Annotated in this window: 57 protein-coding genes (1 of these 57 only partly in view); all 57 read left to right on the top strand. The window is 64.2% G+C overall.

Going from position 1 to position 56,265, the window contains the following annotated elements; all coding sequences use genetic code 11:
- Positions 1-237, top strand: partial view of a glycosyltransferase gene (locus ACODSK_RS12665; RefSeq protein ID WP_489016426.1) — the end only. 3,348 nt of this gene lie to the left of the window's left edge; the window shows 237 of its 3,585 coding nt (coding positions 3,349-3,585); its start codon lies beyond the left edge, outside the window; it ends in the stop codon at positions 235-237.
- Positions 238-476: 239 nt separating this feature from the next.
- Complete coding sequence (gene rfbF, locus ACODSK_RS12660) at positions 477-1,250, top strand: glucose-1-phosphate cytidylyltransferase (RefSeq protein ID WP_489016425.1); 774 nt, start codon at positions 477-479, stop codon at positions 1,248-1,250.
- Complete coding sequence (gene rfbG, locus ACODSK_RS12655; RefSeq protein WP_489016423.1) at positions 1,232-2,314, top strand: CDP-glucose 4,6-dehydratase; 1,083 nt, start codon at positions 1,232-1,234, stop codon at positions 2,312-2,314. Before rfbF ends, rfbG begins: the two co-directional genes overlap by 19 nt.
- A complete protein-coding gene (locus ACODSK_RS12650; RefSeq protein ID WP_489016421.1) occupies positions 2,311-2,871 on the top strand; it encodes a dTDP-4-dehydrorhamnose 3,5-epimerase family protein in 561 nt (186 codons plus the stop codon). Before rfbG ends, ACODSK_RS12650 begins: the two co-directional genes overlap by 4 nt.
- Entirely contained in the window at positions 2,868-4,091 is a 1,224-nt protein-coding gene (locus tag ACODSK_RS12645) for a methyltransferase domain-containing protein (RefSeq protein ID WP_489016420.1), read from the top strand. Before ACODSK_RS12650 ends, ACODSK_RS12645 begins: the two co-directional genes overlap by 4 nt.
- 5 nt (positions 4,092-4,096) lie before the next feature.
- On the top strand, positions 4,097-4,954 hold the full coding sequence (locus ACODSK_RS12640) for an NAD-dependent epimerase/dehydratase family protein (RefSeq protein ID WP_489016492.1): 858 nt from the start codon (positions 4,097-4,099) through the stop codon (positions 4,952-4,954).
- Positions 4,944-6,017: a class I SAM-dependent methyltransferase gene (locus tag ACODSK_RS12635; RefSeq protein ID WP_489016418.1), complete on the top strand. Its 1,074-nt coding sequence runs from the start codon at positions 4,944-4,946 to the stop codon at positions 6,015-6,017. Before ACODSK_RS12640 ends, ACODSK_RS12635 begins: the two co-directional genes overlap by 11 nt.
- A gap of 20 nt (positions 6,018-6,037) precedes the next feature.
- The gene (locus tag ACODSK_RS12630) at positions 6,038-6,769 is read left to right on the top strand and encodes a cephalosporin hydroxylase family protein (protein WP_489016417.1); all 732 of its coding nucleotides are present in this window, start codon (positions 6,038-6,040) and stop codon (positions 6,767-6,769) included.
- An 88-nt stretch (positions 6,770-6,857) separates the two neighbouring features.
- The gene (locus ACODSK_RS12625) at positions 6,858-9,740 is read left to right on the top strand and encodes a TIGR00180 family glycosyltransferase (RefSeq protein ID WP_489016415.1); all 2,883 of its coding nucleotides are present in this window, start codon (positions 6,858-6,860) and stop codon (positions 9,738-9,740) included.
- Between the two features lie 154 nt (positions 9,741-9,894).
- Positions 9,895-10,896 carry a UDP-N-acetylglucosamine 4,6-dehydratase (inverting) gene (gene pseB, locus ACODSK_RS12620; protein WP_489016414.1) on the top strand — a complete coding sequence of 334 codons (1,002 nt, stop codon included), beginning with the start codon at positions 9,895-9,897 and terminating at the stop codon, positions 10,894-10,896.
- Positions 10,893-12,047 (top strand): UDP-4-amino-4,6-dideoxy-N-acetyl-beta-L-altrosamine transaminase, encoded by a 1,155-nt coding sequence (pseC, locus tag ACODSK_RS12615; RefSeq protein WP_489016412.1) that lies wholly within the window; start codon positions 10,893-10,895, stop codon positions 12,045-12,047. Before pseB ends, pseC begins: the two co-directional genes overlap by 4 nt.
- Positions 12,044-12,760 (top strand): pseudaminic acid cytidylyltransferase, encoded by a 717-nt coding sequence (gene pseF, locus ACODSK_RS12610; protein ID WP_489016410.1) that lies wholly within the window; start codon positions 12,044-12,046, stop codon positions 12,758-12,760. Before pseC ends, pseF begins: the two co-directional genes overlap by 4 nt.
- Entirely contained in the window at positions 12,757-14,226 is a 1,470-nt protein-coding gene (gene pseG, locus ACODSK_RS12605; RefSeq protein WP_489016408.1) for a UDP-2,4-diacetamido-2,4,6-trideoxy-beta-L-altropyranose hydrolase, read from the top strand. Before pseF ends, pseG begins: the two co-directional genes overlap by 4 nt.
- On the top strand, positions 14,213-15,265 hold the full coding sequence (pseI, locus tag ACODSK_RS12600; protein WP_489016406.1) for a pseudaminic acid synthase: 1,053 nt from the start codon (positions 14,213-14,215) through the stop codon (positions 15,263-15,265). Before pseG ends, pseI begins: the two co-directional genes overlap by 14 nt.
- Before the next feature lie 236 nt (positions 15,266-15,501).
- Positions 15,502-16,428 (top strand): ketoacyl-ACP synthase III, encoded by a 927-nt coding sequence (locus tag ACODSK_RS12595; RefSeq protein ID WP_489016404.1) that lies wholly within the window; start codon positions 15,502-15,504, stop codon positions 16,426-16,428.
- Between the two features lie 56 nt (positions 16,429-16,484).
- Positions 16,485-17,771 carry a motility associated factor glycosyltransferase family protein gene (locus ACODSK_RS12590; protein WP_489016402.1) on the top strand — a complete coding sequence of 429 codons (1,287 nt, stop codon included), beginning with the start codon at positions 16,485-16,487 and terminating at the stop codon, positions 17,769-17,771.
- Positions 17,771-18,031 carry a hypothetical protein gene (locus tag ACODSK_RS12585; protein WP_489016400.1) on the top strand — a complete coding sequence of 87 codons (261 nt, stop codon included), beginning with the start codon at positions 17,771-17,773 and terminating at the stop codon, positions 18,029-18,031. The genes ACODSK_RS12590 and ACODSK_RS12585 overlap by 1 nt, the downstream gene beginning before the upstream one ends.
- A gap of 218 nt (positions 18,032-18,249) precedes the next feature.
- Positions 18,250-19,104, top strand: a complete 855-nt coding sequence (locus ACODSK_RS12580; RefSeq protein ID WP_042124605.1) for a flagellin domain-containing protein — start codon at positions 18,250-18,252, stop codon at positions 19,102-19,104.
- Between the two features lie 67 nt (positions 19,105-19,171).
- Complete coding sequence (locus ACODSK_RS12575) at positions 19,172-19,543, top strand: flagellar protein FlaG (protein ID WP_489016398.1); 372 nt, start codon at positions 19,172-19,174, stop codon at positions 19,541-19,543.
- A gap of 79 nt (positions 19,544-19,622) precedes the next feature.
- The gene (fliD, locus tag ACODSK_RS12570; RefSeq protein ID WP_489016396.1) at positions 19,623-21,023 is read left to right on the top strand and encodes a flagellar filament capping protein FliD; all 1,401 of its coding nucleotides are present in this window, start codon (positions 19,623-19,625) and stop codon (positions 21,021-21,023) included.
- Between the two features lie 126 nt (positions 21,024-21,149).
- Complete coding sequence (fliS, locus tag ACODSK_RS12565; RefSeq protein ID WP_489016394.1) at positions 21,150-21,533, top strand: flagellar export chaperone FliS; 384 nt, start codon at positions 21,150-21,152, stop codon at positions 21,531-21,533.
- Positions 21,534-21,556: 23 nt separating this feature from the next.
- Positions 21,557-21,853 carry a flagellar protein FliT gene (gene fliT, locus ACODSK_RS12560; protein ID WP_064302521.1) on the top strand — a complete coding sequence of 99 codons (297 nt, stop codon included), beginning with the start codon at positions 21,557-21,559 and terminating at the stop codon, positions 21,851-21,853.
- Positions 21,854-22,022: 169 nt separating this feature from the next.
- Entirely contained in the window at positions 22,023-23,498 is a 1,476-nt protein-coding gene (locus ACODSK_RS12555) for a sigma-54 dependent transcriptional regulator (RefSeq protein WP_489016392.1), read from the top strand.
- A 192-nt stretch (positions 23,499-23,690) separates the two neighbouring features.
- Positions 23,691-24,896 carry a sensor histidine kinase gene (locus ACODSK_RS12550; RefSeq protein ID WP_489016390.1) on the top strand — a complete coding sequence of 402 codons (1,206 nt, stop codon included), beginning with the start codon at positions 23,691-23,693 and terminating at the stop codon, positions 24,894-24,896.
- A complete protein-coding gene (locus ACODSK_RS12545; protein WP_489016388.1) occupies positions 24,893-26,290 on the top strand; it encodes a sigma-54-dependent transcriptional regulator in 1,398 nt (465 codons plus the stop codon). The genes ACODSK_RS12550 and ACODSK_RS12545 overlap by 4 nt, the downstream gene beginning before the upstream one ends.
- A 118-nt stretch (positions 26,291-26,408) precedes the next feature.
- On the top strand, positions 26,409-26,738 hold the full coding sequence (gene fliE / locus ACODSK_RS12540; RefSeq protein ID WP_489016387.1) for a flagellar hook-basal body complex protein FliE: 330 nt from the start codon (positions 26,409-26,411) through the stop codon (positions 26,736-26,738).
- A gap of 15 nt (positions 26,739-26,753) precedes the next feature.
- Complete coding sequence (fliF, locus tag ACODSK_RS12535; RefSeq protein WP_489016386.1) at positions 26,754-28,538, top strand: flagellar basal-body MS-ring/collar protein FliF; 1,785 nt, start codon at positions 26,754-26,756, stop codon at positions 28,536-28,538.
- Positions 28,531-29,550: a flagellar motor switch protein FliG gene (gene fliG / locus ACODSK_RS12530; RefSeq protein WP_009400046.1), complete on the top strand. Its 1,020-nt coding sequence runs from the start codon at positions 28,531-28,533 to the stop codon at positions 29,548-29,550. Before fliF ends, fliG begins: the two co-directional genes overlap by 8 nt.
- Before the next feature lie 104 nt (positions 29,551-29,654).
- On the top strand, positions 29,655-30,449 hold the full coding sequence (gene fliH, locus ACODSK_RS12525; protein WP_489016385.1) for a flagellar assembly protein FliH: 795 nt from the start codon (positions 29,655-29,657) through the stop codon (positions 30,447-30,449).
- Entirely contained in the window at positions 30,439-31,797 is a 1,359-nt protein-coding gene (gene fliI, locus ACODSK_RS12520; RefSeq protein ID WP_489016383.1) for a flagellar protein export ATPase FliI, read from the top strand. Before fliH ends, fliI begins: the two co-directional genes overlap by 11 nt.
- Before the next feature lie 6 nt (positions 31,798-31,803).
- On the top strand, positions 31,804-32,256 hold the full coding sequence (gene fliJ, locus ACODSK_RS12515; RefSeq protein ID WP_489016382.1) for a flagellar export protein FliJ: 453 nt from the start codon (positions 31,804-31,806) through the stop codon (positions 32,254-32,256).
- A gap of 95 nt (positions 32,257-32,351) precedes the next feature.
- The gene (locus ACODSK_RS12510; protein WP_489016381.1) at positions 32,352-32,657 is read left to right on the top strand and encodes an STAS domain-containing protein; all 306 of its coding nucleotides are present in this window, start codon (positions 32,352-32,354) and stop codon (positions 32,655-32,657) included.
- Between the two features lie 8 nt (positions 32,658-32,665).
- Positions 32,666-34,369, top strand: a complete 1,704-nt coding sequence (locus ACODSK_RS12505) for an ATP-binding SpoIIE family protein phosphatase (RefSeq protein ID WP_489016379.1) — start codon at positions 32,666-32,668, stop codon at positions 34,367-34,369.
- Positions 34,370-34,396: 27 nt separating this feature from the next.
- Complete coding sequence (locus ACODSK_RS12500; protein ID WP_489016378.1) at positions 34,397-34,744, top strand: Hpt domain-containing protein; 348 nt, start codon at positions 34,397-34,399, stop codon at positions 34,742-34,744.
- A gap of 96 nt (positions 34,745-34,840) precedes the next feature.
- A complete protein-coding gene (locus tag ACODSK_RS12495; RefSeq protein WP_489016377.1) occupies positions 34,841-36,148 on the top strand; it encodes a flagellar hook-length control protein FliK in 1,308 nt (435 codons plus the stop codon).
- 186 nt (positions 36,149-36,334) lie between these two features.
- Positions 36,335-36,835, top strand: a complete 501-nt coding sequence (gene fliL / locus ACODSK_RS12490; protein WP_489016375.1) for a flagellar basal body-associated protein FliL — start codon at positions 36,335-36,337, stop codon at positions 36,833-36,835.
- Between the two features lie 9 nt (positions 36,836-36,844).
- A complete protein-coding gene (gene fliM, locus ACODSK_RS12485) occupies positions 36,845-37,813 on the top strand; it encodes a flagellar motor switch protein FliM (protein ID WP_489016373.1) in 969 nt (322 codons plus the stop codon).
- A 46-nt stretch (positions 37,814-37,859) separates the two neighbouring features.
- A complete protein-coding gene (gene fliN / locus ACODSK_RS12480) occupies positions 37,860-38,330 on the top strand; it encodes a flagellar motor switch protein FliN (protein ID WP_489016371.1) in 471 nt (156 codons plus the stop codon).
- A complete protein-coding gene (gene fliO, locus ACODSK_RS12475) occupies positions 38,331-38,792 on the top strand; it encodes a flagellar biosynthetic protein FliO (RefSeq protein ID WP_489016370.1) in 462 nt (153 codons plus the stop codon). It abuts the gene before it with no gap.
- Entirely contained in the window at positions 38,792-39,544 is a 753-nt protein-coding gene (fliP, locus tag ACODSK_RS12470; RefSeq protein WP_489016368.1) for a flagellar type III secretion system pore protein FliP, read from the top strand. The genes fliO and fliP overlap by 1 nt, the downstream gene beginning before the upstream one ends.
- A gap of 21 nt (positions 39,545-39,565) precedes the next feature.
- A complete protein-coding gene (fliQ, locus tag ACODSK_RS12465) occupies positions 39,566-39,835 on the top strand; it encodes a flagellar biosynthesis protein FliQ (RefSeq protein WP_400172261.1) in 270 nt (89 codons plus the stop codon).
- Between the two features lie 7 nt (positions 39,836-39,842).
- Positions 39,843-40,619, top strand: coding sequence for a flagellar biosynthetic protein FliR (gene fliR, locus ACODSK_RS12460; protein ID WP_489016367.1), 777 nt, complete (start codon positions 39,843-39,845; stop codon positions 40,617-40,619).
- A gap of 2 nt (positions 40,620-40,621) precedes the next feature.
- A complete protein-coding gene (flhB, locus tag ACODSK_RS12455; RefSeq protein WP_489016365.1) occupies positions 40,622-41,758 on the top strand; it encodes a flagellar biosynthesis protein FlhB in 1,137 nt (378 codons plus the stop codon).
- 217 nt (positions 41,759-41,975) lie between these two features.
- Positions 41,976-44,105 carry a flagellar biosynthesis protein FlhA gene (gene flhA / locus ACODSK_RS12450; RefSeq protein WP_489016363.1) on the top strand — a complete coding sequence of 710 codons (2,130 nt, stop codon included), beginning with the start codon at positions 41,976-41,978 and terminating at the stop codon, positions 44,103-44,105.
- Between the two features lie 11 nt (positions 44,106-44,116).
- On the top strand, positions 44,117-45,430 hold the full coding sequence (flhF, locus tag ACODSK_RS12445; RefSeq protein ID WP_489016362.1) for a flagellar biosynthesis GTPase FlhF: 1,314 nt from the start codon (positions 44,117-44,119) through the stop codon (positions 45,428-45,430).
- A 120-nt stretch (positions 45,431-45,550) separates the two neighbouring features.
- Entirely contained in the window at positions 45,551-46,384 is an 834-nt protein-coding gene (gene fleN, locus ACODSK_RS12440) for a flagellar synthesis regulator FleN (protein WP_009399964.1), read from the top strand.
- Positions 46,381-47,121, top strand: coding sequence for an RNA polymerase sigma factor FliA (fliA, locus tag ACODSK_RS12435; RefSeq protein WP_489016361.1), 741 nt, complete (start codon positions 46,381-46,383; stop codon positions 47,119-47,121). Before fleN ends, fliA begins: the two co-directional genes overlap by 4 nt.
- A gap of 106 nt (positions 47,122-47,227) precedes the next feature.
- Positions 47,228-47,602 (top strand): chemotaxis response regulator CheY, encoded by a 375-nt coding sequence (locus ACODSK_RS12430; protein ID WP_489016359.1) that lies wholly within the window; start codon positions 47,228-47,230, stop codon positions 47,600-47,602.
- Between the two features lie 18 nt (positions 47,603-47,620).
- On the top strand, positions 47,621-48,409 hold the full coding sequence (locus ACODSK_RS12425) for a protein phosphatase CheZ (protein WP_489016358.1): 789 nt from the start codon (positions 47,621-47,623) through the stop codon (positions 48,407-48,409).
- 12 nt (positions 48,410-48,421) lie between these two features.
- A complete protein-coding gene (locus ACODSK_RS12420) occupies positions 48,422-50,668 on the top strand; it encodes a chemotaxis protein CheA (RefSeq protein ID WP_489016356.1) in 2,247 nt (748 codons plus the stop codon).
- Between the two features lie 45 nt (positions 50,669-50,713).
- Positions 50,714-51,844: a protein-glutamate methylesterase/protein-glutamine glutaminase gene (locus ACODSK_RS12415; protein ID WP_489016355.1), complete on the top strand. Its 1,131-nt coding sequence runs from the start codon at positions 50,714-50,716 to the stop codon at positions 51,842-51,844.
- Entirely contained in the window at positions 51,844-52,584 is a 741-nt protein-coding gene (locus tag ACODSK_RS12410; protein WP_489016354.1) for a flagellar motor protein, read from the top strand. Before ACODSK_RS12415 ends, ACODSK_RS12410 begins: the two co-directional genes overlap by 1 nt.
- A 2-nt stretch (positions 52,585-52,586) precedes the next feature.
- Positions 52,587-53,477: a flagellar motor protein MotD gene (gene motD, locus ACODSK_RS12405; protein WP_489016352.1), complete on the top strand. Its 891-nt coding sequence runs from the start codon at positions 52,587-52,589 to the stop codon at positions 53,475-53,477.
- A gap of 42 nt (positions 53,478-53,519) precedes the next feature.
- On the top strand, positions 53,520-54,311 hold the full coding sequence (locus ACODSK_RS12400; protein ID WP_489016351.1) for a ParA family protein: 792 nt from the start codon (positions 53,520-53,522) through the stop codon (positions 54,309-54,311).
- Positions 54,311-55,234 (top strand): CheW domain-containing protein, encoded by a 924-nt coding sequence (locus ACODSK_RS12395; RefSeq protein ID WP_489016349.1) that lies wholly within the window; start codon positions 54,311-54,313, stop codon positions 55,232-55,234. The genes ACODSK_RS12400 and ACODSK_RS12395 overlap by 1 nt, the downstream gene beginning before the upstream one ends.
- A gap of 67 nt (positions 55,235-55,301) precedes the next feature.
- A complete protein-coding gene (locus tag ACODSK_RS12390) occupies positions 55,302-55,781 on the top strand; it encodes a chemotaxis protein CheW (RefSeq protein ID WP_042123150.1) in 480 nt (159 codons plus the stop codon).
- A 1-nt stretch (position 55,782) separates the two neighbouring features.
- Entirely contained in the window at positions 55,783-56,175 is a 393-nt protein-coding gene (locus tag ACODSK_RS12385; RefSeq protein WP_489016348.1) for a DUF2802 domain-containing protein, read from the top strand.
- Positions 56,176-56,265: the final 90 nt, after the last annotated feature.

Below are 56,265 nucleotides of genomic sequence, written 5' to 3'. Positions count from 1 at the left end.
GGCGCCTGTGGTTACCCGGTGATCGTCACGGACACCCTTGCCTACCGTGGCTACCTGCCGTGCACGCGGGTCAAGACCAACTCCACCGAGGAGTGGCTGGAGGCCATCCGCATGCACCTGGCCGATCCCGAGGCCAGCTACCGCATGGGCGACCAGTTGCATGACGAAGTGATGCGCAACTTCGTCCTGCGGCCGGAGCATGTGCAGGTCTGGTACGACGGCTGGATGCCGGGGTAGGGCGGTAGGAGGCATGATTTGGCCCCTGTGGGAGCGTGTTTACCCGCGATTGCGTCTGCGAATCTACTACTGTAATCGCGGGTAAACCCGCTCCCACAAGGTCTCTGCTGCTCCAGCAAGTCGTTCAATCTGGCGCGTTTCCTGCAAGTCCCCCTCCCATCGCCATAAATCCCGCGCCTGCGCGATTTATCAGGACGGTCCGCCCTGCGCGGGCCCTGTGACGTACGAGAGGGAAGGACATGAAGGCAGTAATTCTGGCCGGAGGGCTGGGCACTCGCATCAGCGAGGAGTCGCACCTCAAGCCGAAGCCGATGATCGAGATCGGCGGCAAGCCAATTCTCTGGCACATCATGAAGCAGTACTCGGCCCACGGGATCCACGACTTCGTGATCTGCCTCGGCTACAAGGGCTACGCGATCAAGGATTTCTTCGCCAACTACTTCCTGCATACCTCCGACGTCACCTTCGACATGCGCGCCAACCGCATGGACGTCCACCAGAACTACAGCGAGCCGTGGCGGGTGACCCTGGTCGACACCGGCGAGGAAACCATGACCGGCGGCCGCCTGCGCCGTGCCGCGCGCTACCTGGAAGACGAACAGGCCTTCTGCTTCACCTACGGTGACGGTGTGTCCGACCTGAATATCGGCGCGCTGGTGGATTTCCACCTGAACCACGGCAAGCTCGCCACCGTTACCGCCGTACAGCCGCCGGGACGCTACGGCGCCCTCGAGCGCGACGGTGACAAGGTCAGCGGCTTCATCGAGAAACCCCGCGGTGATGGCGGCTGGATCAACGGTGGCTTCTTCGTCCTGTCGCCGAAGGTGCTGCCCTACATCGCCGACGACCAGACTTCCTGGGAATCCGAACCCCTCGCGCAACTGGCCGATGAAGACCAGTTGCGTGCCTTCCAGCACGACGGCTTCTGGCATCCGATGGACACCCTGCGCGACAAGAATCACCTGGAACAACTCTGGCAGAGCGGGGAGGCCCCATGGAAACAGTGGGCCTGAGCGCTGATTTCTGGACCGGCAAGCGCGTCCTGCTGACCGGCCACACCGGTTTCAAGGGCAGTTGGCTGGCCCTGTGGCTGCGGGAAATGGGCGCCGAAGTCACCGGCTTTGCCCTCGATCCGCAACCCGGTCCGAACCTGTACGAGCTGGCCAAGGTCGGTCGCGATATCAAGGACGCCCGTGGCGACCTGCGCGACCTCGGCGCGCTGCTCGAAGTGGTGGCCGAGGCGCGTCCGGAGATCGTCCTGCACCTGGCTGCCCAGCCACTGGTGCGCGAGGCCTACCGCGATCCGCTGGGCACCTATTCCAGCAACGTGATGGGCACCCTCAACCTGCTCGAAGCGATCCGCCAGGTCGGCGGCGTACGCGCGGTGGTGCTGGTGACCACCGACAAGGTCTACGCCAACCAGGAATGGCCATGGCCGTACCGCGAGAACGAAGCCCTGGGCGGGCATGATCCGTACAGCAGCAGCAAGGCCTGCTGCGAGTTGCTGGCACAGTCCTACACGGCGTCGTTCTTCCCGCCGGCCAGCCATGCCGAACACGGCCTGGCCCTGGCTACCGCCCGCGCCGGCAACGTGCTGGGCGGTGGCGACTTTGCCGCCGAGCGCCTGATTCCCGACGTGCTCAAGGCCTGGGATGCCGGCCATCCGGTGACCCTGCGTTATCCACAGGCGGTCCGCCCGTGGCAACACGCCCTGGAGCCGCTGGCCGGCTACCTGCTGCTGGCCCATCGGCTGTACACCGAAGGCCCGCAATTCTCCGGCGCATGGAACTTCGGCCCCAACGAAGGTGATATGTGCAGCGTCGGCGACGTGGTCGCGCACCTGTCGCGGCAATGGCCGGACTCGCCGGGCATGCGCGTCGAACCGAGCGATCTGCATGAGGCCGGTGTGCTGCGCCTGGACAGCGGCCGTGCGCGGCAACTGCTCGGCTGGCGCACCCGCTGGTCGCTGCGCGAGTGCCTGGAGCACACCCTGCAATGGCACCTGGCATGGAAGCGTGGCGACGACCTGCGCGCCGTCACCCTCGACCAGTTGAACCTGTACGCGGAGTTGTCGTGAGCGACCTGCAACTGCACCCGCTGCCACTGGCCGGCCTGTACAGCGTGCAACACAAGCGCCATGGCGATGCCCGTGGGCAGTTCGCCCGGCTGTTCTGCGAGGGCAGCCTGGACGGGCTCGACGTGCCGTTCCATATCCGCCAGATCAACCATTCGCGCACCCTCGGCCTCGGCTCGGTGCGCGGCCTGCACTATCAGCAGGGCGACCAGCCGGAAGCCAAGCTGATCACCTGCCTGCGCGGCGAGGTCTGGGATGTGGCAGTGGATCTGCGCGCGGGTTCGCCAACCTTCCTGCGCTGGCATGCCGAGCACCTCAAGGAAGGTGACGGTCGCAGCCTGCTGATCCCCGCCGGCTTCGCCCATGGTTTCCAGGTCCTCGGTGAAGAGGCCGAGCTGCTTTATCTGCACAGCGCCGACTACGCACCAGGTCGCGAAGGTGGCCTGTCGGTGCACGACCCGCGCCTGGCGATCGCCTGGCCGTTGCCTGTCAAGAATCTGTCGGCCCGGGATGAAGCCCATCCCTGGCTGGATCATCATTTCACCGGAGTGCCTGCATGAATTGCCGTGGCTGTGGCGCAGCACTGAACCTGCCGCTGATTGACCTGGGTACCGCGCCGCCTTCCAATGCCTACCTGCGCGCCGAGCAACTGGCCCAGGCCGAGGCCTGGCTGCCGCTGAAGGTCGGGGTGTGCCAGCAATGCTGGCTGGTGCAGACCGAGGACTACACCCGCGCCGATGCCTTGTTCGATGCGGATTACGCCTACTTCAGTTCCTACTCCAGTTCCTGGCTGGCCCATGCCCGGCAGTACGTCGAGGACATGAGCGCGCGCTTTACCCTGGGCTCGGACAGCCGCGTGGTGGAAATCGCCGCCAACGACGGCTACCTGTTGCAGTACGTCGCCGCGCGCGGCATCCCTTGCCTGGGCGTCGAGCCGACCCGCAGCACTGCCCAGGCCGCGCGGGGCAAGGGCCTGGAGATCCGCGAGGTGTTCTTCGGCGAGCAGAGCGCCCGGCAACTGGTGCAGGAGGGCTGGGGCGCCGACCTGATGGCGGCCAACAACGTGCTGGCCCATGTCCCGGACATCAATGATTTTCTCCGTGGTTTCGCCACGCTGCTCAAGCCGTCCGGCGTCGCCACCTTCGAATTCCCGCACCTGCTCAGCCTGATGGCCGAGCACCAGTTCGACACCCTGTACCACGAGCACTACTCCTATCTGTCGCTGACTGCCGTGGACATCCTTTGCCGGCGTAACGGCCTGGAGATCTTCGACGTCCAGGAGTTGCCAACCCATGGCGGATCGCTGCGGGTCTTCGTCCAGCGTGCGGGCGGGCCGCAGGCGCTGTTGCCGGCGGTGGGGCAGTTGCTGGAGGTGGAAAGCAAGGTGGGCGTGACCAGCGCCGATTTCTATTCGACCCTGGCCCCGGCCGCCGAACGCATCAAGCACCAGTTGTTGCGTTTCCTGCTCCAGGCCCGCGCCGAAGGCAAGCGCGTGGTGGGCTATGGCGCCGCCGCCAAGGGCAATACGTTGCTCAACTACGCCGGGGTGCGCGCCGATCTGCTGGCCTGGGTCGCCGATGCCAATCCGCACAAGCAGGGCAAGTTCCTGCCGGGCAGCCGCATTCCGGTGGTCGCGCCGGAGCGCCTGGCCATCGAGCAGCCGGACTATGTGCTGGTGCTGCCGTGGAACCTGCTCAAGGAAGTCAGCGAGCAGCAGGCGCTGGTGCGTGAGTGGGGCGGACGCTTCGTGATTGCCGTGCCGGAGCTGACTGTCCTGTGAGCGGCCTGAAGGTGGTGGTCAGCGGTGCCAGCGGCTTCGTCGGTCGGCATCTGGTCGCCGCGCTGCTGGCGCGGGGTTGCCAGGTCCGCGCCGTAGCCCGGCACGAGGCACCGGCGCGGGCCCTGGCCTGGTTCGAACGGGTCGAATTCGTCGCCGCCGATATCCACGATCCGCGCACCGATGTCGAGGGCCTGTGCGAAGGTGCCGATGCCCTGGTGCACCTGGCCTGGCCGGGCTTGCCCAATTATCAGGGCCTGTTCCACCTCGAACACAACCTGATGGCCGACTACGCCTTTATCAAGCGCGCAGTGGAAGCCGGGGTAGGGCAGGTGCAGGTCACCGGTACCTGCTTCGAATACGGCATGCAGAGTGGTCCGCTGAGCGAAGCGCTGGAGTGCCGTCCGGCCAATGCCTACGGCCTGGCCAAGCACAGCCTGCGCCTGTTCCTCGAAACCCTGCGCCAGCAACAGCCGTTCAACCTGCAATGGGCACGGTTGTTCTACCTGCATGGCGATGGGCAGAACCCCAACAGCCTGCTGGCCGCGCTGGATCGTGCGATCGATTCCGGGCAGGCGAGTTTCGACATGTCTGCCGGCGAGCAACTGCGCGATTTCCTGCCCATCGAGACGGTCACCGAGCATCTGGCGGCGCTGCTGCTGCGTCGCGATTTCAACGGCCTGGTCAATGTGTGCAGCGGCCAGCCGGTGTCGGTGCGCAGCCTGGTGGAACGACACTGCGCCGCCCGCGAATCGACCATTGCCCTGAATCTCGGTCACTACCCTTATCCGGCGCACGAGCCCATGGCGTTCTGGGGTGATGCCCGACGCCTGCACGCCTTGCTGGGAGCCCACCATGAAGCATGAGTTGTACCGCGCCGACGCCTTGCCGGTGCTGCAGAACCGCACCTTCGCCGATGCCGCCAGTGCCCGCGCCAGTGCCAGCGCCGATATGCGTCTGGTGCAGGACAGCCGCACCGGCCTGGTATTCAACGACGCCTTCGATGCCGACAAGCTCAGCTACGACAGCGACTACCAGAACGAGCAGGCCCATTCCGGGCAGTTCCAGCGTCACCTGAACGATGTCGAGGCCATCGTCGCCCGCCACTTCAAGGGCAGCAGCCTGATCGAAGTGGGTTGCGGCAAGGGGTATTTCCTCGAACTGTTGCGCGAGCGCGGCTATGCCGTGACCGGTATCGACCCGGCCTACGAGGGCGACAACGCCGATGTGATCAAGGCGCCGTTCACCCCCGAGCTGGACCTGCGCGCCGAGGCCATCGTCCTCCGTCATGTGCTGGAGCATATCGCCGACCCGGTGAGCTTCCTCCACGAGATCGCCCGGGCCAATGGCGGCAGCGGGCTGATCTACATAGAGGTGCCGTGCCTGGACTGGATCATCGAGCACAAGGCCTGGTTCGACCTGTTCTACGAGCACGTCAATTACTTCCGCCTGGCCGATCTCGAACGCCTCTTCGGCCGCGTGCTGGAGGCCGGTCGGTTGTTCGGCGAGCAGTACCTGTACGTGGTGGCCGATCTTGCCAGCCTGCGACGCCTCGATGACGGCAGCGCCGAGCCGCTGCAACTGCCGGCCGACTTCAGTGCCAGCCTGGCGCGTGCGGTGCAGATTGTCCGCGGCGATGCCGGCAAGGGCTCGGCGATCTGGGGTGCCTCGTCCAAGGGCGTGATCTATTCGCTGTTCCTGCAGCGCGCCGGGGTGGCCGTCGATCAGGTGGTCGACATCAACCCGGCCAAGCAGGGCCGCTACCTGCCGCTCAGCGGCGCGCGCGTCTCGTCGCCGCAGGAGGCCATGGCCGCCTTGCCCGATGGCGCCAACCTGTTCGTGATGAATTCCAACTACCTCGAAGAAATCCGCCGCATGACCGCCGACCGGTTCGTCTACCACGCCGTCGACAGCGCCGCATTTCAATGACTTCCCAGAGAGACAGCACCATGACCGACGTTATCAAGGCCTTCGAAGCCGAATGCGAGGCCGGGATCAAAGCCCAGGGCCAGGACGAGCAGCTCAAGGGCCTGGCCCGGGACTTCTTCAACGAATCGGCCAAGCACAAGTACAGCTACCACTTCTCGTGGATGGGCCGGCCGATCATCCAGCTGCCCCAGGACATGCTGGCGATGCAGGAGATCATCTGGCGGGTCAAGCCTGACCTGATCATCGAGTGCGGCATCGCCCACGGCGGCTCGATCATCTACTACGCCTCGCTGCTGGAACTGCAGGGCCACGGCGAGGTGCTGGGCATCGACCTGGACATCCGCCCGCACAACCGCGAGGCCATCGAAAGCCATCAGATGGCCAAGCGCATCAGCATGATCGAGGGTTCGAGCATCGACCCGGCGATCGTCGCGCAGGTCAAGGCCATTGCCGAGGGCAAGAAGGTCATCCTCGTGCTGGACTCCAACCACACCCACGAGCACGTGCTCGAAGAACTGCGCGCCTATGCGCCGCTGGTGGCGGTGGGCAGCTACTGCGTGGTGATGGACACCGTGGTCGAGGACATGCCGCCGGAGTTCTTCCCTGATCGCCCGTGGGGCCCGGGCGACAACCCGAAGACGGCGGTGTGGGAATACCTCAAGGAAAACGCCGATTTCCAGATCGACCAGCAGATGCAGGACAAGCTGCTGATCAGCGTGGCGCCGGACGGCTACCTGCGCCGGGTGCGCTGACCTTCACCGACGACAACGGCCCTGTGGGAGCTGGCTTGCCAGCGATAGGGCCCTCAAGAGCACAGTAGATTTCCTGTCAGGTACCGAAATGCCAAGCACCGCCCTGAACACCCAGTTCACCCTCGTCATGCTGACCCACAAGCGCCCCGGCTTCCTCCGTCGCGCCCTGCAGTACTACAAGGACTTCCCGGGCACCCTGCTGGTGCTGGACTCCTCGCCGGCGCCTGCCACGGAGATCGTCGAGCGTTTCCCGCAGGTCGACTACCAGCACCTGCCGCAGTACGACTACATGGGCTTCCAGGCCAAGATCAAGCACGGCCTGAGCCTGGTGAAAACCCCGTACATGGCCCTGGTGGCCGATGACGACTTCATCCTGCCCGGTGCCATCGCCGAGTCCCTGGACTTCCTCGAAGCCCACCCGGACTACGGCATGTGCCAGGGCTACAGCATGATGTACCTGGCCGAGGCGGGGCACACCAATTTCTACCGCCGTGACAAGAAGATCGGCCAGGAAGACTTCGCCAGCGACGATCCGCGCCAGCGCGTGCTGGATTACCTCTACGCCTTCATCCCGCCGTTCTACGCGGTGACCCGTACCGTGCTGCTGCAGGACTGGATGGCGCAGATTCCCGAGCGGCTGCGTTTCGAGTGGCTGGAAGTCAGCCACACGTACTTCCTCCTGGCCAGCGCCAAGGCGCGCATGCTGCCGATCCCTTATGCGGTGCGCGAAGCCAACTACGGCGCCTCCGAGCACAACACCGAGGTGACCTACGCCCTGGCCCTGCCCGACCCGGCCTCGGTCGCCAGCCGCGAGGAGTTCGCCGATGTCCTGGCCGGCCTGGACACCCCGCTCAAGGGCGAGCGCGATGAATTGCGTGCCCTTGCCCGGCAGAGCTTCGCCCTGATGTACGAGGGGCTGGCCGGTGGCCGCTCGCTGATCATCGAGCCGATCTTCTCGTCCCATATCAATGCTCCCGGCGAGGCGCCGACGCGCAAGTTCCTGCCGACCCAGTACGTCAACCTGCCGTTCTACAACCAGGCGTTCTTCGATCACCTGGAAGAGATCGAATTCCTCCTTCACGCCATGCCGGCCGGCCGCGTGCAACAGGAGCAACTGGAGTCGATCTGGCTGAAGCAGGAGCGCCTGCTGGTGGTGCAGGCCAACGACAACCTGTTCAGCCAGGCGGCCCGTGCCCGCGAAGCATTGGCGCTGGCGCCGTACAACCTGCGGGTGGTCAAGCGCCTGGCCGAGCTGCTGCAGGACGATGGCGCGATCGAGGAAGCCGGCAAGCTGCTGGCCTGGGCCCGCCGCCTGGAGGCGGTGCGCAGCGACGGCGGCCGTGACCTGCTCGCGGCCCAGCCATCCGGGCGCCTGCTCGACTGGCTGGCTGCGCGCCAGCCCGACCAGGGCAGTCGCGATGCGGTCACCGCACACCTCCAGCAGCACCAGGGCGGGCCGCAGATCGGCATCCTGCTGTTGAACCTGGAAAACGACGAAAGCAAATTGCAGGCGACCTTCGATAGCCTGCTGGGCGGCATCAGCCGCTCGTTCCGGGTCATTGTCTTCACCACCGGCCCGTTGCCGGCGATGACCAGCCTGCAGAGCACCGTGCATTTCGTCCGTGTCAGCAAGGACGATTATGTCGACAAGATCAACCGCATCGCCCAGCAGACCGCCTGTGATTGGCTGATGCTGGCCGAGGCGGGCGACGAGTTCACGGCAACCGGCCTGCTGCGTGCCGGCCTGGAATTGCTCGACGCCCCGGACTGCCGCGCGGTGGCCGTGGACGAAATCCAGCAACTGTCCGGTGGCGCCTGGCGCGAAGTGCTGCGTCCGGGCATCAACCTCGACCTGCTGCAAAGCCTGCCGGCACTGATGGCACGGCATTGGCTGGTACGTCGTGAAGTGCTGGTGGAGGCGGGCGGCTATGCCAGCGAGTTCAGCGAGGCGCTGGAGTACGAACTGCTCCTGCGCCTGATCGAGAAAGGCGGCCTGAACGGCCTGGCCCACCTCGACGAGCCACTGCTGATCAGCGCGGCACCGCAGCTTGCGCACAATGACCAGGCGCGCCAGGCTTTGGCCCGGCATCTCGCCGCCCGTGGCTACAAGGCCCAGGTCAGCGCGGCCCTGCCGGGTGCGCTGCGCATCGACTACCGCCATCTGGAACGGCCGCAGGTGTCGATCATCCTGCACAGCGAGGACAACCAGCAGGCGCTGCAACGCTGCCTGGAAAGCATCCTCCAGCGCACCCGCTACATGCGCTACGAGGTGCTGATCGCCGACAACGCCAGCCAATCGCCAGAGCACCTGCAATGGCTGGAGCAGTTGCAGCAGGTCGGCGGGCGCGTGCGTGTCCTGCAAAGCCCGCAGCGTCTCAGCGCGGCGGCGCTGGTCAATGCCGCCAGCGCCGAAGCGAGCGGCGAGTACCTGGTTCTGCTGGGCGCCGACGCCGAGGTTGCCAACGCCAACTGGCTGGAACTGCTGCTCAACCAGGCCCAGCGCCCGGAAGTCGGCGTGGTGGGTGCCAAGCTGGTGGACGCGACCGGCAAGGTCACCCAGGGCGGGCTGATGCTCGGCGCCGATGGCCGGGTGCATGCCGCTCATGTCGGTCTGGGCAAGGACGAGACCGGCTACCTTGGCCAGGCGGCGGTGGAGCAGAACTATCCGGCGGTTTCGGCTGCCTGCCTGATGGTTCGCAGCGAGGTGTTCCGTGCCTTGGGCGGCCTGGATGAAGGTGATCTCGCCGACGCCTGGGCCGATGTCGACCTGTGCCTGAAGGTTGCCGAAGCCGGGCTGCTGACCGTGTGGACGCCGCAGGTGCAGGTGGTGCATCCAGGGTTGCTGCCGCAGGATGATGCTGCGCTGGCGGCCTTGCGCGGCAAGTGGCAGGGGTTGTGGAGCAGCGCTGCCCATGGCCGCAGCCTGAAGCCGGCTGATGCGGCGTTCGACTGGAAGGCGCTGATCGGCTGACGCCCGACAGCTTCCGCGCCAGCCATGCAATGTGAGCCTGGCGCGGACCTGTTTCGCTGGCCTGCATCTTGCTTCGAGCTTGCATAAACAGGACCGGGGTCAGAAAACCGTTGGTTTCCTGACCCCGACCCACTGCGAGCTCCAGGATCCAGGCATGTTCGACGACAAATCCATCTTCATTTCCGGCGGCACCGGTTCTTTCGGTCGCGCGTTCATCACGCGTCTGCTGGAGCAATACCGGCCGCGCCGCGTGGTGGTGTTTTCCCGCGACGAACTCAAGCAGTACGAGATGCAGCAAAGCTTCACTGCTCCCTGCATGCGCTGGTTCCTCGGCGATGTGCGGGATGCCGAGCGCCTGCGCCAGGCCATGCGCGGCATCGACTACGTGGTGCATGCCGCGGCGCTGAAGCAGGTGCCTGCCGCCGAGTACAACCCCAGCGAATGCATCCGCACCAACGTCAATGGCGCCGAGAACATCATTGCCGCGGCCATCGAGAATGGCGTGCAGAAGGTCGTCGCCCTGTCCACCGACAAGGCCGCCAGCCCGATCAACCTGTACGGTGCGACCAAGCTGCTGTCCGACAAACTGTTCGTTGCCGCCAACAACGTCGCCGGCAGCCAGCAGACCCGCTTCGCCGTGGTTCGTTACGGCAACGTGGCCGGTTCGCGAGGGTCGGTGGTGCCGTTCTTCAACAAGCTGATCGGGGAGGGCGCCAACGAGCTGCCGATCACCGACCCGCGCATGACCCGCTTCTGGATCACCCTCGACCACGGCGTGCAGTTCGTCCTCGACAGCTTTGCGCGCATGCATGGCGGCGAGGTCTTCGTGCCGAAGATCCCGTCGATCCGCATCGTCGACCTGGCCCGGGGCATGGCGCCGGAGTTGCCGCACAAGGTGGTGGGCATCCGTCCCGGCGAGAAGCTGCACGAGCTGATGATCCCGCTGGACGATGCGCGGATGACCCTGGAGTTCGCCGATCACTTCACCATCGAACCGTCGATCCGCTTCAACAATGTCGATGCCGATTTCGCCGTGGATGGCGTCGGCGAGCAGGGGCGGCGGGTAGCGGAAGACTTCGAGTACCGCTCCGATACCAATCCGGAATTTCTCTCGGTCCAGGGCATCACCGAGCTGCACGCACGGTTGCCGGCATGATTCCCTACGGCCGGCAAAACGTCGACCAGGCCGATATCGACGCGGTGGTCGAGGTGCTGCGCTCCGACTGGCTGACCCAGGGGCCGACCCTGGAGCGTTTCGAGCGCGCCGTGGCCGAGCGCTGCCAGGCCGCCCACGCGGTCGCGGTCTGCAACGCCACCGCTGGCCTGCACCTGGCTTGCCTGGCCGCCGGGCTCGGCCCTGGCGATCTGCTCTGGACCAGTCCCAACAGCTTTGTCGCCTCGGCCAACTGTGCGCGTTATTGCGGTGCCGAGGTAGATTTCGTCGATATCGATCCGCTGACCTGGAACCTCGATGTCCGGGCCCTCGCCGACAAACTGGAGGGCGCCCGGGCGCTTGGGCGCTTGCCCAAGGTGCTGGTGGCGGTGGCCTTTTCCGGGCAGAGCTGCGACATGGCGGAAATCGCCCGGCTGGCCCGGGAATACGGTGTACGGGTGATCGAGGACGCCGCCCATGCCATGGGCGCGCGCTATGCCGGCGAGCCGGTGGGTAGCGGTCGTTATGCCGACCTGACGGTGTTCAGCTTCCATCCGGTGAAGATCGTCACCAGCGGCGAGGGTGGCATGGTCCTGTGCAACGACCCTGGGCTGGCCCAGTGCCTGCGTGACCTGCGCAGCCACGGCATCACCCGCGACCCGGCACGCATGACCGAGCCCAGCCATGGTGGCTGGTACTACCAGCAGACCGAGCTGGGCTTCAACTACCGCATGTGCGATATCCAGGCGGCGCTTGGGCTGTCCCAGTTGAACCGGCTGGACGCGTTTCTCGCCCGTCGCCGTGAACTGGCGGGGCGCTACCAGCGCCTGCTGGCCGATCTGCCCTTGCAGTTGCCGGCGATGCAGGACGGCGCCGAGTCGGCCTGGCACCTTTATGTGGTGCGCCTGCAGCCGAGCCTGGAAGGCCGGCACCGGGAGATCTTCGAGCAACTGCGTGGCGCCGGGATCGGGGTCAACCTGCACTACATCCCGATCCATCTGCAGCCTTACTACCGCGAACTCGGCTTCAGCGATGGCGACTTCCCCGAGGCCGAGCGTTACTACCGCCAGGCCATCAGCCTGCCGCTGTTCCCGGACCTGAGCGACGCCTTGCAGGACCAGGTGATCGATACCCTGCGCCAGGTGCTGGCATGACCCGTGGCGTGGTGGCGATCATCCCGGCCCGTGGTGGCAGCAAGCGCATTGCGCGGAAAAACCTCAAGCCGTTTCGCGGCGAACCTATCATCCAGCATTCGATTCGCACCGCCCTGGACAGCGGCCTGTTCGAGCGGGTGATCGTCAGCACCGACGATGCCGAGATCGCCGACGTGGCCCGGGCCCTGGGCGCCGAGGTGCCGTTCATCCGGCCTGCGCCACTGGCCGACGATCACGCCACCACCGCAGCGGTGATCGTGCACGCCCTGGAAGCCTTGCGCGAGCAGGGTTACCACGCCGAACTGGCCTGCTGTATCTACGCCACCGCGCCCTTGCTGCAGGGCCGTTACCTGCGCGAAGGGCATGAGTTGCTGGAGATCCATGCCGAGCGTTCCTTCGCCTTCTCCGTCTGTGGCTTCGGTTTTCCGGTGCAGCGTGCCCTCGGCCTGACCGGGGACGGCGCATTGACCGCGTTGTATCCGCAATTCCGGCAAACCCGTTCCCAGGACCTGCCGCCGGCCTTCCAGGATGCCGGGCAGTTCTACTGGGGCCGTAGCGAGGCCTGGCTGCGTGGCGATGTGCTGTTTTCCGAATGCAGCCTGCCGGTGATCCTGCCGCGCCATCTGGTGCAGGACATCGACACCGAGGAAGACTGGCGCCGCGCCGAGTTCCTCTACGCTGCGCTGCTCGCTGCCGGGGAGCTTGAAGGGTGAGGGTACTGATCCGCGCCGATGCCGGTGCCACCATCGGCATCGGTCATGTGGCGCGCTGTCTGACCCTCGCGGAGCAACTGGTGGCCCAGGGTGCGACGGTAGTCTTTGCCTGTCGTGAACTGCCCGGGCACCAGCTTGGCCGGATTGCTGCCGAAGGGCATGAGGTGCTGGCCTTGCCGGCGGATGCCGAGGACGAGATCGCGGCGTTGGCCGCGCGGTTGCCACCTGGCGTGGTGTTCGACTGGATCATCGTCGATCACTACGCACTCGGGGCGGCCTGGGAGCGCGGCGCAAGGCGCTGGGCACGGCGGATCATGGTGATCGACGACCTGGCCGATCGTGCCCACGATTGCGACCTGCTGCTCGACCAGAATGCCACTGCCAGCGAGGCGACCTACCAGCTCCTGGTGCCCGCTGCCTGCCGGGTGCTCGCGGGGCCGCGCTATGCCGTGCTGCGTCCGGCGTTCCGCCAGGGCGCCGCGCCGGCGGCCGACGGCCCGCAGCGGGTGCTGGTCAGCTTCGGCGGCTTCGACCAGGGCGGCATGACCCTGAAAACCCTACAGGCGCTGATGAGCATCGATGGCATCGAGGTGCAGTGCATCGCCGGGCAATCGTCGCCGGACCTGCCGGCCTTGCAGGCCCTGGTCTCCCAGCGGCCCGGCTGGCAGTTGCTGGCCTTCGTCGACGACCTGGCCCGGCGCATGGCCGGCGCCACGCTGTTCATCGGCGCCGGCGGTGGAACGGTCTGGGAGCGTGCGGCCCTGGGTGTGCCGAGCCTGTGCGTGAGTGTCGCCGACAATCAGACGGCCAACGCCGAAGTCCTTGCCCGGGCCGGTGTGCACCTGTACCTCGGCGCGGCCGCGCAGGTGTCGGTGGAGGCCTTGCGCCAGGCCATCGCCCTGCTGCTGGACAATGCGCCGCTGCGCGAGCATTTCGCCGAGCGCGGTCGCCAGTGGGTGGATGGCCTGGGCGCACAGCGGGTTGCGGTGGCCTTGCTCGGGCAGGGCTTGCGCCTGCGGGCAGTGGCGTTCGAGGATGCGCGGCTGTTGTTCGACGGGCGCAATGCTGCGGCGGTGCGTCATGCATCGTTGCAACAGGCGCCGCTGGAGTGGGAGGCCCATTGCCGCTGGCTGCAGGCGACCCTTGGCAATGACCAGCGCCTGCTGTTGATCGGCGAGGCCGGCGACGGCGCCGTGGGCATGCTGCGTTACGACCGGCTCGGCGCATCGCGGGCCCGGGTTTCGCTGTATCTGTTCGAGGGGCGAATGGGCTTGGGCTGGGGGCGGGCGCTGTTGAGCGCCGGCGAGGGCGCGCTGCTTCGCCAGTGGCCGCAGGTGCAGGTGATCGAGGCGCAGGTGCTGACGGGCAACCAGGCTTCCCTCGGGCTTTTTCGTGGTGCCGGCTACATTCAGTCGGAATGCCATTTCGAACGGTTATTGAAGGATTCGCAGCATGAGCAGTTTTGATCTGGGCGGCCGGCGCATCGGCGTCGATGCCGCGCCTTTGGTGATCGCCGAGATGAGCGGCAACCACAATCAGTCGCTGGAGCGCGCCCTGCAGATCGTCGAGGCTGCGGCGCGGGCAGGGGCCCATGCACTGAAGCTGCAGACCTACACCGCCGATACCATGACCCTCGACCTGAGCCATGGCGAATTCTTTATCGAGGACGCCAGCAGCCTGTGGGCCGGCTCGTCCTTGTATGCCCTGTACCAGCAGGCCTACACGCCGTGGGAGTGGCATGAGCCGATTTTCCGGCGCGCCCGCGAGCTGGGCATGCTGGCCTTTTCCACGCCTTTCGACGAGAGCGCCGTGGATTTTCTCGAAAGCCTCGATGTGCCGGCGTACAAGATCGCCAGCTTCGAAAACACCGACCTGCCGCTGATCCGCAAGGTAGCGGCGACCGGCAAGCCGATGATCATCTCCACCGGCATGGCCAGCCTCGCCGAGCTGGATGAAACCGTGCGTGCCGCGCGCGCGGCCGGCTGTCGCGACCTGGTGTTGCTCAAGTGCACCAGCACCTACCCGGCCAGCCCGGAAAACAGCAACGTGCGCACCATCCCGCATTTGCGCGAGCTGTTCGGTTGCGAGGTCGGCCTGTCCGACCACACCCTTGGCGTGGGGGCTTCGGTGGCGGCGGTGGCGCTGGGCGCCAGCGTGGTGGAAAAGCACTTCACCCTTAGCCGCGCCGAGGGCGGGGTGGACGCGGCGTTCTCCCTGGAGCCGGCGGAACTGGCCAGCCTGGTGCAGGAAACCGGGCGCGCCTGGCAGTCGCTGGGTCAGGTGCGCTACGGCGCGACCCAGGCCGAACAGGCATCGAAGCGCTTCCGGCGTTCGTTGTACGTGGTGCGCGACATGGCTGCCGGCGAGGTCTTCGATGCCGGTAATGTGCGTGCCATTCGTCCGGGACTGGGCCTGGCGCCCAAGCATCTCGAATCCCTGCTCGGGCGCAAGGCCCGGCAGGCGCTCAAGCGCGGCACGGCACTCGACTGGTCGCTGGTGGAATAGGGCGTTTGCCCGTCTGCGAGGGCATGCCCTAGGAAAATGTGCCATTGTCTGTGAAAATCCGTGACCTATCGGTCATGACGGACATCTGTGTCTCTATCGTTCAATGGGAGTGACGGGCCGTGTCACCGTCGCTGCCACTGCCATCCAGTTCAGCGGATGGCGGGAATCCCTGTTTTCTGGCGCCCCTCGAGTCATGCGAGCGGTGATCTTCAGCAGTTTTTCATTGGGAAGCCATGATGATTGGCATAAAAAGCATTGCGAGCTACGTTCCGGCCGCCGGCCTGGACAACTACGCACAAGGCGCCAAATTCGGCAAGGACGAGGAATTCATCCTCGGCAAGATCGGCTCGGCCTTCCTGCCACGCAAGGCCGATGAGCAGGAAACCTCCGACCTGTGCGTCGAGGCGGTCAACGCCCTGTTCGCCGCTAATCCGACGCTGTCACGCGATTCCATCGATGCCCTGATCGTCGTCACCCAGAACGGCGACGCCGAAGGCCTGCCGCATACCGCTGCGATCGTCCAGGACAAGCTTGGCCTGCCGACCCATGTCGCAGCGTTCGATATCTCCTTGGGGTGCTCCGGTTACGTCTACGGCATCTATGCGCTGAAGGGCTTCATGGAAGCCACCGGCCTGAAGAACGGCCTGCTGGTCACCGCCGACCCTTACTCGAAGATCGTCGATCCGGAAGACCGCAACACCACCATGCTGTTCGGTGACGCTGCCACCGCCACCTGGATGGGCGAGGATCCGATCTGGGCCCTGGGCAAATCGGCGTTCGGCACCGATGGCTCCGGCGCGCCGCACCTGAAGGTCACCGATGGCGTGTTCTTCATGAACGGTCGCCAGGTGTTCAACTTCGCCCTGCTCAAGGTGCCTGCGCACCTGCACGAGCTCCTGGAGCAATCCGGACTGGCTGCGGACGACATCGACGCCTTCTGCATCCACCAGGGCAGTGCGGCGATCGTCGATGCCGTGGCGCGGCGTTTCGAAGACAAGCCTGAGAAGTTCGTCAAGGACATGGTCGAGACCGGCAATACCGTGTCGTCGAGCATTCCCCTGCTGCTGGAGAAGCACGCCCTCGACAGCACCTGGAAGCGTGTCGCGGTAAGCGGTTTCGGCGTAGGCCTGTCGTGGGGCTCGGCGATTCTCCATCGGCCGTGACCTGACGCGCGGCACGGGGTAATCTGCGGCGTTTCGCAGGCAAGGGATGCTCATCCATGAGCGAGTTTTTCCAGCGCAACGCCGAGGTTATCCAGTCCCGCTGGCCGTCGTTGTTCGAGCGCCTGGTGCGCGAGGACAGCGGCAGCGTCAACGCGGTGCTGAGCGAGGGGCACGGATCGACCCTGAGCGTCGATGGCATCCAGCTCAGCAGTCGTCATGATCGCGTCGCCGAGGCGCGTTTCCAGGCGGCCAGCCTGCCCGACAGTCCCCTGTTGCATCTCTACGGCACCGGCCTGGGCGACGTGCAGCATGCCCTGCTGCAGCGTCCCGGCCTGCAGCGCCTGCATGTGCACATTCTCAATGGCGCGCTGTTCGTTCTGGTCCTGCATCTGCTCGATCAGCAGCAATGGCTGGCCGATCCACGCATCGAGCTGGACTATGCCGGCGATGCCGATGAAATCTCTCAACCCTACTTCGCCTTGCCGGCCGAGCTGGTGCTGGCCGACGACGTCAATGCGAAGATCCGCGACCGCCTGATCAGTGAAACCCACCTGACCTTCAACAACACCCTCTTCGATGTAGCCGATCCGCAGCTGCTGGCGCTGCTGGAGCGCAGCCTGCCGCTGCTGCGCAGCGACCGGGACGTTGCCGAGCTGTTCGGCAGCCGGGCAGGGCAGGCAGCTTTCGTCATTGCCACCGGGCCCTCCCTGCAAGGCCACCTGCCGGCCTTGAAGCGCATCCGCGAGGAGGCAGGGCGGCCGTTGTTCATCGCCGTGGACACCGCCTACAGGCCCCTGCTGGCGGTCGGTATCGAGCCCGATATCGTGGTTAGCGTCGATCACAAGATCCGCCTGCATCACCTGCCGCCCGAGGCTTCGGCCAATACCGCGCTGGTGTACATGCCGATGCTCGATGTCGAGACCCTGGCTGGATGGCGCGGGCCGCGCTATGCCGCCTATTCGGACAGCCCTTTGTACGAGCGGGTTCGCGGAGAAATTCCGCGCGGGCATCTGTTCGTCGGCGGCAGCGTCATCCATCCCGCGGCGGACCTGGCAGTGAAGATGGGGGCGAGCCGGGTCACCCTGTTCGGCGCCGATTTCGCCTTCCCCGGGGATCGTACCCATACCGGCTGGGATGACGGGGTGCTCGGTCCGCAGATTGCGGCAGCGCGGCACTGGGTGCTCGACGGCAATGGCCAGCGGGTGCGTACCCAACTGAATTTCCGCGGTTACCTGATCGAGCTGGAGCGCTTTATCGCTCGCCATCCACAGGTGGCCTTTTTCAATACCAGTCGCGCCGGCGCCTTGATCGCCGGCAGTCAGTTCGATGCGGAGTTCTGCTGATGAATGCCTTCAAGGATCAGGCGCGCCACTGTGCCGGGCTGTTTCGCCTGGGCCGGGATGTCGAGGCCGCAGTGCTGATGGTGGAGCTTTTCGACGGTGCCCCCGGCGTGTTCTTCCAGGCACCGCAGGCCGTGCAACAGCGCTTCGCTGTGCTGTTCGGTGAGCTGCTTGCCGCCCAGCAGCGCCAGGACTGGATTGCCCTGGCCGACGGTCTCGAATACGACCTGGCAGACCTGATCGATCAGGCAGTTTCGCCGTGAAACTGTGATGGCCATCACATCGTGCTGACCGTTTGCGGTCGCTGCCTTTTCGGGCAAGTACCTGATTTACAAGGGGTGGCGGCGTGATGGCATTTTTTTTTGAAAAACCCCTAAAGCAATCCCCGAACCCGGCGATAAACATTACGAAGGTTCTCTAGGCCACACCCGGCGGATGCCAGGGCCGGAAGCCGCAGTATCCATCCAACGAGGAATTCGTCATGGCTTTAACCGTAAACACCAACACCACTTCGCTGGGCGTGCAGAAGAACCTGAACAAAGCTTCCGACGCTCTGAGCAACTCGATGACTCGTCTGTCGTCCGGCCTGCGCATCAACAGCGCAAAAGACGACGCCGCTGGTCAGCAGATCGCCAACAAGCTGCAAACCATGGTCACCGGTACCACCGTTGCGATCAAGAACGCCAACGACGGTAACTCGATCACCCAGACCGCTGAAGGCGCTCTGTCGGAAATCACCAACATCCTGCAGCGTATGCGTGAGCTGGCTCTGCAAGCACGTAACGACTCCAACGGCACCACTGAACGTGCTGCTCTGAACAAGGAATTCGCGGCCAAGTCCGACGAAATCACCCGTATCGCCACCTCCACCACCTACGGCACCAGCAAGCAACTGCTGAACGGTTCCGCTGGCACCATGGAGTTCCAGGTCGGTGCGATGACTGGTACCAGCCAGATCCTGAGCGTTTCGATGACCTCCAGCTTCGCGGCTACCGCCCTGGCTGTTGGTACCGGCGCCCTGGCTATTTCCGGTACTTCGGACTCCGCAGTACACACCGCTGTTGACGGCGCAATCACCGCCATCGACGCCGCCCTGCAGAAAGTTGACGACAAGAAATCGGAGCTGGGTGCTATCCAGAACCGCTTCCAGAGCACCATCAACAACCTGCAGAGCATGAACGAGAACTCGGCTTCGGCTCTGGGTCGCGTTCAGGACACCGACTTCGCCGCAGAAACCGCTCAGCTGACCAAGCAGCAAACCCTGCAGCAAGCGTCCACCGCAGTTCTGGCCCAGGCCAACCAACTGCCATCCGCTGTACTGAAACTGCTTCAGTAATAGCTACGATGAAGAGCGAGGGGGTGCATCAGCATTCCCTCGCTTTTTACTTTGGAGGTGATGGGCGATGGACATGAGCGTCAGATTGAACGCGTCTTACCCGGCTCCGGCGGCAGCTGTGGCCCAGCAGGACAAAGCTGCTGAACAGGGTGCGTCCGAAAAGGTCTACAGCAAGCCGAGCCTTGCGGCTGTGGACAATCAAGAGCAGAAAAAAACCGACACCGATCTTCAGGAAGCGGTGAAGGGATTACAGGATTACGTCCAGTCGTTGCAGCGCAACCTGGAGTTTTCGGTGGACGAGTCCACCGGAACCACCGTCGTCAAGGTGGTTGCCCGTGACAGTGGTGAAGTGATTCGGCAGATTCCGTCCGAAACCGCCCTGGAGCTGGCGAAAAGTCTGCAAGACGTCAACAGCCTGCTTTTCGACGAGAAAGTCTGAAAGCGGTACGAAAATTGATACATTTTCGCCTTGTGCGCTAATGGTCAAGCGTTTGGCGTGAACCGAAAAGGAGAGAGTGATGGCAAGTCCGATTCTACCGGCCCTGGGCCTTGGCAGTGGTCTGGATACCGCTTCGATCGTCAAAGCCCTGGTGGACGCCGAAAAAACGCCCAAGCAGAACCAGCTGGACCGGCAGACCAAGGCCAACACCGCCTCGATCTCGGCGATCGGCAGCCTGAAAAGCGCACTCACCACCTTCAATACCGCGCTGAGCAAGCTTGGCAGCACCACTACCCCGCAGTTCATCGGCTACTCGGCCACTTCGGCAGACGAGAAGTCGGTCAAGGCCACCGCAGACAGCTTTGCGGTAGGTGGCACTTACAGTGTCAAGGTCAACGAGCTGGCGACGGCTTCGAAAGTCGCAAGCCAGCGCTTCGCCAGCAATACCGATGCGATCAGCGAAGGCACCCTGGAAATCACCCAGAACGGTACCGTCTACAAGGTCGAGATCGGCGAAAACGCCACCCTGCAGTCGACCCGTGACTCGATCAACAGTGCGCTGAACGCCAAGGGCATCAGTGCCAACATCATCAATGATGGCCAGGGCTCGCGCCTGGTGTTGACCTCGACCACTACCGGTCTGGGCTCGGATATCTCCGTGGGTGGCATTCCCGAGCTGACCATCGATGGCGAGACCCAGATGTCTGGCGCTGGTGGCGGATTCATCACTGCGCTGGCGAAGGATGCCAAGTTCGAAGTCGATGGCATGGCGCTGACCAGCAAGAGCAACAAGGTCGACAATGCCGTCAGTGGCCTGACCCTGGAACTGGTGGCTGAAAATACTTCGACCACGGTAACCGTCGCCACCAACAACGACGGTCTGAAGAAGTCGGTGCAGAGCTTCGTCGATGCCTACAACGCGCTGGTCACCACCATCAATGGTCTGAGCCAGACCCCGAAAAACGCCGATGGTACCCTGGGGACCGCGCCTGCGCTGGCAGGTGATTCCCTGGCGCGGGGCATGCTGACGGCACTGCGCACCGAGCTGACGACGGCGGTATCGGGTGGTAATGGTTCTTTGACGGTGCTCTCGCAGTTGGGCATCAATACCGTGCAGAGCACCGGTCTGCTGGAGCTCGACAGCACCAAGTTCACCGCAGCCCTGGACACCCAGAAGCTGGGTGGTCAAATCCAGAGCCTGTTCTCCGGTGACAACGGTCTTTCCAGTCGCCTGACCAAGGCCATGGAGCCCTATACCCAGTCCGACGGCCTGCTCGCCGACCGTTCGAAGATTCTTGAAAGCACCAAGAAGAACCTGTCGAACCAGCAGTCGAGCCTGGATGCGAGGATCACTGCGATGACTGCTTCGCTGACCAAGAAGTACAACACCATGGATACCCTGGTGGGTCAGCTGAATGCCCAGCGTGATAACATCACCTCCATTTTCAGTGCCATGGCTGCGCAGCAGAAGAACTCCTGATTTCTTCGTTGACGCCAAAAGCCCGACAGTGCCGTTCCTGCATGTCGGGCTTTTTTCATGGTTACTAAAGTTTTTTGACGCCCGGTCGATAGCCCGGTCATACAGCAATTGTGTTGAGGTACGAACATGAATCCGATGTTGGCCCTTCGTCAGTATCAGAAAATCAGCGCTCAGGCACAGACCTCCGAGGCCAGTCCGCACCGCCTGGTGCAGATGCTCATGGAAGGCGGCCTGGACCGTATCGCCCAGGCCAAGGGCTCCCTGGAGCGCAAGGACCTTGCCGGCAAGGGCATTGCCATCGGCAAGGCGATCGGCATCGTCGGCGGTCTGCGCGAAGGCCTGGATCGCGACAACATGACGGCGGAGCTGGAGCGACTGGATTCTCTCTACCTTTACATGACCCGCCGTCTGACCGACGCCAACCTGAAGAACGACATCGCCGCGCTCGACGAGGTGGCGGATCTGTTGACCACGGTCAAGGAAGGCTGGGACGCGGTCGCCCCACAATAACCAGTTGCGATGAGGATATCGTGATGAGTGCTGTGCTCAAGCGTATCGAGGAAACCCGGGAAGCATTGGTTGGCGCACTGGCCAATCGCGACTGGGAAGCGGTGGGTGAGCTGGATCAGGCTTGCCGCGCCTGCATGGACGAAGTGATGAGCGCGGAAGTGGTCGACGAGGAAGCGCTGCGGGACAATCTGCAGGATCTGCTGGGTGTCTATCGGCAGTTGATCGATGTGGCAACGGAAGAGCGTCAGGCAATCGCCGACGAGATGTCAAAGATCAAGCAGGCGCAACAGGCGACAAAGGTATACCATCTGTACCGCTGACGGTTGATCGAAAATCAGTTACGCGCCATAAATTTGACTGTTAAAGGTTTTTTGACTTAACTAGTGGCTGTTTTCTAATTTCAGACGTCGGAACACTGACCGTTCAGTCGGAATGATGTCGAGCATGCCCTTCGAAGGGCCTCGAGTTGACTAGGGAAGTTGCTATTGCATGTGGCGTGAAACCAAAATTCTCCTGATCGATGACGATAGTGCTCGCCGCCGTGACCTGGCGGTGGTATTGAATTTTCTTGGGGAAGAAAATCTGCCGTGCTCCAGTCATGACTGGGAGCAGGTTGTCGAGTCGTTGTCGTCCAGTCGTGAAGTGCTCTGTGTCCTGATCGGCACTGTCAATGCTCCGGCCGGCGTCCTGGGCTTGCTTAGGACAGTCGCTGCCTGGGATGAGTTCCTTCCTGTTCTGCTTTTGGGCGAATTTTCTTCGCTCGAACTTCCGGAAGAGCTGCGCCGACGCGTGCTCTCCAACCTCGAAATGCCGCCGAGCTACAGCAATCTGCTGGATTCGCTGCACCGTGCCCAGGTCTACCGCGAAATGTACGACCAGGCCCGCGAGCGTGGTCGGCAGCGCGAGCCCAACCTGTTCCGCAGCCTGGTCGGCACCAGCCGGGCGATCCAGCATGTACGGCAGATGATGCAGCAGGTCGCCGACACGGACGCCAGCGTGCTGATCCTTGGCGAGTCCGGTACCGGCAAGGAAGTGGTGGCGCGCAACCTGCACTACCATTCCAAGCGCCGCGAAGCGCCGTTCGTTCCGGTCAATTGCGGGGCGATTCCGGCGGAACTGCTGGAAAGCGAGCTGTTCGGCCATGAGAAGGGCGCGTTCACGGGCGCCATCACCAGCCGCGCCGGGCGTTTCGAACTGGCCAATGGCGGCACCCTGTTCCTCGACGAGATCGGCGACATGCCCTTGCCGATGCAGGTCAAGCTGCTGCGCGTGCTGCAGGAGCGTACCTTCGAGCGCGTTGGCAGCAACAAGACCCAGAGCATTGACGTGCGCATCATCGCCGCGACCCACAAGAACCTCGAGAGCATGATCGAGGTCGGTTCGTTCCGCGAAGACCTGTACTACCGCCTGAACGTATTCCCCATCGAGATGGCGCCGCTGCGTGAGCGCGTCGAAGACATCCCGTTGCTGATGAACGAGCTGATCTCGCGCATGGAGCACGAGAAGCGCGGCTCGATCCGCTTCAACTCGGCGGCGATCATGTCGCTGTGTCGTCATGGCTGGCCAGGCAACGTCCGCGAGCTGGCCAACCTGGTGGAGCGCATGGCGATCATGCACCCCTACGGCGTGATCGGCGTTGCCGAACTGCCGAAGAAATTCCGCTATGTCGACGACGAAGACGAGCAACTGGTCGACAGCCTGCGTTCCGATCTGGAAGAGCGCGTGGTGATCAACGGGCATGCGCCGAGTTTCCCGACCAATGCCATGTTGCCACCCGAAGGTCTGGACCTGAAGGACTACCTTGGCAGTCTCGAACAGGGACTGATCCAGCAGGCGCTGGACGATGCCAACGGCATCGTCGCCCGCGCCGCCGAACGCCTGCGCATTCGCCGCACCACCCTGGTGGAAAAGATGCGCAAGTACGGCATGAGTCGTCGCGAGGGAGATGAGCAGGCGGAGGATTGACGCCTGCTTTTTCGCGAACTGTTCGCGGCCTGTTCTAAAGCCTTTCTTTTCGTACGGTAAAGGCCCGCATCTGCGGGCCTTGTCCGTTTCTTATGTGGCAGCGGCGGCATGACGGAAAAGTTTCCGGCATGGCTATTGCTACATCGCTCTCCACATACCGGTTTATGACGGTAAGCCACGCGAGAGAGCACGATGCCCCACGCCGCCATCACTTCCCACGAGCCGCCACGTCCGGATGCTGCCGAGCAGCAAAGCCGCGTCGGCCTGGAGCAGGCGTTCGCCCTGTTCGATCAGATGTCCACCCAGCTCAGTCAGTCCTACAACCTGCTGGAGGCCCGGGTTACCGAGCTCAAGGGCGAACTGGAAGTAGTCAGCGCGCAGCGCATGGCCGAGTTGGCGGAGAAGGAGCGCCTGGCCAACCGTCTGCAGAACCTGCTGGACCTGCTGCCAGGCGGGGTGATCGTGATCGATGGACATGGCCTGGTGCGTGAGGCCAATCCGGCGGCCTGCGAATTGCTCGGCGAGCCGCTGGTGGGGGAGTTGTGGCGCCAGGTAATCGCCCGCAGCTTCGCGCCTCGCGAGGATGATGGTCACGAGATCTCCCTGCGTGACGGTCGTCGCCTGTCCATTTCCACGCGTTCCCTGGATGCCGAGCCGGGTCAGTTGGTGCTGCTCAACGACCTCACGGAAACCCGTCACCTGCAGGATCAACTGGCTCGCCATGAGCGCCTGTCCACCCTGGGGCGCATGGTCGCTTCGCTGGCCCATCAGATCCGCACGCCGCTGTCCGCGGCCATGTTGTATGCCAGTCACCTGGCCGAGCAGGACCTGCCGCTGGAAACCCGCCAGCGTTTCGCCGGCAGTCTCAAGGAGCGCCTGCATGAACTGGAACACCAGGTTCGCGACATGCTGGTCTTTGCCCGCGGCGAGCTGCCGCTGACCGATCGCCTGACACCCAAGGCACTGTTCCAGGCCTTGCAGCAGGCTGCCCAGACCCAGGTCCATGGTCATAACGTGCGCTGGCAGTGCGACAGCCACCTCGGCGAGCTGCTGTGCAACCGCGACACGCTGGTCGGCGCACTGCTCAATCTGCTGGAGAACGCCCTGCAGGCCAGCGCCGGTTGCGCCCGCCTGAAGATTCATCTGTATCGTCGCGACGCTACCCTGCGCCTGTGTGTCAGCGATGCCGGCAGTGGCATCGACAGCGGGCTGCTGCAGCGGCTCGGTGAACCTTTCCTGACGACCAAGGCCACCGGTACCGGGCTCGGCCTGGCGGTGGTCAAGGCGGTTGCCCGGGCTCACCAGGGCGAGTTGCACCTGCGTTCGCGCCCGGGTCGTGGAACCTGTGCCACTGTCAGCCTGCCGCTGATCGGTGGCGCCCGCGAGGTGTCGGCATGAGCAGGATCAAGGTGTTGCTGGTCGAAGACGATCGAGCGCTGCGCCAGGCCCTGGGTGACACCCTGGAGCTGGGTGGTTTCACCTACAGTGCTGCGGGTTCGGCCGAGGAGGCGCTGGAGCAGGTTGCCGCCGATAGCTTCAATCTGGTGGTCAGCGACGTGAACATGCCGGGCATGGATGGCCATCAGTTGCTGGCGCGCCTGCGTGCCAGCCAGCCGCAGTTGCCGGTGTTGCTGATGACTGCCCATGCGGCGGTGGAGCGGGCGGTGGATGCGATGCGCCAGGGCGCTGCCGATTACCTGGTCAAGCCATTCGAGCCGCGGGCGCTGCTGGAGCTGGTGGCCCGCCACGCCTTGGGCGCTGCCAGTGGCGCCGATGCCGAGGGTCCGGTGGCGTGCGAGCCAGCCAGCGCCCAACTGCTGGAGTTGGCGGCGCGGGTCGCCCGCAGTGACTCGACCGTTCTGATTTCCGGTGAGTCGGGCACCGGCAAGGAAGTCCTTGCGCGCTATATCCATCAGCATTCGCCGCGAGCCGACCAGGCGTTCGTGGCCATCAACTGCGCGGCGATTCCCGACAACATGCTCGAAGCTACCCTGTTCGGTCACGAAAAGGGCTCGTTCACCGGGGCCATCGCGGCGCAGGCGGGCAAATTCGAGCAGGCCGATGGGGGCACGCTGCTGCTGGACGAGATTTCCGAGATGCCCCTGGGGCTGCAGGCCAAGCTGCTGCGGGTATTGCAGGAGCGGGAGGTGGAGCGGGTCGGCGGACGCAAGCCGATTGCCCTGGATATCCGCGTGGTCGCCACTACCAACCGCGACCTGGCCGGTGAAGTGGCGGCCGGGCGTTTCCGTGAAGACCTGTTCTATCGCCTGTCGGTCTTCCCGCTGGCCTGGCGTCCGCTGCGCGAACGGAGCGCCGATATTCTGCCATTGGCCGAGCGCCTGCTATTGCGCCACGTCAATAAAATGAAGCACGCACCGGTTAGGCTCTCCGAGGAAGCCAGGGCTTGCCTGCAAGGCTATCCATGGCCCGGCAACGTGCGCGAACTGGACAACGCGATCCAGCGCGCGCTGATCCTGCAGCAGGGCGGGGTGATCGCTGCGGCGGATTTCTGTCTCGCCGGGGTGCTTCCGGTATTGGCGCCAACCCCGCAGCCGGCGCGGTCCGCAGCGTTGCCGGCGGTGGCCGAGGCGGGTGATGCCGGTGGCCTCGGGGATGACTTGCGCCGGCATGAATTCCAGATGATCATCGACACCCTTCGCGCCGAGCGCGGCCGCCGCAAGGAGGCTGCCGAGCGCCTGGGCATCAGTCCGCGGACCTTGCGCTACAAATTGGCGCAGATGCGCGACGCGGGCATGGATGTCGAGGCCAGCCTTTATGCCACGGGGCTTTGAGGGCAGTCGGAAAGGGTTTTGCAAAGTCGTCGGGGTTAGCTGGCACTCTTGTTGCTAAGTCCTGTATCAGCCGCTGCGTGAGTGTCAAAAAAATGCGGGCCGTCGGAGAGAGAAGTTCATGAGCCAAGGTGTTGAATTCAATCGGTTGATGCTGGACATGCGCGCCATGCAGATGGAAGCCATGTCGGCCTCCAAGGCCGTGCAGGCGCCTGCCGAGCTGGGGCAGAGCAGTTTCGCCGACATGCTGGGTCAGGCCATCAACAAGGTCAACGACACCCAGCAGGCCTCTTCGCAACTGGCCAATGCCTTCGAAATCGGCAAGAGCGGCGTCGACCTGACCGACGTGATGATCGCCTCGCAGAAAGCCAGCGTCTCGTTCCAGGCCCTGACGCAGGTGCGCAACAAGCTGGTCCAGTCGTATCAAGACATCATGCAGATGCCGGTTTAAGGCGGGATTTGATTCATGGCCGATGCAGTCGTCGATAACGTGCCCTCCAAGGGCAGCCCGCCAGCGCCCAAGCCGCCGCTGTTCGGCATGTCGTTCCTGGAAAACATCTCGCAGATGCCCATGCTGCGCCAGATTGGCCTGCTGGTCGGCCTGGCCGCCAGCGTGGCCATCGGTTTCGCCGTGGTCCTCTGGTCGCAGCAGCCGGACTACCGTCCGCTGTACGGCAGCCTCTCCGGCATGGACACCAAGCAGGTCATGGAAACCCTGGCCGCCGCAGACATCCCCTACAACGTCGAGCCCAATTCCGGTGCACTGCTGGTCAAGGCCGAGGACATTTCCCGCGCCCGTCTGAAACTGGCCGCCGCCGGCGTGGCGCCGAGCGACGGCAACGTCGGTTTCGAGATCCTCGACAAAGAGCAGGGCCTCGGTACCAGCCAGTTCATGGAAGCCACCCGCTACCGTCGCGGCCTGGAAGGCGAGCTGGCGCGGACCATTTCCGCCCTGAGCAATGTCAAGGCCGCCCGCGTGCACCTGGCGATCCCGAAAAGCTCGGTGTTCGTCCGTGACGAACGCAAACCGAGTGCTTCCGTGCTGGTCGAGCTCTACCCGGGGCGCGCCCTGGAAGCCGGGCAGGTCATGGCCATCGTCAACCTGGTGGCAACCAGCGTGCCCGAGCTGGACAAGTCCCAGGTCACGGTGGTCGACCAGAAAGGCAACCTGCTCTCCAGCCAGCTGGAAAACACCGAGCTCACCGTCGCCGGCAAGCAGTTCGACTACAGCCGGCGCATGGAAGGCCTGATGACCCAGCGGGTGCACAACATCCTGCAGCCGGTGCTGGGCAACGATCGCTACAAGGCCGAAGTCTCCGCCGACGTCGACTTCAGCGCCGTCGAATCCACTTCCGAACAGTTCAACCCCGACCAGCCAGCCCTGCGCAGCGAGCAGTCGGTCAATGAACAGCGTTCCAGCAGCTCGGGCCCGCAAGGCGTACCGGGTGCCCTGAGCAACCAGCCACCAGGTCCGGCCAGCGCGCCGCAGACCACCGGTGGCGGCGCTGCCGGCGCCGCCGCAGCGATCCAGCCCGGCCAGCCGCTGCTCGACGCCAACGGCCAGCAAGTGATGGATCCGGCCACCGGCCAGCCGATGCTCGCGCCTTATCCGTCGGACAAGCGCCAGCAATCGACCAAGAACTTCGAACTCGACCGTTCCATCAGCCACACCCGCCAGCAGCAGGGGCGTGTCACCCGCCTGTCGGTCGCGGTAGTGGTGGATGACCAGGTCAAGATCGACCCCGCCAACGGCAACACCACCACGGCGCCATGGAGTGCCGAGGACCTGGCTCGCTTTACCCGTCTGGTCCAGGACGCAGTGGGCTTCGACGCCAGCCGTGGCGACAGTGTCAGCGTGATCAACGTGCCGTTCGCCGCCGACCGTAGCGAGGCCATCGCCGAGATTCCGTTCTATTCGCAGCCGTGGTTCTGGGACATCGTCAAGCAGGTGCTGGGCGTGCTGTTCATCCTGGTGCTGGTGTTCGGGGTCCTGCGTCCGGTACTCAACAACATCACCGGCAATGGCAGGCAGTCGGGCAGCAGCGACAAAGACATGGAACTGGGCGGCATGATCGGTCTGGACGGCGAAATGCCGAGCGACCGTGTGAGCCTGGGTGGTCCGCAAAGCATCCTCTTGCCTAGTCCGAGCGAGGGCTACGATGCCCAGCTCAACGCTATCAAGAGTCTGGTGGCAGAAGACCCGGGTCGCGTGGCCCAGGTCGTGAAAGAGTGGATCAACGCCGATGAGTGACAATCGAGCCCTGACTTCCAAGCTCACCCGCGTCGACAAGGCAGCCATCCTGCTGTTGTCGCTGGGCGAGACCGACGCCGCGCAGGTACTGCGGCACATGGGGCCGAAAGAGGTCCAGCGGGTTGGCGTGGCCATGGCGCAGATGGGCAACGTCCATCGCGAGCAGGTCGAGCAGGTGATGAGCGAGTTCGTCGAGATCGTCGGCGACCAGACCAGCCTGGGTGTCGGCTCCGACGGCTACATCCGCAAGATGCTCACCCAGGCCCTCGGCGAGGACAAGGCCAACGGCCTGATCGACCGGATCCTGCTGGGTGGCAACACCAGTGGTCTGGACAGCCTGAAGTGGATGGAACCTCGCGCTGTCGCCGACGTCATTCGCTACGAACACCCGCAGATCCAGGCAATCGTCGTGGCCTATCTCGATCCGGACCAGGCCGGGGAAGTCCTCGGCAACTTCGACCACAAGGTGCGCCTGGACATCATCCTGCGCGTCTCGTCGTTGAACACCGTGCAGCCGGCGGCCCTGAAGGAGCTCAACCAGATCCTCGAGAAGCAGTTCTCCGGCAACTCGAACGCCGCGCGCACCACCCTGGGTGGTATCAAGCGTGCCGCAGACATCATGAACTTCCTCGACAGTTCGGTCGAAGGCCAGCTCATGGATGCGATCCGCGAGATCGACGGCGATCTCTCCGAGCAGATCGAAGACCTCATGTTCGTCTTCAACAACCTGGCCGATGTCGACGACCGCGGAATCCAGGCCCTGTTGCGCGAAGTGTCTTCCGACGTGCTGGTGGTGTCCCTCAAGGGCGCCGACGAAAAGGTCAAGGACAAGATCTTCAAGAACATGTCCAAGCGCGCTTCCGAGCTGTTGCGCGACGACCTGGAAGCCAAGGGCCCGGTCCGCGTCAGCGACGTCGAGACCGCGCAGAAGGAAATCCTCACCATCGCCCGCCGCATGGCCGAAGCCGGCGAGATCGTGCTGGGCGGCAAAGGTGCCGAAGAGATGATCTGATCTGTCGACGCCGGCCTTGCGGGGCCGGCGTCGATTGCCAGGCAGCCCTGGTTGTGGCCGGCTTGGGTTCGATCATCCGTAACCGACTTTGAGCGCATGGAATCATGTCGACCAACGAACATCTGAGTGAACTGATCCGCGCCCGCGACCTCGAGGGGTTCGACCGTTGGGCGCTGCCCAGTTTCGATCCCGAGCCGGAGCCCGAACCCGAGCCTGAACCGGAAGAAGTCGCCGAGGAGGTCGAGGAAGTCCCGCTGGAGGAAGTCCAGCCGCTGACCCTCGAAGAGCTCGAAAGCATTCGCCAGGAGGCTTACAACGAAGGTTTCGCCACCGGCGAGCGCGAAGGTTTCCACAGCACCCAGCTCAAGGTGCGCCAGGAAGCCGAGGTGGCGCTGAACGCCCGCCTGGAAAGTCTGGAACAACTGATGGAGCACCTGCTGGAGCCCATCGCCGAGCAGGATGCGCAGATCGAGAAGCACTTGGTGCACCTGGTCAATCACATTGCTCGGGAAGTCATCGGTCGCGAACTGAAAACCGACTCCAGCCAGATCACCCACGTCCTGCGTGAAGCGCTGAAGCTGCTGCCCATGGGCGCCGAGAACATCCGCATTCATTTGAACCCCCAGGATTTCGCCCTGGCCAAGGCCCTGCGGGAACGCCACGAGGAAAACTGGCGGCTGCTCGAAGACGACTCGCTGCAGCCCGGCGGCTGCTGGATCGAGACCGCCCACAGCCGTATCGACGCGACCATGGAAACCCGTATCGAGAAAGCGGTGAAGCAACTGTTCGACCAGTTGCACGACCAGGGCCTGCATCCCGCCGCACCGGACCTGCATATCGAACTGCTGGACAAGCCGAAGGTGCCAGCCGAGGCAGCGGAAACCAGCGATGCGCCTTGATCGCACCAGTTTCGCCAAGCGCCTGGGCACCTATGCCGACGCTATTCGCCTGCCGGGTCAGCCCGTCGTGGAAGGCCGCCTGCTGCGCATGGTTGGCCTGACCCTGGAGGCCGAGGGTTTGCGCGCGGCCATTGGCAGCCGCTGCAAGGTAATCAACGATGACAGCTACCACCCGGTGGAAGTCGAAGCCGAAGTCATGGGCTTCTCCGGCGGCAAGGTATTCCTGATGCCGGTGGGCAGCGTTGCCGGGATCGCCCCCGGTGCGCGGGTGGTGCCGCTGGATGACAGCGGCCGCCTGCCCATGGGCATGAGCATGCTCGGCCGGGTGCTGGACGGCGCCGGTCGTGCCCTTGACGGCAAGGGCGGGATGAAGGCCGAGGACTGGGTGCCGATGGATGGCCCGACCATCAACCCGCTGAACCGCGACCCCATCAGTCAGCCCCTGGATGTCGGTATCCGCAGCATCAACGGCCTGCTGACCGTCGGCCGCGGCCAGCGTCTTGGCCTGTTCGCCGGTACCGGTGTGGGTAAGTCGGTGTTGCTGGGGATGATGACCCGCTTCACCGAGGCCGACATCATCGTGGTCGGGCTGATCGGCGAGCGGGGCCGCGAGGTAAAGGAATTCATCGAGCATATCCTCGGCACCGAGGGGCTCAAGCGCTCGGTGGTGGTGGCCTCGCCGGCGGACGACGCGCCGTTGATGCGCTTGCGTGCGGCCATGTACTGCACGCGGATCGCCGAGTATTTCCGCGACAAGGGCAAGAACGTCCTGCTGCTGATGGACTCCCTGACCCGTTTCGCCCAGGCCCAGCGGGAAATCGCCCTGGCCATCGGCGAGCCGCCGGCGACCAAGGGCTATCCGCCGTCGGTCTTCGCCAAGCTGCCCAAGCTGGTGGAGCGCGCCGGTAATGGCGAGGCCGGCGGTGGTTCGATCACCGCCTTCTACACCGTGCTCTCCGAAGGCGACGACCAGCAGGATCCGATCGCCGACTCGGCCCGGGGTGTGCTCGACGGCCATATCGTGCTGTCGCGGCGCCTGGCGGAGGAGGGGCATTACCCGGCCATCGATATCGAGGCGTCCATCAGCCGGGTCATGCCGCAGGTGGTCACGCCGGAACAGATGACCCAGGCCCAGCAGTTCAAGCAGCTCTGGTCGCGACTGTCGCAGAGCCGTGACCTGATCAGCGTCGGTGCCTACGTGGCGGGTGGCGACAAGGAAACCGACCTGGCGATTTCGCTGCAGCCGCGACTGGTGCACTTCCTGCGCCAGGGGTTGAACGAGAATGTCAGCCAGGAGCAGAGCCGCGAACAACTGGCGGCGGTCTTCACCCCGCTGGCAGCGGGCTGATAGCCCATGGCCCAGCCCAGCCGCGCCGCCCGCCTGGCCCCGGTGGTGGAAATGGCCGAGGATGCCGAGCGCAAGGCCGCCCAGCGCCTCGGCCACTTCCAGCAGCAGGTCAACCAGGCCCAGGCCAAGCTCGCCGAACTCGACCAGTTTCGCAGCGATTACCAGCAGCAATGGATGCAGCGCGGTAGCCAAGGGGTGTCGGGCAAATGGCTGGTGGGTTTCCAGCGCTTTCTGGGTCAGCTCGACACGGCGGTAGCCCAGCAGCACCAGAGCCTGGTCTGGCATCAGAACAACCTCAACAGCGCGCGCGGTACCTGGCAGGAGGCCTATGCGCGGGTCGAGGGGCTGCGCAAGCTGGTCCAGCGCTATATCGAAGAGGCGCGCCTGCTCGAAGACAAGCGCGAGCAGAAGCTGCTCGACGAACTGTCCCAGCGCCTTCCCCGGCACGACCACTTCTAGTGGTCGAGCGCTGGTCGGCCGGCCTTGCCGGGCCGAGGACCGGCTGCTAAACCTTCTAGAGGTTCGCACTCGCCACCTTCGAAGGAAGCGCCAACATGGCTGTTGAATCCGAGTTGTCCCAGGACGGGAAAAAGCTGACGATCCGCGTCAAGGGTCGTTTCGATTTCGGCAAGCATCAGGAATTTCGCGACTCCTACGAGAAAAGACAGGCGCGCCCGGACAGCGTGGACGTCGATCTCAAGGAGGCCACCTACCTGGACAGCTCGGCCCTGGGCATGCTCCTGCTTTTGCGTGATTACGCCGGTGGCGACGACTCGCAGATCCGCGTGATCAACACCAGCGTCGACGTGCGCAAGATCCTGGCGATCTCCAATTTCGAAAACCTCTTCGATATCTCTTGAGTCGCGCCATGAGTGCTCACGATGCCCTGACGGTGCTGATCGTCGAGGACGGCGCCACCGACCGTCTGCTTCTGGCGACACTCGTGCGCAAGCAGGGGCATCGCGTACTCACTGCCGAGAACGGCAAGCTGGCCGTGGCCCTGTTCGCCGAGCAGCGTCCGCAACTGGTACTGCTGGATGCGGTGATGCCGGTGATGGACGGCTTCGAAGCGGCGCGGCAGATCAAGGCGCTGGCCGGTGAAGAGCTGGTGCCGATCATCTTTCTCACCTCGCTGACCGAGGACGCGGCGCTGGTGCGCTGCCTGGAGGCCGGCGGTGACGACTTTCTGGCCAAGCCCTACAGTCCGGTGGTGCTGGCGGCCAAGATCAAGGCCATGGATCGCCTGCGGCGCTTGCAGGCCACGGTGCTGGAGCAACGTGACCAGATTGCCCTGCACCACAATCACCTGCTCAACGAGCAGCGCGTGGCCAAGGCGGTATTCGACCAGATTGCCCACGCCGGCTGCCTCAGTGCGCCGAACATCCGCTACCTGCAATCGCCCTACGCCCTGTTCAACGGCGACCTGCTGCTGGCCGCCTTCACGCCGACCGGCGAGATGCATGTGCTGCTCGGCGATTTCACCGGTCATGGCCTACCCGCCGCGGTGGGGGCCATGCCCCTGGCCGAGGTCTTCTATGGCATGACGGCCAAGGGCTACGGCCTGGCGGAAACCCTGCGCGAGATGAATGCCAAGCTCAAGCGCATCCTGCCTGTGGATATGTTCTGCTGTGCGCTGCTGCTCAACCTGAGTTTCGAGCGGCGGGTGGTCGAGGTGTGGAATGGCGGCATGCCGGACGGCTACCTGTTGCCGGCGGCTGGCGGCGAGGCGTTGCCACTGGTCTCGCGACATCTGCCGCTGGGGGTGCTGTCCTCCGAACGCTTCGACGAGCGCACCGATGTACTGCCGCTAGCCTTGGGTGACCGCCTGTTCCTGCTGACCGATGGTGTGGTCGAGACCTGCGACGAGAACGATCAACTGTTCGGGGTCGAGCGCCTGCACCGGGTCTTCGCCGAGAATCACGATCCGGCGCACCTGTTCGAAGATGTGCTGCTGGCCCTGGAGGCCTTTCGCGGGCGTTCGCGGGATGATGTCAGCCTGCTGGAAATCACCGTGGTCGCCCCGGAGCAGGTGATGCCGCCGCCGCTGGTGTATTCCGACAGTGGCCAGTCGAGCCCGCTGGACTGGTCGTTGTCCTTCGAGTTTCGCGCCCAGACCCTCAAGCGCTTCAATCCTCTGCCCTGGTTGATGCAGGTGCTGCAAGAGGTGCACGGCCTGCGCACGCAGAGCTCAGCGCTGTACAGCGTGCTCAACGAGTTGTACTCCAATGCCCTGGAGCATGGGGTGCTGCAACTGGATTCGGCGCTCAAGCGCGATGCCCAGGGTTTCACCGCCTATTACCAGGAGCGCAACCGGCGCCTGCAGGCCCTGGACAGCGGTCATATCCGTCTCGAGCTGCGGGTGGAACCCTGGAAGGGAGGAGGGCGTCTCATTATCGATGTCGAAGACAGCGGCCGCGGCTTCGATATGAGTAAATTGCACGGAGCGCCTACCGTCGAGCAGCGCCTGAGCGGGCGTGGGCTGAACCTGGTACGCCGCTTGAGCCGCCACGCCGAATGGAGCGATGGCGGACGCCGGGCACGCGTGGAGTTTGCCTGGGACGCTCTGGCATAATCCCAGCCTTGATCAAGGAGTGAACAAGTGTCCGATACTCATGTTGACCGCAAGGTATTGAGTGACCTTCAGGATGTCATGGAAGAAGGCTATATCAATCTGCTGGAAACCTTCCTCGAGGATTCCGAGGCGCGCCTGCGCCATCTTTGCTCCGCGCGCAGCGCCGAAGCGCTGGGCCTGGAGGCGCACAGTTTCAAGGGTAGTGCCAGCAATATGGGCGCCCATCAACTGGCCGAACTGTGCCGGCAGCTGGAAGAGCGGATCAACAAGCATGCCCTGTACGACGTCGAGCATCTGATCCATCAGATATGCCGTGAATTCCTCGAGGTTCGCCAGGTCTTTCGCGATGAGTGCAAGCGTGTGAAAGTCAGCTGACAGCGCTGGCGGTTTGAGCTTCGAGGAAAACTGGCGCGACTTTTGCGTAGGCTTCGCTATTCGTGATGACGAGCTTCTGTAGCGGAGACCTTTTTCATGCCCGTCGCATCAAACCCATTGCTGCAATCCAGCGTCGCAGCCAAGAGCGCGCGGAACCAGAACAGCACCCTGGACAAAGCCACCCAGGCCCTCAACGACAAGGGTTCGGACTTTTCCCAGGTCTATGCGCAGCAGTCTCGCGACCAGGTCGGCAACAAGGCCGACGCGCCTGTGCGAGAGCGTGACGGAGTCGACAAATCGGCGGCAAACAGCGGCAAGCCCGACGGCCCCGGGCACGGCAAGATTGCCGATAGTGGCAACAAATTGCCTGACGACCGCGATGTGCCGGCCAAGGCAGAAGCGCAGGCTGATGATGGCAGCGACGTCGCCGAGGCAGACCCGCAGTCCTCGCTGGATTCCAACCTGGTTGCGGGTCAATTGACCGACGCTCCACAGGGTGCGCAGTTGCTCCAGGCCCAGGCCGAAGCCGTGGCCCCGGTGATCCAGGCTGCCAGCCAGCAGGCCCAGTTGGCCGCTGCGCCGCCGGTAACGGAAGAGCCCTTCGATCCGGACAGCGACGCCCTCGACGACCTGCCGGTGCTGCGCCTGGCCCTGGAGCAGAACGCCCAGGCCCAAGGCACTACCTCCGCCCATGCCAGCAAGACACCGGGTCAGGAAACTGCCCAGTCCCAGCAACCAGCTGTCAATACACTGGCGCAGATGCTGCAGCCGGCCGATGCCGATGCCGGCCAGACCGAAAGCGGCGACAAGGCCTTTGCTGGCCTGATCGACGACGGCCTCAAGGACCTCAAGGGCGCCAGCAGCGACACCCGGGTCGACGATTTCGCCAACCGTCTGGCCAGCCTGACCCAGGCGGCCACGCCGAAGACCGCCAATGCCGTGGCGCCCGCGCCGCTGCACCAGCCCCTGGCGATGAACCAGAACGGCTGGACCGAGGGCCTGGTCAACCGGGTCATGTACCTGTCCAGCCAGAACCTCAAGTCCGCCGATATCCAGTTGGAGCCCAAGGAGCTCGGGCGTCTCGACATCAAGGTGAACATGGCGGTCGACCAGGCCACCCAGATCACCTTCGCCAGTGGCCACGCCGGGGTTCGCGATGCGCTTGAAGGCCAGGTGCACCGCCTGCGCGAGCTGTTCAGCCAGCAGGGCCTGGCCCAGCCTGACGTGAACGTCGCCGACCAGTCGCGCCAGCAGCAGAGCGGCAACCAGGATGACTCGCCGAAGATGAGCGGCGTGGCTGCCCGGCGCAATGCCGAAGGTGCCGACACCGAGGTGGCTGCCGCCAGTGCACCGGTAGAGCAGCAGACCGTCATCGGCTCCAGCACCGTCGACTACGTGGTCTGACTTCTTGCACCAACCCTGTGGGAGCTGGCTTGCCAGCGATGGCAGTAGTGAATTCACCATCGCAATCGCTGGCAAGCCAGCTCCCACAGGGTGCGTGTCGCCTCTCTGGTCCGCGAAACTGGCATAACACTTGCTCGCCCACACGCCATAGTGGAACAAACCTCCTGTGAGTGACGGATTATTGGCATGGCGAAGAGCGAAGCAGTCAAAGACCCCGCCGTTAAAGGCAAACTCAAACTGATCCTGCTACTGGTCCTGGCGCTGCTGCTGGCGATCGGCCTGTCCGTGGGTGCGACCTGGTTCTTCCTGCACAAGTCCGAGAGCAAGGCGCAAGCCGAGCCAGCCGCCGCTGCGGCCAACGTCAAGCAGGCGGCCATCTACGAATCCATGTCGCCTGCCTTCGTGGTCAACTTCAACCAGAACGGCCGTCAGCGCTACATGCAGGTGAGCATCACCATGCAGGCGCGCGACCAGGCTGCGCTGGACGCCCTGAAAGTGCACATGCCGGTGATCCGCAACAACCTGGTCATGCTCTTCTCCGGGCAGGCCTTCGAATCGCTGGCAACCCCGGTCGGCCAGGAAATGCTCCGGCAGAAGGCCACCGCCAGCGTTCAGGAAGTGGCGCAGAAGGAAGTCGGCAAACTGGTCGTCGACCAGTTGCTGTTCACCAATTTCGTATTGCAGTAGGAGCCGAAGATGGCCGTGCAGGACCTGCTGTCCCAGGATGAGATCGATGCCCTTCTGCACGGCGTCGACGATGGCCTGGTGCAAACCGAATCCAGCTCCGATCCCGGCAGCGTCAAGAGCTATGACCTGACCAGCCAGGACCGTATCGTCCGTGGTCGCATGCCGACCCTGGAAATGATCAACGAGCGCTTTGCCCGCTATACCCGCGTCAGCATGTTCAACCTGCTGCGGCGCTCCGCCGACGTGGCGGTGGGCGGCGTGCAGGTGATGAAGTTCGGCGAATACGTGCACTCGCTGTATGTGCCGACCAGCCTCAACCTGGTCAAGATCAAGCCGCTGCGTGGCACCTCCCTGTTCATCCTCGACGCCAAGCTGGTGTTCAAGCTGGTGGACAACTTCTTCGGTGGTGACGGCCGTCACGCCAAGATCGAGGGGCGCGAGTTCACTCCGACCGAGCTGCGCGTGGTGCGCATGGTTCTTGACCAGTGCTTCGTCGACCTCAAGGAAGCCTGGCAGGCCATCATGCCGGTCAACTTCGAGTACATAAACTCCGAGGTCAACCCGGCCATGGCCAACATTGTCGGGCCGAGCGAGGCGGTGGTGGTCTCGACCTTCCATATCGAACTCGATGGCGGCGGTGGCGACCTGCACGTGACCATGCCGTACTCGATGATCGAGCCGGTGCGGGAAATGCTCGATGCCGGTTTCCAGTCCGACCTGGACGACCAGGACGAGCGCTGGGTCAAGGCCCTGCGCGAGGACGTGCTGGACGTCAGCGTCCCTCTGAGCGCCACCGTGGCCCGCCGCCAGTTGAAGCTGCGCGACATCCTTCACATGCAGCCAGGCGACGTGATCCCCGTGGAATTGCCGGAAGACCTGATCGTGCGCGCCAACGGCGTGCCGTCGTTCAAGGCCAGCCTGGGGTCGCACAAAGGCACCCTGGCCCTGCAGATCAAGGCGCCGATCGAGCGGCGCTGATCGCCCGACCCCTCATTAACCGATTTGATTGCTTGTCGAGGACAAGATGGCTAACGAAAACGACATTACTTCGATGGAAGAGCAGGCCCTGGCCGATGAGTGGGCGGCTGCCCTGAGCGAAAGCGGCGATGGCGGCCAGGCCGATATCGACGCGCTGATGGCCGGCGACAGTGGCGCTTCCGGCGGCGGTGCCAACCGTCTGCCGATGGAAGAGTTCGGCAGCTCGCCGCGTCCGAACGAGCAGGTCAGCCTGGAAGGCCCGAACCTGGACGTGATCCTGGACATCCCGGTGAACATCTCCATGGAAGTGGGCAGTACCGAAATCAGCATCCGCAACCTGCTGCAGCTCAACCAGGGCTCGGTGATCGAGCTCGACCGCCTGGCCGGCGAGCCGCTGGACGTACTGGTCAACGGCACGCTGATCGCCCATGGCGAAGTGGTGGTGGTCAACGAGAAGTTCGGCATCCGCCTGACCGACGTGATCAGCCCGAGCGAACGTATCAAGAAGCTGCGCTGAGTGAAGCGTCTTCTTTCCCTGCTGGCCGCGGCCGCCTGTTTCTGCTGGCTGCCCCTGGGCCTGGCGGCGCAGGTCGGCGCCACGCCCGCGGCGACCGCAGTAGCGCCAGCGACCTCCGGTAGCGTCGCCGGCCAGTTGACCCAGCTGGTTCTTGGCCTGTTGCTGGTGCTGGGGCTGATCTTCTTTCTCGCCTGGCTGCTGCGTCGGGTGCAGAACGCCGCGCCCAATGCCAACCAGGTGATCCAGGTGGTCGGCAGCCGCCAGGTCGGCCCGCGTGATCGCCTGCTGCTGGTCCAGGTGGGCGACGAGCAGGTCCTGGTCGGGCATACCCCGGGCAGTCTTACCACCCTGCATGTCATGGCCAGGCCCGTCGAAGCGCCTGCCAGCACCCGCCCGGCCACGCCGGAATTCGCCCAGCGCCTGATGGAGCTGCTGGGCAAGGACCAGAAGGACAAGCCGTGATGGCTGCATTGCGAACGATATTGACGCTGCTGTTGCTGCTCGCGGCGCCGATGGCGCTGGCCGCCGATCCGTTGTCTATCCCGGCCATCACCCTGTCCAACGGCACGGACGGCCAGCAGGAATACTCGGTCAGCCTGCAGATCCTGCTGATCATGACCGCGCTGAGCTTCATCCCGGCGTTCGTCATCCTGATGACCAGCTTCACCCGGATCATCATCGTCTTCTCCATCCTGCGCCAGGCCCTCGGCCTGCAGCAGACGCCGTCGAACCAGATCCTCATCGGTCTGGCCCTGTTCCTGACCATGTTCATCATGGCGCCGGTGTTCGACCGGGTGAACAAGGACGCCCTGCAGCCTTACCTCGCCGAGACCCTGACCGCGCCCCAGGCGCTGGACAAGGCCCAGGTGCCGCTGAAGGACTTCATGCTGGCGCAGACCCGGCAGAGCGACCTCGACCTGTTCATGCGCCTGTCCAAGCGCACCGACATCGCCGGTCCCGACCAGGTGCCGCTGACCATCCTGGTCCCGGCCTTCGTCACCTCCGAGCTGAAGACCGCCTTCCAGATCGGCTTCATGATCTTCATCCCGTTCCTGATCATCGACCTGGTGGTCGCCAGTGTGCTGATGGCCATGGGCATGATGATGCTGTCGCCGCTGATCATTTCCCTGCCGTTCAAGATCATGCTGTTCGTCCTGGTGGATGGCTGGGCCTTGATCATCGGCACGCTCGCCGGCAGTTTCGGCGGCGTCTAGCGACCGCCGGAGGAGTACGACATGACACCCGAAGTCGCGGTAGACCTGTTTCGCGATGCGCTGTGGCTGACCACCCTGATGGTCGCGGTGCTGGTGGTGCCGAGCCTGCTGGTCGGCCTGCTGGTGGCGATGTTCCAGGCCGCCACCCAGATCAACGAACAGACCCTGAGCTTCCTGCCGCGCCTGCTGGTGATGCTGGTCACCCTGATCGTCGCCGGGCCGTGGCTGGTGCAGAAGTTCATGGAGTACATCCTGTCGTTGTACGGCAGCATCCCGCAGCTGATCGGCTGAGGGCGCCATGCTCGAACTGACCGACACGCAGATCTCCACGTGGGTGGCCAGCTTCATGCTGCCGCTGTTTCGCGTGGCGGCGGTGCTGATGACCATGCCGGTGTTCGGTACCTCGCTGCTGCCGCAACGGATTCGCCTGTATTTCGCCGTGGCCATCACCGTGGTCATCGTTCCGGCCCTGCCGCCGATGCCACCGGTGCAGGCGCTGGACATGAGCGCCATGCTGCTGATCGGCGAACAGATCATCATCGGCGCGTTGTTCGGTTTGTCCCTGCAACTGTTTTTCCAGGCCTTCGTCATCGCCGGGCAGATCGTCGCGATCCAGATGGGTCTCGCCTTCGCCTCCATGGTCGACCCGGCCAACGGCGTCAACACCACGGTGATCAGCCAGTTCCTGACCATGCTGGTGACCCTGCTGTTCCTCTCGATGAACGGTCACCTGGTGGTGTTCGAGGTGCTGACCGAAAGCTTCACCACGCTGCCGGTGGGCGGCGGGTTGATGGTCAACCACTTCTGGGAACTGGTCGGGCGCATGGGCTGGGTGCTCGGTGCCTCGCTGCTGCTGGTGTTGCCGGTGATCACCTCGCTGCTGGTGATCAACATCGCCTTTGGCGTGATGACCCGGGCGGCGCCACAATTGAACATCTTCGCCATCGGTTTCCCGCTGACCCTGGTGATCGGCATGGGCCTGTTCTGGATCGGTCTGGCGGACATCCTTTCCCACTACCAGTCGTTGGCGTCCGAGGCGCTGCAATGGCTGCGTGAACTGGCACGGGCGCGCTGAGCATGGCAGAGAGCGAAAGCGGTCAGGACAAGACAGAAGACCCCACCGAGAAACGCAAGAACGACGCCCGGGAAAAAGGCGAGATCGCCCGTTCCAAGGAGCTCAACACCGTTGCGGTGATGCTCGCTGGTGCTGGCGGGCTGCTGGCGTTTGGCGGCTATCTGGCCGGGGCGCTGATGGAGATCATGCGCAGCAACTTCAGCCTGCCGCGGGAAGTGCTGATGGACGAGCGCTACATGGGCATCTTCCTGCTCAGCTCCGGCAAGCTGGCCATCCTTGCCACCCAGCCGGTGTTGCTGGTGCTGTTGCTGGCGGCGCTGATCGGTCCGGTGGCGCTGGGTGGCTGGCTGTTCGCCACGGGCACCCTGGCGCCGAAATTCAGCCGGATGAACCCGCTGGCCGGGATCAAGCGCATGTTCTCCATGCATTCGGTGGCCGAGTTGCTCAAGGCCATCGCCAAGTTCTTCGTGATCCTGCTGGTGGCGCTGGCGGTGCTCTCGGCCGACCGCAACGACCTGCTGGCGATTGCCAACGAGCCGCTGGACCAGGCGATCATCCACAGTGTCCAGGTGGTGGGCTGGAGCGCCATGTGGATGGCTTGCGGACTCTTGCTGATCGCTGCGGTGGACGTGCCGATCCAGCTCTGGCAGGCCAAGCAGAAGCTGATGATGACCAAGCAGGAAGTGCGCGACGAATACAAGGACACAGAGGGCAAGCCCGAGGTCAAGCAGCGCATCCGCCAGGTCCAGCGCGAGATCTCGCAGCGGCGCATGATGGCCGCGGTGCCCGAGGCCGACGTGATCATCACCAACCCGACCCACTATGCCGTGGCGCTCAAATACGACCCGGAGAAGGGCTCGGCACCGCTGTTGCTGGCCAAGGGCACCGACTTCATCGCCCTGAAGATCCGCGAGATCGCCGTGCAGCATAATATCCAGCTGCTGGAGTCGCCGGCGCTGGCGCGCTCGATCTACTACTCCACCGAGCTGGAGGAGGAGATCCCCGCCGGGCTGTACCTGGCCGTGGCCCAGGTGCTGGCCTATGTCTACCAGATCCGCCAGTACCAGGCCGGCAAGGGCAAGGCGCCGGAACCGCTCAAGGACCTGCCGATTCCGCCGGATCTGCGCCGGGATTCCTGATTTTTCCTGCGCTCTCAAGGTCCTCATCGCTGGCAAGCCAGCTCCCACAGGTACAGCGCCGCTCTGGAGAGCAGTGGTAAACCTGTGGGAGCTGGCTTGCCAGCGATAGCGTACCCAGGCCCACCCAATCCTTCATTTGGAAAGTTGGAAAGCTTCTTGCAAAGAGCAGCGCCAAGCGCCCTTGCGGCGTCAAAGTTTTGCTTGAAGAGGAAGACCGGTGGATCGCTCTCAGTTAATCAACAGCGCGCGCAGCAACCTTGGCAGCCTGGGTCGCGGCAATATCGGGGTACCGGTACTGCTGCTGATCATGCTGGCCATGATGATGCTGCCGATCCCGCCGTTCCTGCTGGACGTGTTCTTCACCTTCAACATCGCCCTGTCCATCGTGGTCCTGCTGGTCTGCGTGTACGCCCTGCGGCCCCTGGATTTCGCCGCGTTCCCGACCATCCTGCTGGTGGCGACCCTGTTGCGCCTGGCGCTGAACGTCGCGTCGACGCGGGTGGTCCTGCTCCACGGTCATGATGGTCACGGCGCCGCCGGTAAGGTGATCCAGGCCTTCGGTGACGTGGTCATCGGCGGCAACTATGTGGTCGGTATCGTCGTCTTCGCCATCCTGATGATCATCAACTTCGTGGTGGTGACCAAGGGTGCCGGGCGGATCTCCGAGGTGAGCGCGCGCTTCACCCTCGACGCCATGCCCGGTAAGCAGATGGCCATCGACGCCGACCTCAACGCCGGTTTGATCAACCAGGACCAGGCCAAGGCCCGCCGTGCCGAAGTGGCCCAGGAAGCCGAGTTCTACGGCTCCATGGACGGTGCCAGCAAGTTCGTGCGCGGCGACGCCATCGCCGGCCTGCTGATCCTGTTCATCAACCTGATCGGCGGCATGGCCATCGGTATGGTCCAGCACGGCATGACCTTCGGCGATGCCGGTCGGGTCTACGCCTTGCTGACCATCGGTGACGGTTTGGTGGCGCAGTTGCCATCCCTGCTGCTGTCCACCGCCGCCGCGATCATGGTGACCCGTGCCTCCGGCTCTGAAGACATGGGCAAGCAGATCAACCGGCAGATGTTCGACTCGCCGAAGGCGCTGGCGGTATCCGCTGCGCTGATGATCGTCATGGGCCTGGTGCCCGGCATGCCGCATATCGCCTTCATCAGCCTCGGCCTGCTGGCCGGTGGCGGCGCCTACCTGGTGTGGAAGAAGCAGAACCAGGTCAAGGTCAAGGCCGCCCAGGAGTTGCAGCGCCAGCAGGACCTGCTGCCATCGCCGCAGCGCAGCGCCGAGACCAAGGAGCTGGGCTGGGATGATGTCACCCCGATCGACATGATCGGCCTGGAAGTGGGCTACCGCCTGATTCCGCTGGTCGACCGCAACCAGGGTGGGCAGTTGCTGGCGCGGATCAAGGGGGTGCGCAAGAAGCTCTCCCAGGATCTCGGCTTCCTCATGCCCACCGTGCATATCCGCGACAACCTCGACCTGGCGCCAAGCACCTACCGCCTGACCCTCATGGGGGTGATCCTGGCCGAGGCGGAAATCTTCCCCGAGCGGGAAATGGCCATCAACCCGGGCCAGGTGTTCGGCACCCTCAGCGGCATTTCCGCGCGCGACCCGGCCTTCGGCCTGGAGGCGGTGTGGATCGACGTCGGTCAGCGCAGCCAGGCGCAGTCCCTGGGCTATACGGTGGTCGATGCCAGTACCGTGGTCGCTACCCACCTCAACCAGATTCTCTACAAGCACTGCCATGAGCTGATCGGCCATGAAGAGGTTCAGCAACTGCTGGCGGTGCTGGCCAAGGGCTCGCCGAAACTGGCCGAGGAAATCGTCCCCGGTGTGCTGTCGCTGTCCGGCTTGCTCAAGGTGCTCCAGGCCCTGTTGGCGGAACAGGTTCCCGTCAGGGATATCCGTAGCATCGCCGAAGCGATCGCCAACAATGCGAGCAAGAGTCAAGATACCGCCGCACTGGTCGCCGCAGTCCGCGTCGGATTGTGTCGCGCTATCGTGCAAAGCATTGTCGGCACTGAGTCCGAGCTGCCTGTGATCACCCTTGAGCCAAGGTTGGAACAGATCTTGCTCAATAGTCTGCAAAGGGCCGGGCAAGGTCAGGAAGATGGTGTTCTTCTTGAGCCGAGCATGGCTGAAAAGCTTCAGCGTTCGCTGATCGAGGCTGCCCAGCGTCAGGAGATGCAAGGTCAGCCGGCCATCCTGCTGGTAGCGGGACCGATCCGGCAGATGCTCTCGCGTTTCGGTCGCCTGGCCGTACCGAATTTGCATGTTTTGGCGTATCAGGAAATACCTGACAACAAGCAAGTCACCATCGTTGCCACAGTGGGCCCCAACGGCTGAGGTAGTGGGTTATGCAAGTTAAGCGTTTTTTCGCCGCCGATATGCGTCAGGCCATGAAGCTGGTTCGCGATGAGCTGGGGGCTGATGCCGCCATCATCGGCAACCGACGGATTGCTGGCGGTGTCGAGCTGACGGCTGCGCTGGACTACAAGCTGTCCGCCCTTGCGCCACGGGTGCCCAACGCCGAGCTGGAAGACGAGCTGCGCAAGACCCAGTCGCGCATCGCCACCGCCCAGGCCGAACTGAGCACCCGCGACGACACCGAGACCGGCAACCGCCAGTTGTTCGCCGGCCTGCCGCTGACCGCCTCCGAGCCACTGGTCGAGCCGCGCCTTGAAGAGCCCGCGCCCGCTCCGGCAGCGCCGGCGCCTTCGGCCATCGACCGCCGCCTGTTCGATTCCATGCGCTCCGAGCTGTCCGGCCTGCGCGAGCTGCTGGAGGTCCAGCTCGGCTCCCTGGCCTGGACCCAGCTGCAAGGCGCCAAGCCGCACCAGGCCAACCTGTGGCGACGTCTGCAGCGGATCGGCCTGTCCGGCCCGCTGGCCCGCGACCTGCTTGACCTGACCCAGGAAATCGTCGATCCGCGCCACGGCTGGCGCATGCTGCTGGCGCACCTGGCGCGGATGATCCACGTACCGGAAGTCGAACCGATCGAGGAGGGCGGGGTGATCGCCATGGTCGGTCCGGCCGGCATGGGCAAGACCACCACCCTGGCCAAGCTGGCGGCGCGCTACGTGCTCAAGTACGGCGCGCAGAACCTGGCCCTGGTGAGCATGGACAGCTTCCGTATCGGCGCCCAGGAGCAGCTCAAGACCCTGGGGCGCATCCTCAACGTCTCGGTCACCCACGTCGACCCCGGCCAGTCCCTGGCCCAGGCGCTGGAACCGTTGCTGCGCAAGCGCGTGATCCTGATCGACACCGCCGGCCTGCAGGCCAGCGACCCGGCCCTGCGCATGCAACTGGAGACCCTGGCGGGTCGCGGCATCCAGGCGAAGAACTACCTGGTCCTGGCCACCACCAGCCAGAAACAGGTGCTGACCGCCGCCTACCACAGCTACAAGCGCTGCGGCCTGGCCGGTTGCATCCTGACCAAACTCGATGAAACCGCCAGCTTGGGTGAAGTCCTGAGCCTGGCCATCAGTCACGAACTGCCCGTCGCCTATCTCACCGATGGCCCGCGCATTCCTGACGACCTGCACCTGCCACGGCGGCATCAACTGGTGAGCCGCGCGGTGAGTGTGCAGATGCAGGACGATCCGAGCGAGGAGGCCATGGCCGATATGTTCGCCGACCTGTACCACAGTGACGGCAAGCGTGTCGGCTGAGGTGGATATGTATCAGTTGCAAAGTACCTACATCACAGGGTTGGCGTGGCATTTCACGGTTGTAGCCAGCGCGGCCCGTCATGTGGCCTCGGTCTAAGCAAGACAAGGTAAAGAACAAATATGGGTAGCATGCATCCCGTACAGGTGATCGCCGTGACCGGCGGCAAAGGTGGCGTTGGCAAGACCAACGTGTCGGTGAATCTGTCGCTGGCACTGGCTGAACTCGGCCGTCGCGTCATGCTGCTGGACGCCGACCTTGGCCTGGCCAATGTCGACGTACTGCTCGGGCTCACCCCCAAACGCACCCTGGCCGACGTCATCGAAGGCCGCTGCGAGCTGCGCGACGTCCTCCTCCAGGGGCCGGGCGGCGTGCGCATCGTTCCCGCCGCCTCGGGCACCCAGAGCATGGTGCACCTGGCCCCGGCCCAGCACGCCGGCCTGATCCAGGCCTTCAGCGAGATCGGCGACAACCTCGACGTGCTGGTGATCGACACTGCTGCGGGTATTGGTGACTCGGTGGTCAGCTTCGTCCGTGCGGCCCAGGAAGTGCTCCTGGTGGTCTGCGACGAACCCACCTCGATCACCGACGCCTATGCCCTGATCAAGTTGCTCAACCGTGACTACGGCATGAGCCGTTTCCGCGTCCTCGCCAACATGGCGCAGAGCCCCCAGGAAGGGCGCAACCTGTTCGCCAAGTTGACCAAGGTCACGGATCGCTTCCTCGATGTCGCCCTACAATACGTCGGTGCAGTGCCCTACGACGAGTGCGTGCGCAAGGCTGTGCAGAAGCAGCGAGCGGTCTACGAAGCCTTCCCGCGTTCCAAGTGCGCGCTGGCTTTCAAGGCGATCGCCCAGAAGGTCGATAGCTGGCCGCTGCCGGCCAACCCGCGCGGACACCTGGAGTTCTTCGTCGAGCGTCTGGTACAGCCGACCAGTGCGGGACCTGTGCTATGAGCGCCAGCGGTTACCAGATGTACAGCAAGGCTTCACGTAACGCCCAATACGAACTGATCGAGCGCTACGCGCCGCTGGTCAAGCGCATCGCCTACCACCTGTTGGCGCGGCTGCCGGCCAGCGTGCAGGTGGAGGACCTGATCCAGGCCGGGATGATCGGCCTGCTCGAAGTCTCCAACAAGTACGACTCGAGCAAGGGCGCCAGTTTCGAGACCTATGCCGGCATCCGTATCCGTGGCGCCATGCTCGATGAAGTGCGCAAGGGCGACTGGGCGCCGCGTTCGGTACACCGCAATACCCGCATGGTCAGCGACGCGATTCGTGCAATTGAAGCAAAAACCGGCCGTGACGCTAAAGATCACGAGGTTGCTGCCGAACTTCAATTGAGTCTCGATGATTACTACGGGATTTTGAACGATACCTTGGGCAGCCGCCTGTTCAGCTTCGACGACCTGTTGCAGGACGGCGAGCATGAAGGGCTGCACGAGGATGGTGCCAGTGCCCAGCTCGAGCCTTCGCGCGATCTGGAAGACGAGCGCTTTCAGGCAGCCCTGGCCGACGCGATCGCCAACCTGCCGGAACGCGAGCGTCTGGTCCTGGCCCTGTACTACGACGAAGAGCTGAACCTCAAGGAAATCGGTGAGGTCCTGGGGGTCAGCGAGTCACGCGTCAGCCAGTTGCATAGCCAGTGCGCGGCCCGTCTGCGCAGCCGGTTGGGGGAATGGCGGGCGCGTTGAGCGATCGCTCGATGCAGTCGTAACAACGTGGTAGCCGGAATTGATTGAACGCGCGCCCAGCGCTGAGCGCGTTAAAGACTGCTTGGAGGTCTAATTGAACAAAGAAATGAAAATCCTCATCGTTGACGACTTTTCGACGATGCGGCGGATCATCAAGAACCTGTTGCGTGACCTGGGCTTCACCAACACGCACGAGGCCGACGACGGCACCACCGCGCTGCCCATGCTGGAAACCGGTAACTTCGACTTCCTCGTCACCGACTGGAACATGCCCGGCATGACCGGCATCGACCTGCTGCGCAAGGTACGCGCGGAAGAGCGCCTGAAACACCTGCCGGTGCTGATGGTCACCGCCGAAGCCAAGCGCGAGCAGATCATCGAAGCCGCCCAGGCCGGGGTCAACGGCTACGTCGTGAAGCCTTTCACCGCCCAGGTGCTGAAAGAGAAAATCGAAAAGATCTTCGAACGCGTCAACGGTTGATGCGTGAACGGGGGCGCTATGGACCATAAAGAATCATCTTTGGGCGATTTCGAATCGACCCTGAAGAAACATGCCCAGGAGCTGGTCGCGAGCCTCGAACGAGGCCAGTTCGGCGACGCGGTGCAACTGATCCATCAGCTGAACCAGACCCGTGACCGCGGCCTGTACCAGGAAGTCGGCAAGCTCACGCGAGAGCTGCACAGTGCGATCGTCAGTTTCCAGATCGACACGCACATGCCGCAGGCCGAGGAAATTTCCCAGATCACCGACGCCACCGAGCGCCTGGCCTATGTGGTCAAGCTCACCGAGGCGGCGGCGAACCGCACCATGGACCTGGTCGAGCAAGGGACGCCCGTGCTCCACGAACTGGGTGACGAAGCTCACGCACTGCACGCCGATTGGCAGCGCTTCATGCGCAGGGAAGTGGCAGCGTCGGAGTTTCGTGAACTGGTCCAGCGTGTCGACAGGTTTCTGGCGCGCAGCGCCGAGGACAGCCACAAAGTCAGTGGCTACCTCAACGATATTCTCCTGGCCCAGGACTATCAGGACCTGACCGGCCAGGTGATCAAGCGGGTGACCTCGTTGGTCACCGAGGTCGAGAAGAACCTCCTCAAGCTCGTGTTGATGGCCAGTCAGGTCGACCGCTTCGCCGGTATCGAGCATGACCGCCAGCAGCTGCATGCTGAGAAAGACGAAAGTAAAAATCCGACTCGGGGTGAAGGGCCACAGATTCATGCCGATAAACGTGAAGATGTCGTGTCCGGTCAGGACGATGTCGATGATCTGCTGTCCAGCCTGGGTTTTTAGGGAGCACGTTTGATGAGCTTCGGCGCCGATGAAGAAATCCTTCAGGATTTCCTGGTAGAGGCCGGCGAAATTCTTGAGCAACTGTCCGAGCAACTGGTCGAGCTGGAAAGCCGTCCGGATGATGCGGACCTGCTCAATGCGATCTTTCGCGGTTTTCACACTGTAAAAGGGGGCGCCGGCTTCCTCCAGCTCAACGAGCTGGTGGAGTGCTGCCACATCGCCGAGAACGTTTTCGACATCCTGCGCAAGGGAGAGCGCCGGGTCGATTCCGAACTGATGGACGTGGTCCTGGAAGCCCTGGACACGGTCAACAGCATGTTCGGCCAGGTCCGCGAGCGCACCGACATCACCCCGGCCACTCCGGAACTGCTCGGCGCCCTGGCGCGCCTGGCGGAACCTGCCGGTGCCGCGCCAGCGGCCGCCCCGGCAGCGCCGGTGGTTGCCGAGCCGGAGCCGGTGGCTGCCGCGTCCGGCGATATCACCGACAGCGAATTCGAGCAGTTGCTCGACTCGCTCGGCGCCGTCCATGACCAGGCACAGGCCGTAGAGGCCGAAGCCGAAGTCGCCAGCGACGAAATCACCGACGCCGAGTTCGAATCCCTGCTCGACCAGTTGCATGGCAAGGGCCAGTTCGCCGCCGACAGCCTGCCGGGGGCCACCACTGCCGCCGCGCCGGTTGCCGAAGCCGGTGCCGAGCCGAGCGACGAAATCACCGACGCCGAATTCGAGGCCCTGCTCGACCAGTTGCATGGCAAGGGTTCCTTTGCCGTCGACGGCCTGCCGGGCGCGGTCGCTGCTGCGCCAGCACCCGAAGTCGAAGTGGCCGCCGCTTCCAGCGACGATCACATCACCGAACACGAGTTCGAAGCGCTGCTGGACCAGCTGCACGGCAAGGGCAAGTTCGCCGCCGATGCGGTGAGCGCCAGTGCCGCCCCGGCGGTTGCAGCGCCAGCGGCCACCGCTGCCGTGGCCAAACCGGCCGCCAAGCCGGCGCCGGCTCCTGCTGCCAAGCCAGCCGCCGCAGCCGCGCCTGCCCGCCAGGCCGCCGCACCCGCTGCCGGTGCCGACAAGCACCCGCCGGCCAGCGAGGCGGAAACCACCGTGCGCGTCGATACCGCACGGCTGGACGAGATCATGAACATGGTCGGCGAGCTGGTGCTGGTGCGTAACCGCCTGGTCCGCCTGGGCCTGAACAGCGGCGACGAGGCCATGTCCAAGGCCGTGTCGAACCTCGACGTGGTCACCGCCGACCTGCAGACCGCGGTCATGAAGACCCGCATGCAGCCGATCAAGAAGGTCTTCGGGCGCTTCCCGCGCCTGGTTCGCGACCTGGCCCGCCAGCTCAAGAAAGAGATCAACCTGGAGCTGGTCGGCGAAGAGACCGACCTCGACAAGAACCTCGTCGAGGCCCTGGCCGACCCGCTGGTCCACCTGGTGCGCAATGCCGTCGACCACGGCGTCGAGACCCCGGAAGAGCGTGAAGCGTCCGGCAAGTCCCGCGGCGGCAAGGTGATCCTCGCGGCGGAGCAGGAGGGCGACCACATCCTCCTGTCCATCTCCGACGACGGCAAGGGCATGGACCCGGCAGTGCTGCGCGCCAAGGCCGTGGAAAAGGGCCTGATGGACAAGGATGCGGCCGACCGCCTGAGCGAATCGGACTGCTACAACCTGATCTTCGCCCCGGGCTTCTCGACCAAGACCGAGATCTCCGACGTGTCCGGCCGCGGCGTCGGCATGGACGTGGTGAAGACCAAGATTTCCCAGCTCAACGGTTCGATCAATATCTACTCGGCCAAGGGCCAGGGCTCGAAGATCGTCATCAAGGTGCCATTGACCCTGGCGATCATGCCGACCCTGATGGTCATGCTCGGCAACCAGGCCTTCGCCTTCCCGCTGGTCAACGTCAACGAGATCTTCCACCTCGACCTGTCGCGGACCAACGTGGTCGACGGCCAGGAAGTGGTGATCGTGCGCGACAAGGCGCTGCCGTTGTTCTACCTCAAGCGCTGGCTGGTCAGTTCCGCCGCTCATGAAGAGCAGCATGAAGGCCACGTGGTGATCCTTTCCGTCGGCACCCAGCGCATCGGCTTCGTCGTCGACCAGCTGGTGGGTCAGGAGGAGGTGGTCATCAAGCCGCTGGGCAAGATGCTCCAGGGCACCCCGGGCATGTCGGGCGCCACCATCACCGGTGACGGGCGCATCGCGCTGATCCTCGATGTACCGAGCATGCTCAAGCGTTACGCCGCACGGCGAATCTGATCCCGGAGGCGCGGCCTGCACGGCGCGCCTTCTAATGGAGTGTTTATGTCAGTCAAGGTCCTGGTGGTGGATGATTCCGGTTTCTTCCGCCGCCGTGTCTCGGAAATTCTCTCGGCGGACCCGACCATCCAGGTGGTCGGTACCGCCACCAACGGCAAGGAAGCGATCGACCAGGCCCTGGCGCTCAAGCCCGACGTGATCACCATGGACTACGAGATGCCGACCATGGACGGCATCACCGCGGTTCGCCACATCATGCAACGCTGCCCGACTCCGGTGCTGATGTTCTCCTCGCTGACCCACGAAGGCGCCCGGGTAACCCTGGACGCCCTGGATGCCGGCGCGGTGGACTACCTGCCGAAGAACTTCGAGGACATCTCGCGCAACCCGGACAAGGTCAAGCAGATGCTCTGCGAGAAGGTCCACACCATCTCCCGCAGCAATCGCCGCTTCAGCAGCTACTCCAGCTCGCTGCCAGCGGTCAGCACCACGTCTTCCAGCCCGGTCTCGTCCCTCGGCTCGGCCCGCGCGCCGTCTCCGCTGCCAAGCCGCAGCGCGGCACCCGCGCCGGCGCCGGCCCCTGCCGCGAGTCATTCGCCGGCACCCAAGCGCAAGGCCTACAAGCTGCTCGCCATCGGTACCTCGACTGGCGGTCCGGTCGCCCTGCAACGGGTCCTGACCCAGTTGCCGGCCGGCTTCCCGGCGCCCATCGTGCTGATCCAGCACATGCCGGCGGCCTTCACCAAGGCCTTCGCCGAACGCCTCGACAAGCTATGCAAGATCAGCGTCAAGGAAGCCGAGGACGGCGACATGCTGCGTCCCGGCCTGGCCCTGCTGGCCCCGGGTGGCAAGCAGATGATGGTCGACGCGCGCGGCATGGTGAAGATCCTGCCGGGGGACGAACGCCTCAACTACAAGCCATGCGTGGACATCACCTTCGGTTCGGCGGCCAAGTCCTTCGGCGACAAGGTGCTGGCGGTGGTGCTCACCGGCATGGGTGCCGACGGACGCGAAGGCGCGCGGCTGCTCAAGCAGGGCGGTAGCCAGGTGTGGGCCCAGGATGAAGCCAGCTGCGTGATCTACGGAATGCCCATGGCCATCGTCAAGGCCAACCTGGCCGACGCGGTCTATGGCCTCGACGATATTGGTCGCCACCTGGTCGAGGCTTGCATCTGATGGATGTTCTCAGCCTTCTCGGCATCATTCTCGCCTTCGTCGCAATCGTTGGCGGCAACCTTCTCGAAGGCGGTCACGTCGGTGCGCTGCTCAACGGACCGGCGGCCCTGATCGTGCTCGGCGGCACCCTGGCAGCGGCGCTGTTGCAGTCGCCGCTGAGCTCGTTCAAGCGTGCCTTGCAGATCTTCGGCTGGATCCTCTTTCCGCCACGGGTCGACCTGGCCGGCGGCATCGACCGGGTGGTCAACTGGAGCCTCACCGCGCGCAAGGAAGGCCTGCTCGGCCTGGAAGGCGTGGCTGACGCCGAACCCGACCCGTATGCGCGCAAGGGCCTGCAACTGCTGGTGGACGGCTCCGAGCCGGAAGCCATCCGCAGCATCCTCGAAGTGGATTTCCTGACCCAGGAAGCCCGGGATATCCAGGCCGCCAAGGTGTTCGAAAGCATGGGCGGCTATGCGCCGACCATCGGCATCATCGGTGCGGTGATGGGCCTGATCCACGTCATGGGCAACCTGGCCGACCCGTCGCAACTGGGTAACGGCATCGCCGTGGCCTTCGTCGCCACCATCTACGGCGTGGCCAGTGCCAACCTGATCCTGCTGCCGGTGGCCAACAAGCTCAAGGCCCAGGTGATGCGCCAGTCGCGTTACCGGGAAATGCTCCTGGAAGGGCTGCTGTCCATCGCCGAAGGCGAGAACCCGCGCTCGATCGAACTGAAGCTCCAGGGCTTCATGGAGTAGTCATGGCCCGTCGTCGCAAGGTCGAGGAACACGAAAATCACGAACGCTGGCTGGTGTCCTACGCGGACTTCATCACCCTGCTGTTCGCCTTTTTCGTGGTGATGTACTCGATTTCCTCGATCAACGAGGGCAAGTACAAGATCATGTCCCAGGCGCTGATCGGCGTGTTCAGCGAGTCCGAACGCAGCACCCGGCCGATCCCCATCGGCGAGGAGCGGCCGCTCAGCACCCGCCCGGCGCAGCCGCTGGTCAAGGACAGCGAGCAGACCGACGCCGGCCTGGCCCAGTCCACTGCCGACCCGCTGAAAACCATTACCGACCAGGTGATGGAAGCCTTTGGCGACCTGATCAAAAGCGACCAGATGACCGTGCGCGGCAACGAGCTGTGGATCGAGATCGAGCTCAACTCCTCGCTGCTGTTCGGCAGCGGCGATGCCATGCCCAGCGATATCGCGTTCAACCTGATCGAAAAGGTGGCGAACATCATCAAGCCGTTCGCCAACCCGGTGCACGTCGAAGGCTTCACCGATGACCAGCCGATCCGCACTGCGCAGTACCCGACCAACTGGGAGCTGTCGTCGGCGCGGGCGGCGAGCATCGTTCGCCTGCTGGCCATGGAAGGGGTCAACCCGGCGCGCCTGGCCTCGGTGGGCTATGGCGAGTTCCAGCCGATCGCGACCAATGCCACCGCTGACGGACGGGCGAAGAACCGTCGTGTGGTGCTGGTGATTTCGCGCAATCTGGATGTGCGCCGCAGCCTGACCGGTACCGGTACCGCCAATGCGCAGCCGGATGCAGCACTCAAGCGGGCTGGCACACAAACTGCACCGCCCGTTGTATCACCGACGTCCGGGAGCAATCCCGTCAAAACTCCGTCGTCGTCGACCTTTTAAACGATCCCGGCTGGCAACGGTCTGACCGGGAGGAAGCAGCGCATGAGAGTCTGGGCAGTAGCCAATCAAAAAGGTGGCGTAGGCAAGACCACCACGTCCATCGCCCTGGCAGGCCTGCTGGCCGACGCCGGTCGGCGCGTGGTCGTCGTCGACCTCGATCCGCACGGGTCGATGACCAGCTATTTCGGCCATAACCCCGACACCCTGGAGCACAGCAGCTTCGACCTGTTCCAGCACAAGGGCAGCGTGCCCGACGGCTTGCCCGGGCAACTGCTGTTGCCGACCAGCAACGAAAAGATCTCGCTGCTGCCGTCCAGCACTGCGCTGGCGGTGCTCGAACGCCAGTCCCCCGGGCAGAACGGCCTCGGCCTGGTGATCGCCAAGAGTCTGGCGCAGCTCTGGCAGGACTTCGACTACGCCATCATCGACAGCCCGCCGCTGCTCGGCGTGCTGATGGTCAATGCCCTGGCCGCCAGCCAGCAGCTGGTGATCCCGGTGCAGACCGAATACCTCGCGGTGAAGGGCCTGGAGCGCATGGTCAGCACCCTGGCCATGGTCAACCGCTCGCGCCGCCAGGCCTTGCCGTACCACATCGTGCCGACCCTGTTCGACCGGCGTACCCAGGCTTCCATGGGCACCCTCAAGGTGCTGCGCGACGCCTATCCGGACAACATCTGGCAGGGCTACATCCCGGTCGATACGCGCCTGCGCGATGCCAGCCGGGCCGGGGTGACGCCGTCGCAATACGATGCCAAGAGCCGGGGCGTGGTGGCCTACCGGACATTGCTCAAGCACCTGCTGACCCAGCAGAAAGCCATGTCGCAGGTGGCCTGATGAATCGTCCGCAACCCCTGGCCACCAAGCCGCAGATGGCCTTGCAGTCCTACCTCGACGGACTGCTGCAGGAGGCGACCGAAGAGATCGTCGTCGAGACCCTGGTCGCACCGGCGCCTGCCGTGGTCGCCGTGGCCGCGCCGGTGGTGGAAGTGGCGCAGGCCAGCGAAGTGCTGGATGAATTCCAGGCTGCGGTACTCGAAGAGCAGGCCCGCGATGCCCGCCGCGAGACCCTGGCCGCGCGCAGTGCCCCGGTGATCTTCGCCGAGCCTGCTCCCATTCGTGTGCCGGTGGCGGCACCGGCGCTCAAGGTGGCGCCTGTCGTCGAACCGGTGGTGGAGAAGCTCGCCGAAGTGGTAGAGGCCAAGGTCGAGGCACCGCCGCGGGTCGAACCGCTGGTGGAAGTCCATCTGCCGGCACCGCCACAGCCGCCGAAAAGCGTGGACGGCCGCCCGTCATGGGCTGCCGAGCCGTTCGAATGCCTGCTGTTCGATGTCGCCGGGCTGACCCTGGCGGTGCCCCTGGTGTGCCTGGGTTCGATCTATGCCCTGGCCGGCCAGGAGCTGACCCCGCTGTTCGGCCAGCCGGAATGGTTCCTCGGCATCCTGCCGAGCCACGCCGGCAACCTGAAGGTGCTCGACACCGCGCGCTGGGTCATGCCCGAGCGCTACCGCGACGATTTCCGCGAAGGCCTGCAGTACGTGATTTCGGTGCAGGGCTACGAGTGGGGGCTGGCCGTTCACCAGGTCAGCCGCTCGTTGCGCCTGGACCCGAGCGAGATCAAGTGGCGTTCCCAGCGTGGCCAGCGGCCATGGCTGGCCGGCACGGTGATAGAACACATGTGTGCATTGCTGGACGTCGCCGAACTGGCCGAGCTGATCGCCAGTGGCGCCGTCAAGAAGATGCAGCTGGGACATAAATGATCGGTCGCGCCTGCTCGCGCGACCGCACTGAGCACTCCGCCGACGGCGGTTTTTGAGGGTTAGGGGAATGAAAAAGACGTCTGGACAAGGTTCCGAAGATCCGATCCTGCAATGGGTTACCTTCCGCCTGGACAACGAGTCCTACGGCATCAACGTGATGCAGGTCCAGGAAGTGCTGCGCTACACCGAGATCGCCCCGGTACCGGGTGCACCGAGCTACGTGCTGGGCATCATCAACCTGCGCGGCAACGTGGTCACCGTGATCGACACCCGCCAGCGCTTCGGCCTGGTGCCAAGCGATGTCACCGACAACACCCGGATCGTCATCATCGAGGCGGACAAGCAGGTAGTTGGCATCCTCGTCGACAGCGTGGCCGAAGTGGTCTACCTGCGTCAGTCCGAAGTGGAAACCGCGCCGAACGTCGGTAACGAAGAATCGGCCAAGTTCATCCAGGGCGTGTGCAACAAGAACGGCGAACTGCTGATCCTGGTCGAGCTGGACAAGATGATGACCGAGGAAGAATGGTCCGAGCTGGAGAACATCTGAGTTGATTCTGGAGGTTGCGGTCGTATTCCTGGCGGTGCTGTGGGCAGCCAGTGCCTGGTTGTTCATCAACTACAGCAAGCGCCAGCGCGAGATCGCCGCGCAACAGGCCCAGGGTGATGCGCTGCGCGACCAGCGCATCAAGGACCTGCACAAGCGCCTGGACGATTACCAGAACCTGTCGGTGTCCATGGGCGATGCCTTGCACGAGCTGCGGGCAACGGTGTCGCCCCTGCCGGAAAAGCTCCTGCAACTGGAACAGCGCGACCCCAACAGCCTGTCGTTCGCTCAGGCGGCACGCTTGGTGGGGATGGGCGCCAGCGTTGACGAACTGACCCAGACCTGCGGCCTGACCCAGGCCGAGGCGGAGTTGATGCGCAAGTTGCACAAGAGCTGAGTGCTTCGCTACGGGCTGCGCTGTCCTGCAGATCAATGCATAACTCATTGATTTGGTGGCGCTCGTGGGAGCTGGCTTGCCAGCGAATGC

This window comes from Pseudomonas sp. FG98, assembly GCF_057808595.1.
Note: the sequence above shows the minus strand (reverse complement) of the source record. Positions and strands in the feature narration are given on the sequence as shown.

What these genes read in the sequence shown, in the direction of transcription:
- ACODSK_RS12410 (WP_489016354.1), top strand. Translation starts at nt 51,844, where the DNA reads ATGGATGTTCTCAGCCTTCTCGGCATCATTCTCGCCTTCGTCGCAATC.
- pseC (WP_489016412.1), top strand. Translation starts at nt 10,893, where the DNA reads ATGATTCCCTACGGCCGGCAAAACGTCGACCAGGCCGATATCGACGCG.
- ACODSK_RS12585 (WP_489016400.1), top strand. Translation starts at nt 17,771, where the DNA reads ATGAATGCCTTCAAGGATCAGGCGCGCCACTGTGCCGGGCTGTTTCGC.
- fleN (WP_009399964.1), top strand. Translation starts at nt 45,551, where the DNA reads ATGGGTAGCATGCATCCCGTACAGGTGATCGCCGTGACCGGCGGCAAA.
- rfbF (WP_489016425.1), top strand. Translation starts at nt 477, where the DNA reads ATGAAGGCAGTAATTCTGGCCGGAGGGCTGGGCACTCGCATCAGCGAG.
- ACODSK_RS12590 (WP_489016402.1), top strand. Translation starts at nt 16,485, where the DNA reads ATGAGCGAGTTTTTCCAGCGCAACGCCGAGGTTATCCAGTCCCGCTGG.
- ACODSK_RS12635 (WP_489016418.1), top strand. Translation starts at nt 4,944, where the DNA reads ATGAAGCATGAGTTGTACCGCGCCGACGCCTTGCCGGTGCTGCAGAAC.
- rfbG (WP_489016423.1), top strand. Translation starts at nt 1,232, where the DNA reads ATGGAAACAGTGGGCCTGAGCGCTGATTTCTGGACCGGCAAGCGCGTC.
- fliL (WP_489016375.1), top strand. Translation starts at nt 36,335, where the DNA reads ATGGCGAAGAGCGAAGCAGTCAAAGACCCCGCCGTTAAAGGCAAACTC.
- motD (WP_489016352.1), top strand. Translation starts at nt 52,587, where the DNA reads ATGGCCCGTCGTCGCAAGGTCGAGGAACACGAAAATCACGAACGCTGG.
- fliD (WP_489016396.1), top strand. Translation starts at nt 19,623, where the DNA reads ATGGCAAGTCCGATTCTACCGGCCCTGGGCCTTGGCAGTGGTCTGGAT.
- ACODSK_RS12430 (WP_489016359.1), top strand. Translation starts at nt 47,228, where the DNA reads ATGAAAATCCTCATCGTTGACGACTTTTCGACGATGCGGCGGATCATC.
- ACODSK_RS12575 (WP_489016398.1), top strand. Translation starts at nt 19,172, where the DNA reads ATGGACATGAGCGTCAGATTGAACGCGTCTTACCCGGCTCCGGCGGCA.
- fliM (WP_489016373.1), top strand. Translation starts at nt 36,845, where the DNA reads ATGGCCGTGCAGGACCTGCTGTCCCAGGATGAGATCGATGCCCTTCTG.
- fliA (WP_489016361.1), top strand. Translation starts at nt 46,381, where the DNA reads ATGAGCGCCAGCGGTTACCAGATGTACAGCAAGGCTTCACGTAACGCC.
- fliP (WP_489016368.1), top strand. Translation starts at nt 38,792, where the DNA reads ATGGCTGCATTGCGAACGATATTGACGCTGCTGTTGCTGCTCGCGGCG.
- flhB (WP_489016365.1), top strand. Translation starts at nt 40,622, where the DNA reads ATGGCAGAGAGCGAAAGCGGTCAGGACAAGACAGAAGACCCCACCGAG.
- fliQ (WP_400172261.1), top strand. Translation starts at nt 39,566, where the DNA reads ATGACACCCGAAGTCGCGGTAGACCTGTTTCGCGATGCGCTGTGGCTG.
- ACODSK_RS12595 (WP_489016404.1), top strand. Translation starts at nt 15,502, where the DNA reads ATGATTGGCATAAAAAGCATTGCGAGCTACGTTCCGGCCGCCGGCCTG.
- pseF (WP_489016410.1), top strand. Translation starts at nt 12,044, where the DNA reads ATGACCCGTGGCGTGGTGGCGATCATCCCGGCCCGTGGTGGCAGCAAG.
- ACODSK_RS12420 (WP_489016356.1), top strand. Translation starts at nt 48,422, where the DNA reads ATGAGCTTCGGCGCCGATGAAGAAATCCTTCAGGATTTCCTGGTAGAG.
- flhF (WP_489016362.1), top strand. Translation starts at nt 44,117, where the DNA reads ATGCAAGTTAAGCGTTTTTTCGCCGCCGATATGCGTCAGGCCATGAAG.
- ACODSK_RS12415 (WP_489016355.1), top strand. Translation starts at nt 50,714, where the DNA reads ATGTCAGTCAAGGTCCTGGTGGTGGATGATTCCGGTTTCTTCCGCCGC.
- ACODSK_RS12645 (WP_489016420.1), top strand. Translation starts at nt 2,868, where the DNA reads ATGAATTGCCGTGGCTGTGGCGCAGCACTGAACCTGCCGCTGATTGAC.
- fliJ (WP_489016382.1), top strand. Translation starts at nt 31,804, where the DNA reads ATGGCCCAGCCCAGCCGCGCCGCCCGCCTGGCCCCGGTGGTGGAAATG.
- fliR (WP_489016367.1), top strand. Translation starts at nt 39,843, where the DNA reads ATGCTCGAACTGACCGACACGCAGATCTCCACGTGGGTGGCCAGCTTC.
- pseB (WP_489016414.1), top strand. Translation starts at nt 9,895, where the DNA reads ATGTTCGACGACAAATCCATCTTCATTTCCGGCGGCACCGGTTCTTTC.
- fliN (WP_489016371.1), top strand. Translation starts at nt 37,860, where the DNA reads ATGGCTAACGAAAACGACATTACTTCGATGGAAGAGCAGGCCCTGGCC.
- pseI (WP_489016406.1), top strand. Translation starts at nt 14,213, where the DNA reads ATGAGCAGTTTTGATCTGGGCGGCCGGCGCATCGGCGTCGATGCCGCG.
- ACODSK_RS12630 (WP_489016417.1), top strand. Translation starts at nt 6,038, where the DNA reads ATGACCGACGTTATCAAGGCCTTCGAAGCCGAATGCGAGGCCGGGATC.
- fliS (WP_489016394.1), top strand. Translation starts at nt 21,150, where the DNA reads ATGAATCCGATGTTGGCCCTTCGTCAGTATCAGAAAATCAGCGCTCAG.
- ACODSK_RS12555 (WP_489016392.1), top strand. Translation starts at nt 22,023, where the DNA reads ATGTGGCGTGAAACCAAAATTCTCCTGATCGATGACGATAGTGCTCGC.
- ACODSK_RS12390 (WP_042123150.1), top strand. Translation starts at nt 55,302, where the DNA reads ATGAAAAAGACGTCTGGACAAGGTTCCGAAGATCCGATCCTGCAATGG.
- fliI (WP_489016383.1), top strand. Translation starts at nt 30,439, where the DNA reads ATGCGCCTTGATCGCACCAGTTTCGCCAAGCGCCTGGGCACCTATGCC.
- ACODSK_RS12625 (WP_489016415.1), top strand. Translation starts at nt 6,858, where the DNA reads ATGCCAAGCACCGCCCTGAACACCCAGTTCACCCTCGTCATGCTGACC.
- fliF (WP_489016386.1), top strand. Translation starts at nt 26,754, where the DNA reads ATGGCCGATGCAGTCGTCGATAACGTGCCCTCCAAGGGCAGCCCGCCA.
- ACODSK_RS12505 (WP_489016379.1), top strand. Translation starts at nt 32,666, where the DNA reads ATGAGTGCTCACGATGCCCTGACGGTGCTGATCGTCGAGGACGGCGCC.
- ACODSK_RS12550 (WP_489016390.1), top strand. Translation starts at nt 23,691, where the DNA reads ATGCCCCACGCCGCCATCACTTCCCACGAGCCGCCACGTCCGGATGCT.
- ACODSK_RS12395 (WP_489016349.1), top strand. Translation starts at nt 54,311, where the DNA reads ATGAATCGTCCGCAACCCCTGGCCACCAAGCCGCAGATGGCCTTGCAG.
- fliG (WP_009400046.1), top strand. Translation starts at nt 28,531, where the DNA reads ATGAGTGACAATCGAGCCCTGACTTCCAAGCTCACCCGCGTCGACAAG.
- ACODSK_RS12400 (WP_489016351.1), top strand. Translation starts at nt 53,520, where the DNA reads ATGAGAGTCTGGGCAGTAGCCAATCAAAAAGGTGGCGTAGGCAAGACC.
- ACODSK_RS12580 (WP_042124605.1), top strand. Translation starts at nt 18,250, where the DNA reads ATGGCTTTAACCGTAAACACCAACACCACTTCGCTGGGCGTGCAGAAG.
- fliE (WP_489016387.1), top strand. Translation starts at nt 26,409, where the DNA reads ATGAGCCAAGGTGTTGAATTCAATCGGTTGATGCTGGACATGCGCGCC.
- ACODSK_RS12425 (WP_489016358.1), top strand. Translation starts at nt 47,621, where the DNA reads ATGGACCATAAAGAATCATCTTTGGGCGATTTCGAATCGACCCTGAAG.
- ACODSK_RS12495 (WP_489016377.1), top strand. Translation starts at nt 34,841, where the DNA reads ATGCCCGTCGCATCAAACCCATTGCTGCAATCCAGCGTCGCAGCCAAG.
- fliT (WP_064302521.1), top strand. Translation starts at nt 21,557, where the DNA reads ATGAGTGCTGTGCTCAAGCGTATCGAGGAAACCCGGGAAGCATTGGTT.
- fliH (WP_489016385.1), top strand. Translation starts at nt 29,655, where the DNA reads ATGTCGACCAACGAACATCTGAGTGAACTGATCCGCGCCCGCGACCTC.
- ACODSK_RS12510 (WP_489016381.1), top strand. Translation starts at nt 32,352, where the DNA reads ATGGCTGTTGAATCCGAGTTGTCCCAGGACGGGAAAAAGCTGACGATC.
- ACODSK_RS12545 (WP_489016388.1), top strand. Translation starts at nt 24,893, where the DNA reads ATGAGCAGGATCAAGGTGTTGCTGGTCGAAGACGATCGAGCGCTGCGC.